This is a genomic window from Azospirillum humicireducens (genome assembly GCF_001639105.2).
GTDB lineage: Bacteria > Pseudomonadota > Alphaproteobacteria > Azospirillales > Azospirillaceae > Azospirillum > Azospirillum humicireducens.
Genome location: NZ_CP028902.1, coordinates 452,479 through 508,955, shown reverse-complemented (window position 1 = coordinate 508,955; position 56,477 = coordinate 452,479). Strand labels below are relative to the sequence as shown.

At 68.0% G+C, this 56,477-nt stretch carries 51 protein-coding genes and 2 pseudogenes (1 of these 53 running past the window's edge); 24 read left to right on the top strand and 29 right to left on the bottom strand.

All coding sequences use genetic code 11. The features are described 5' to 3' along the window. The 3 genes in view from A6A40_RS16835 to A6A40_RS16825 are tightly spaced (at most 12 nt apart) and all read left to right on the top strand, a layout consistent with a single transcriptional unit that may run on beyond the window. Positions 1–336, top strand: the end of a protein-coding gene (locus tag A6A40_RS16835; RefSeq protein ID WP_108547048.1) for an ABC transporter ATP-binding protein. 801 nt of this gene lie to the left of the window's left edge; the window shows 336 of its 1,137 coding nt (coding positions 802–1,137); its start codon lies beyond the left edge, outside the window; it ends in the stop codon at positions 334–336. A gap of 12 nt (positions 337–348) precedes the next feature. After that, positions 349–1,032: a phosphoglycolate phosphatase gene (gene gph / locus A6A40_RS16830; protein WP_108547047.1), complete on the top strand. Its 684-nt coding sequence runs from the start codon at positions 349–351 to the stop codon at positions 1,030–1,032. Beyond that, positions 1,026–1,553 carry a histidine phosphatase family protein gene (locus tag A6A40_RS16825; protein WP_108547046.1) on the top strand — a complete coding sequence of 176 codons (528 nt, stop codon included), beginning with the start codon at positions 1,026–1,028 and terminating at the stop codon, positions 1,551–1,553. The genes gph and A6A40_RS16825 overlap by 7 nt, the downstream gene beginning before the upstream one ends. A gap of 49 nt (positions 1,554–1,602) precedes the next feature. Here the strand turns inward: A6A40_RS16825 and A6A40_RS16820 are convergent, their stop codons facing one another. Continuing rightward, entirely contained in the window at positions 1,603–3,009 is a 1,407-nt protein-coding gene (locus A6A40_RS16820; RefSeq protein WP_108547045.1) for an L-serine ammonia-lyase, read from the bottom strand. A 98-nt stretch (positions 3,010–3,107) separates the two neighbouring features. After that, complete coding sequence (locus A6A40_RS16815; protein WP_108547044.1) at positions 3,108–4,382, bottom strand: serine/threonine transporter; 1,275 nt, start codon at positions 4,380–4,382, stop codon at positions 3,108–3,110. A gap of 391 nt (positions 4,383–4,773) precedes the next feature. On the opposite strand from A6A40_RS16815, the pseudogene A6A40_RS31445 reads away from it, so the two are divergent. The 3 genes and pseudogenes from A6A40_RS31445 to btsR all read left to right on the top strand — a co-directional run. Beyond that, a pseudogene (locus A6A40_RS31445) lies at positions 4,774–5,343 on the top strand (LytS/YhcK type 5TM receptor domain-containing protein); the annotation flags it as partial. Position 5,344: 1 nt separating this feature from the next. Continuing rightward, positions 5,345–5,795: sensor histidine kinase (locus A6A40_RS32310; RefSeq protein WP_472240608.1), on the top strand; the 451-nt coding region annotated here is incomplete at its 5' end. Further along, a complete protein-coding gene (btsR, locus tag A6A40_RS16805) occupies positions 5,792–6,511 on the top strand; it encodes a two-component system response regulator BtsR (protein WP_108547043.1) in 720 nt (239 codons plus the stop codon). The genes A6A40_RS32310 and btsR, both read left to right, overlap by 4 nt. A 10-nt stretch (positions 6,512–6,521) precedes the next feature. Here the strand turns inward: btsR and A6A40_RS16800 are convergent, their stop codons facing one another. The 10 genes from A6A40_RS16800 to A6A40_RS16755 all read right to left on the bottom strand — a co-directional run bounded on the left by A6A40_RS16800 (position 6,522) and on the right by A6A40_RS16755 (position 17,869). Beyond that, positions 6,522–9,092 carry a sensor histidine kinase gene (locus tag A6A40_RS16800; RefSeq protein ID WP_108547042.1) on the bottom strand — a complete coding sequence of 857 codons (2,571 nt, stop codon included), beginning with the start codon at positions 9,090–9,092 and terminating at the stop codon, positions 6,522–6,524. Further along, entirely contained in the window at positions 9,064–9,738 is a 675-nt protein-coding gene (locus A6A40_RS16795) for a response regulator transcription factor (RefSeq protein ID WP_108547041.1), read from the bottom strand. Before A6A40_RS16795 ends, A6A40_RS16800 begins: the two co-directional genes overlap by 29 nt. A gap of 34 nt (positions 9,739–9,772) precedes the next feature. Next, positions 9,773–10,600: a universal stress protein gene (locus A6A40_RS16790; RefSeq protein ID WP_108547040.1), complete on the bottom strand. Its 828-nt coding sequence runs from the start codon at positions 10,598–10,600 to the stop codon at positions 9,773–9,775. Between the two features lie 26 nt (positions 10,601–10,626). Further along, positions 10,627–11,307 (bottom strand): TerC family protein, encoded by a 681-nt coding sequence (locus tag A6A40_RS16785; RefSeq protein ID WP_108547039.1) that lies wholly within the window; start codon positions 11,305–11,307, stop codon positions 10,627–10,629. A gap of 57 nt (positions 11,308–11,364) precedes the next feature. Next, positions 11,365–12,885, bottom strand: coding sequence for a tripartite tricarboxylate transporter permease (locus tag A6A40_RS16780; RefSeq protein ID WP_108547038.1), 1,521 nt, complete (start codon positions 12,883–12,885; stop codon positions 11,365–11,367). A gap of 27 nt (positions 12,886–12,912) precedes the next feature. Further along, on the bottom strand, positions 12,913–13,395 hold the full coding sequence (locus A6A40_RS16775; RefSeq protein WP_108547037.1) for a tripartite tricarboxylate transporter TctB family protein: 483 nt from the start codon (positions 13,393–13,395) through the stop codon (positions 12,913–12,915). Between the two features lie 72 nt (positions 13,396–13,467). After that, positions 13,468–14,445: a Bug family tripartite tricarboxylate transporter substrate binding protein gene (locus A6A40_RS16770; protein ID WP_108547036.1), complete on the bottom strand. Its 978-nt coding sequence runs from the start codon at positions 14,443–14,445 to the stop codon at positions 13,468–13,470. Positions 14,446–14,506: 61 nt separating this feature from the next. Continuing rightward, positions 14,507–15,478 carry a Bug family tripartite tricarboxylate transporter substrate binding protein gene (locus A6A40_RS16765; RefSeq protein ID WP_108547035.1) on the bottom strand — a complete coding sequence of 324 codons (972 nt, stop codon included), beginning with the start codon at positions 15,476–15,478 and terminating at the stop codon, positions 14,507–14,509. Positions 15,479–15,908: 430 nt separating this feature from the next. Further along, complete coding sequence (locus A6A40_RS16760; protein ID WP_108547034.1) at positions 15,909–16,541, bottom strand: response regulator transcription factor; 633 nt, start codon at positions 16,539–16,541, stop codon at positions 15,909–15,911. Beyond that, entirely contained in the window at positions 16,538–17,869 is a 1,332-nt protein-coding gene (locus A6A40_RS16755; protein ID WP_108547273.1) for a histidine kinase, read from the bottom strand. Before A6A40_RS16755 ends, A6A40_RS16760 begins: the two co-directional genes overlap by 4 nt. A 486-nt stretch (positions 17,870–18,355) precedes the next feature. Here A6A40_RS16755 and A6A40_RS16750 point away from each other — a divergent pair, with 486 nt between their 5' ends. After that, complete coding sequence (locus A6A40_RS16750; protein WP_108547033.1) at positions 18,356–20,251, top strand: methanol/ethanol family PQQ-dependent dehydrogenase; 1,896 nt, start codon at positions 18,356–18,358, stop codon at positions 20,249–20,251. Positions 20,252–20,340: 89 nt separating this feature from the next. Then, positions 20,341–21,009, top strand: a complete 669-nt coding sequence (locus tag A6A40_RS16745) for a pentapeptide repeat-containing protein (protein WP_108547032.1) — start codon at positions 20,341–20,343, stop codon at positions 21,007–21,009. Positions 21,010–21,034: 25 nt separating this feature from the next. Here A6A40_RS16745 and A6A40_RS16740 read toward each other — a convergent pair whose 3' ends face one another. Further along, positions 21,035–21,343 carry a putative quinol monooxygenase gene (locus A6A40_RS16740; protein ID WP_108547031.1) on the bottom strand — a complete coding sequence of 103 codons (309 nt, stop codon included), beginning with the start codon at positions 21,341–21,343 and terminating at the stop codon, positions 21,035–21,037. 238 nt (positions 21,344–21,581) lie between these two features. Here A6A40_RS16740 and A6A40_RS16735 point away from each other — a divergent pair, with 238 nt between their 5' ends. Next, positions 21,582–22,001 carry a CopG family transcriptional regulator gene (locus A6A40_RS16735; protein WP_108547030.1) on the top strand — a complete coding sequence of 140 codons (420 nt, stop codon included), beginning with the start codon at positions 21,582–21,584 and terminating at the stop codon, positions 21,999–22,001. A 93-nt stretch (positions 22,002–22,094) separates the two neighbouring features. Then, complete coding sequence (locus tag A6A40_RS16730) at positions 22,095–23,327, top strand: extracellular catalytic domain type 1 short-chain-length polyhydroxyalkanoate depolymerase (protein WP_108547029.1); 1,233 nt, start codon at positions 22,095–22,097, stop codon at positions 23,325–23,327. A 65-nt stretch (positions 23,328–23,392) separates the two neighbouring features. On the opposite strand, the gene A6A40_RS16725 is transcribed toward A6A40_RS16730, so the two are convergent. Both A6A40_RS16725 and A6A40_RS16720 read right to left on the bottom strand, forming a co-directional pair. Next, entirely contained in the window at positions 23,393–23,971 is a 579-nt protein-coding gene (locus A6A40_RS16725) for a hypothetical protein (protein WP_146191574.1), read from the bottom strand. A gap of 104 nt (positions 23,972–24,075) precedes the next feature. Further along, positions 24,076–25,089, bottom strand: a complete 1,014-nt coding sequence (locus A6A40_RS16720) for a helix-turn-helix domain-containing protein (RefSeq protein WP_146191573.1) — start codon at positions 25,087–25,089, stop codon at positions 24,076–24,078. A 204-nt stretch (positions 25,090–25,293) separates the two neighbouring features. On the opposite strand from A6A40_RS16720, the gene kynU reads away from it, so the two are divergent. From kynU to A6A40_RS16705, 3 genes are read left to right on the top strand one after another with little or no spacing between them, the layout of a single operon-like run. Then, on the top strand, positions 25,294–26,487 hold the full coding sequence (gene kynU / locus A6A40_RS16715) for a kynureninase (RefSeq protein WP_108547026.1): 1,194 nt from the start codon (positions 25,294–25,296) through the stop codon (positions 26,485–26,487). Further along, positions 26,484–27,335 (top strand): tryptophan 2,3-dioxygenase, encoded by an 852-nt coding sequence (gene kynA / locus A6A40_RS16710; protein ID WP_108547025.1) that lies wholly within the window; start codon positions 26,484–26,486, stop codon positions 27,333–27,335. Before kynU ends, kynA begins: the two co-directional genes overlap by 4 nt. After that, positions 27,332–28,165 (top strand): alpha/beta hydrolase, encoded by an 834-nt coding sequence (locus A6A40_RS16705; RefSeq protein ID WP_108547024.1) that lies wholly within the window; start codon positions 27,332–27,334, stop codon positions 28,163–28,165. Before kynA ends, A6A40_RS16705 begins: the two co-directional genes overlap by 4 nt. 78 nt (positions 28,166–28,243) lie before the next feature. On the opposite strand, the gene A6A40_RS16700 is transcribed toward A6A40_RS16705, so the two are convergent. Next, on the bottom strand, positions 28,244–28,870 hold the full coding sequence (locus A6A40_RS16700; protein ID WP_108547023.1) for an acetate uptake transporter: 627 nt from the start codon (positions 28,868–28,870) through the stop codon (positions 28,244–28,246). Between the two features lie 162 nt (positions 28,871–29,032). Next, a complete protein-coding gene (locus A6A40_RS16695; protein ID WP_108547022.1) occupies positions 29,033–29,959 on the bottom strand; it encodes a LysR substrate-binding domain-containing protein in 927 nt (308 codons plus the stop codon). A 309-nt stretch (positions 29,960–30,268) separates the two neighbouring features. Here A6A40_RS16695 and A6A40_RS16690 point away from each other — a divergent pair, with 309 nt between their 5' ends. The 4 genes from A6A40_RS16690 to A6A40_RS16675 all read left to right on the top strand — a co-directional run bounded on the left by A6A40_RS16690 (position 30,269) and on the right by A6A40_RS16675 (position 35,489). Then, entirely contained in the window at positions 30,269–31,033 is a 765-nt protein-coding gene (locus A6A40_RS16690; RefSeq protein WP_108547021.1) for an SDR family NAD(P)-dependent oxidoreductase, read from the top strand. Between the two features lie 112 nt (positions 31,034–31,145). Next, positions 31,146–33,131 (top strand): transketolase, encoded by a 1,986-nt coding sequence (gene tkt / locus A6A40_RS16685; RefSeq protein WP_108547020.1) that lies wholly within the window; start codon positions 31,146–31,148, stop codon positions 33,129–33,131. Between the two features lie 38 nt (positions 33,132–33,169). Next, positions 33,170–34,135, top strand: coding sequence for a D-2-hydroxyacid dehydrogenase (locus A6A40_RS16680; RefSeq protein WP_108547019.1), 966 nt, complete (start codon positions 33,170–33,172; stop codon positions 34,133–34,135). Between the two features lie 79 nt (positions 34,136–34,214). After that, positions 34,215–35,489, top strand: a complete 1,275-nt coding sequence (locus A6A40_RS16675; RefSeq protein WP_108547018.1) for a glycerate kinase type-2 family protein — start codon at positions 34,215–34,217, stop codon at positions 35,487–35,489. Here the strand turns inward: A6A40_RS16675 and A6A40_RS16670 are convergent. Beyond that, the gene (locus A6A40_RS16670) at positions 35,473–36,180 is read right to left on the bottom strand and encodes a GntR family transcriptional regulator (protein WP_108547017.1); all 708 of its coding nucleotides are present in this window, start codon (positions 36,178–36,180) and stop codon (positions 35,473–35,475) included. The genes A6A40_RS16675 and A6A40_RS16670 overlap by 17 nt on opposite strands. A 225-nt stretch (positions 36,181–36,405) precedes the next feature. Here A6A40_RS16670 and A6A40_RS16665 point away from each other — a divergent pair. The 5 genes and pseudogenes from A6A40_RS16665 to hydA form a co-directional block, all read left to right on the top strand. Then, a pseudogene (locus tag A6A40_RS16665) lies at positions 36,406–37,416 on the top strand (ABC transporter substrate-binding protein); the annotation flags it as partial. Positions 37,417–37,483: 67 nt separating this feature from the next. Beyond that, positions 37,484–38,290, top strand: a complete 807-nt coding sequence (locus tag A6A40_RS16660) for an ABC transporter permease (protein ID WP_108547016.1) — start codon at positions 37,484–37,486, stop codon at positions 38,288–38,290. A 4-nt stretch (positions 38,291–38,294) separates the two neighbouring features. After that, on the top strand, positions 38,295–39,077 hold the full coding sequence (locus tag A6A40_RS16655) for an ABC transporter ATP-binding protein (RefSeq protein ID WP_108547015.1): 783 nt from the start codon (positions 38,295–38,297) through the stop codon (positions 39,075–39,077). 182 nt (positions 39,078–39,259) lie between these two features. After that, entirely contained in the window at positions 39,260–39,991 is a 732-nt protein-coding gene (locus tag A6A40_RS16650) for a maleate cis-trans isomerase family protein (RefSeq protein WP_108547271.1), read from the top strand. 23 nt (positions 39,992–40,014) lie between these two features. Continuing rightward, entirely contained in the window at positions 40,015–41,463 is a 1,449-nt protein-coding gene (gene hydA, locus A6A40_RS16645) for a dihydropyrimidinase (protein ID WP_108547014.1), read from the top strand. Between the two features lie 228 nt (positions 41,464–41,691). Here the strand turns inward: hydA and A6A40_RS16640 are convergent, their stop codons facing one another. The 4 genes from A6A40_RS16640 to A6A40_RS16625 form a co-directional block, all read right to left on the bottom strand. Then, positions 41,692–42,186, bottom strand: a complete 495-nt coding sequence (locus A6A40_RS16640) for a GTPase family protein (RefSeq protein ID WP_108547270.1) — start codon at positions 42,184–42,186, stop codon at positions 41,692–41,694. A 389-nt stretch (positions 42,187–42,575) separates the two neighbouring features. Then, positions 42,576–43,769 carry a mannonate dehydratase gene (uxuA, locus tag A6A40_RS16635; RefSeq protein WP_108547013.1) on the bottom strand — a complete coding sequence of 398 codons (1,194 nt, stop codon included), beginning with the start codon at positions 43,767–43,769 and terminating at the stop codon, positions 42,576–42,578. Between the two features lie 54 nt (positions 43,770–43,823). Continuing rightward, on the bottom strand, positions 43,824–45,347 hold the full coding sequence (locus A6A40_RS16630) for a mannitol dehydrogenase family protein (protein ID WP_108547269.1): 1,524 nt from the start codon (positions 45,345–45,347) through the stop codon (positions 43,824–43,826). Between the two features lie 151 nt (positions 45,348–45,498). Then, entirely contained in the window at positions 45,499–46,860 is a 1,362-nt protein-coding gene (locus A6A40_RS16625) for an MFS transporter (RefSeq protein ID WP_108547012.1), read from the bottom strand. Between the two features lie 445 nt (positions 46,861–47,305). On the opposite strand from A6A40_RS16625, the gene A6A40_RS16620 reads away from it, so the two are divergent. Next, positions 47,306–48,442: a GGDEF domain-containing protein gene (locus A6A40_RS16620; RefSeq protein WP_236783846.1), complete on the top strand. Its 1,137-nt coding sequence runs from the start codon at positions 47,306–47,308 to the stop codon at positions 48,440–48,442. 77 nt (positions 48,443–48,519) lie between these two features. Here A6A40_RS16620 and A6A40_RS16615 read toward each other — a convergent pair whose 3' ends face one another. The 3 genes from A6A40_RS16615 to A6A40_RS16605 are packed head-to-tail and all read right to left on the bottom strand — an operon-like array spanning position 48,520 to position 51,883. Beyond that, entirely contained in the window at positions 48,520–49,299 is a 780-nt protein-coding gene (locus A6A40_RS16615; RefSeq protein ID WP_108547010.1) for a GntR family transcriptional regulator, read from the bottom strand. After that, a complete protein-coding gene (locus A6A40_RS16610; protein WP_108547009.1) occupies positions 49,296–50,696 on the bottom strand; it encodes an amidase in 1,401 nt (466 codons plus the stop codon). The genes A6A40_RS16615 and A6A40_RS16610 overlap by 4 nt, the downstream gene beginning before the upstream one ends. After that, complete coding sequence (locus tag A6A40_RS16605; RefSeq protein WP_108547008.1) at positions 50,693–51,883, bottom strand: MFS transporter; 1,191 nt, start codon at positions 51,881–51,883, stop codon at positions 50,693–50,695. The genes A6A40_RS16610 and A6A40_RS16605 overlap by 4 nt, the downstream gene beginning before the upstream one ends. Positions 51,884–51,909: 26 nt before the next feature. Here A6A40_RS16605 and A6A40_RS16600 point away from each other — a divergent pair, with 26 nt between their 5' ends. Continuing rightward, a complete protein-coding gene (locus A6A40_RS16600; RefSeq protein ID WP_108547007.1) occupies positions 51,910–52,263 on the top strand; it encodes a hydroxyisourate hydrolase in 354 nt (117 codons plus the stop codon). Between the two features lie 6 nt (positions 52,264–52,269). Here the strand turns inward: A6A40_RS16600 and A6A40_RS16595 are convergent, their stop codons facing one another. The 4 genes from A6A40_RS16595 to A6A40_RS16580 all read right to left on the bottom strand — a co-directional run bounded on the left by A6A40_RS16595 (position 52,270) and on the right by A6A40_RS16580 (position 56,239). Further along, complete coding sequence (locus tag A6A40_RS16595) at positions 52,270–53,082, bottom strand: ABC transporter permease (RefSeq protein ID WP_108547006.1); 813 nt, start codon at positions 53,080–53,082, stop codon at positions 52,270–52,272. 16 nt (positions 53,083–53,098) lie between these two features. Then, positions 53,099–53,956: an ABC transporter permease gene (locus A6A40_RS16590; RefSeq protein WP_108547005.1), complete on the bottom strand. Its 858-nt coding sequence runs from the start codon at positions 53,954–53,956 to the stop codon at positions 53,099–53,101. Between the two features lie 69 nt (positions 53,957–54,025). Further along, entirely contained in the window at positions 54,026–55,072 is a 1,047-nt protein-coding gene (locus A6A40_RS16585; protein WP_108547004.1) for an ABC transporter substrate-binding protein, read from the bottom strand. 48 nt (positions 55,073–55,120) lie between these two features. Next, positions 55,121–56,239: an ABC transporter ATP-binding protein gene (locus tag A6A40_RS16580; protein ID WP_108547003.1), complete on the bottom strand. Its 1,119-nt coding sequence runs from the start codon at positions 56,237–56,239 to the stop codon at positions 55,121–55,123. Positions 56,240–56,477: the final 238 nt, after the last annotated feature.

Below are 56,477 nucleotides of genomic sequence, written 5' to 3'. Positions count from 1 at the left end.
GGGGCCGGGGGCCGCGCCTTCGTCGGCGCCGGCTTCACCCCGGTGGCGCTGCCGGCGGCGGGCGTTGAGACCGGGGCCGGGGGCAAGCTGATGTTCCGGCCGCAGAACCTCGCCATCCGCGCCGACGGTCAGGCGCCGGCGCCCGGACATGCCCGGCTGACCGGCACCGTCCGCCACCGCGAGTTCCTCGGCGCGTCGATCCGCTATGCGGTGGATGTCGGCGGGCAGCTGGTTCAGGTGGACGCGCCGCATCAGGCGGGCGATGCTCTGCTCCCCCCGGATGCCCCGATCATCCTCGACCTCGCGGCCGACAAGGCCCGCTTCCTCCGCCAGTAAGGTGCCGCAATCGTGACCGATACCGTGAACCGCCCCGCCATCCGCGCCGTCGCCTTCGACCTCGACGGCACGCTGGTGGACAGCGTGGCCGACCTGATGCATGCCTCCAACGCCCTGCTGGCCGAGCTGGGGCGCCCGCCGGTCGATCTGGCGGCGGTGCGCTCCTTCGTCGGCGACGGGGCGCCCAAGCTGGTCGAGCGGGTGCTGGCCGCCACCGGCGGGGTTCCGGCTGCGGACGAGACCGCCCGCTGCATCAAGCGCTTCCTGGCGATCTACGAGGCCGACCCCAGCGCCCACAGCACGCTCTACCCCGGCGTCGCCGAAACGCTGGGCCGGCTGGCGGAGGCCGGGCTGCGGCTCGGCGTCTGCACCAACAAGCCGATGGCGGCCACCCTGCGGCTGCTCGACGATCTGGGCATCGCCGGCCGCTTCGCCGCGGTGGTCGGCGGCGACAGCTACCCGACCCGCAAGCCGTCGCCGGAGCCGGTGCTGGGGCTGCTGGAGCGGCTGGAGGTCACGCCGGCGGAGACCGTCTTCGTCGGCGACAACGAGCATGACGTGGCGGCATCCCGCGCGGCCGGGGTGGCGCGGGTGCTGGTGGTGCCCTACGGCTATGCCCGCGTCCCGCTCGACGGCCTGCCGCATGACGGCGTCCTCGACGGGTTCGCCGATCTGGCGAAGCGTCTGTCATGCTGAACGCGGTGATCTTCTGCCGCCATGGCGAGACGGAGAGCAACCTCGGCGGCTGGCTGGCCGGTTCGCGCGACGTGTCGCTGACCGAACGGGGCCGTGAACAGGCGCGCGAGGCCGCCGCGGCTCTGGTCGCCGGGCGGCAGACGGTTCCGGTCGTCTACAGCAGCCCGCAGCGTCGGGCGCTGGAGACGGCGGCCGTCCTGGCCGAGGCCCTGGCGGTTCCGATCGTCCCGGTCGCCGGTCTGGAGGAGCGCCGCTGGGGCGATCTGGAGGGCGGGGCCATCCCCGCCGACCTGTTGCGCGAGGAGGTGCCGAACGGGGAAAGCCTGTCCGCATTCGGCGCCCGCGTCACCGCGGCGCTCGACGGCCTGCCTGTCCCCGCCGACGGCCGCCCGCCCCTGATCGTCGCACATGCCGGCACCTGGCCGGTCCTTTGCCGATGGTTGGGGGTGGAGTCCGCGCTGCTGTGGCCGCCCAACGCGTCGCCTGTGACCCTCATGCGGCAGGGCGCCCGCGTCGGGTGACGCGGGCGCCCTGTGCAGAAGAGGCCATGATCCGAGGAGGCGCGCGGCGTCAGGCCGCCCAGTTGACGCCGTCGGCGTCCTGTGTCTGCGCGGAGGCCTGTGCCACCACCTTGACCGCCAGACCGCCGCAGGAGGTTTCGCGGTATTTCGGATCCATGTCCTTGCCGGTTTCGAACATCGTCTCGATGACCTTGTCGAGCGAGACCAGCGGCTCGCTGGTGCGGTGCAGGGCCATGCGCGTCGCGTTGATCGCCTTCATGGCGCCCATGGCGTTGCGTTCGATGCAGGGGATCTGCACCTGCCCGCCGACCGGGTCGCAGGTCAGGCCGAGATTGTGCTCCATCGCGATCTCGGCGGCGATGCACACCTGTTCGGGGCTGCCGCCCATCAGGTCGGCGAGGCCGCCGGCGGCCATCGAGCAGGCGACGCCGACCTCGCCCTGGCAGCCGACCTCGGCGCCGGAGATGGAGGCGTTCCGCTTGTAGAGCGCGCCGATGGCGGCCGAGGCCAGGAAGAAGCGGACGCAGGCGTCCTCGTCCAGAGGCTTGATGAAATTGTGGTAGTAGGCGAGCACGGCGGGAACGATGCCGCAGGCGCCGTTGGTCGGTGCGGTGACGACGCGGCCGCCGGCCGCATTCTCCTCGTTCACCGCGAAGGCGAACATGTTGACCCAGTCGACGACGTTCATCGGGTCGCGCGACAGCGCTTCCGACGAGGCCAGCTGGCGGCGCAGGATGGCGGCCCGGCGGGGAACCCGCATCGGTCCGGGCAGCACCCCCTCGGTCGTCATGCCGCGGTCCATGCAGGCGCGCATCGTCTGCCAGATGTTGGCGAAATAGTCCTTGATCTCCTGGTGGCTGTGCAGGCGCAGTTCGTTCTGCAGGATCAGGCCGGAGAAGGACAGGCCGGTCTTCCGGCAATGGTCCAGCAGCTCGGCGGCGGAGGCGTAGGCGTAGGGAAGCTCCACCTCCTCGCCGCTCTGCCTGCCGAAATTCTCGTCCTCGACGACGAAGCCGCCGCCGATGGAGTAATAGGTCTTGCCCAGCAGCAGCCGGTCGCCGTCGAAGGCCTGGATCGTCATGCCGTTCTCGTGCCGGGGCAGGTTCGACCGGTGGAAGGTGATGGCGGCCGGCGGGAAGTCGATCGGCTTGCCCTCCTGACCCAGCGGCAGGCTGTGCGAATTGCGCACCTGCTGCAGGAAGGCGGGGATGGTGTCGATGACGACGGTGTCCGGCAGGTTGCCGGCGAGGCCGAGCATGAGGGCGACGTCGGTGTGGTGGCCCTTGCCGGTCAGCGCCAGAGACCCGTAGACGTCGACCGCGACGCGGGTCGTGGCATCGAACCCGCCGCAGGAACGCAGGGCATCCACGAACTGCTTGGCTGCCCTCATCGGTCCCACCGTGTGCGAACTGGAGGGGCCGATACCGACCTTGTAGAGGTCGAACATGCTGATCATGGCGTGCTTCCTTCCTGTGCCGGTTCTTCTCTTCGCCGCTTCGGGCGGCGGCCCGCCGCTTTGGGACGGGGCGCCACCCGAAGGGGAAGCGGTATGTGTCAGAGGCTGAGCAGGGAGTAGAGGATGGCGGACATTGCGACGCTGCCGATGAAGATCACCACCACGTTGCCCGGCTGGCCGGCGTATTTGCGCATGGCCGGCACCTTGCGGATCGCGTACATCGGCATGATGAAGAGCAGGGCGGCGATGATGGGACCGCAGAGGGATTCGATCATGCCCAGGATGCTGGGGTTGAGCGTGGCGGCGATCCAGACGGCGGCGACCATGAACAGGGCGCTGAAGCTGTTGATCGCCTTGAGGTTGACGGCCTTGCCCTGGCTGCGAAGCTGCTGGGAGATCAGGCCGTTCAGGCCTTCACGGGCGCCGAGATAGTGGCCGAAGAAGGACTTGGTGATCGCCACGAACGCCACGGCCGGGGTCAGGAAGGCCATCAGCGGGTTGTCGAACTTGTTGCCGAGATAGGACAGGATCGAGATGTTCTGGGCCTTGGCATCGGCCAGTTCCTGCGGGCTGAGGCTGAAGACGCAGCTGAAGACGAAGAACATGACGACCAGGACCATCATGACGACCGCATATTTCTCGATGCGGGTGCTCTGCGCTTCAGCCTCTTCGCCATACTGGTTCTGCTGGGCGACGACGAAGCGCGAGATGGCCGGGGAGTGGTTGAAGGAGAAGACCAGGGCCGGGATGCTGAGCCACAGGGTCAGGCTGAACTGGCCGGCGGTCGGGACCTGATCGAGGATCGCGCCGTTCCAGTCGGGGGCGAGATAGAGGCCGATGCCCATCAGGACCAGCACGAAGGGATAGACGAGCCAGCTCATGACCCGGACGACCATCTGCTCGCCCAGCTTGATGACGCCCATCAGCCCGAGGATCAGGCCCAGCGACAGCAGGATGCGCGGCGGCGGAACCATGCCCAGCTGATGCACCATGAAGCTCTGGACCGTGTTGGTCAGGCCGACGCCGTAGATCAGCAGGATCGGCAGGATGGTGAAGAAGTACAGCAGGGTGATGAGCTTGCCCGCGGTGGCGCCGAAATGCTCGGTCACCACCTCGGTGATGTCGCTGCCCGGTTTGGAGGAGGACAGGATGAAGCGGCACAGGCCCCGGTGGGCCAGATAGGTCATCGGAAAGGCGATGACCGCCATCACCGCCAGCGGCCAGAAGCCGCCGAGACCGGCATTGATGGGGAGAAAAAGCGTGCCTGCGCCAATAGCTGTTCCGAAAAGCCCAAGCATCCACATGGTGTCATGCTTGGTCCACGGCAGAGGAGGATTGCCAAGCCTTGTGGATTCCGTTGAGATGCTGACCATTTTTATTCCTCCAGCATGCCTTCATTCGTGGATGTTCAGGCCATCACGGAAAGGCTGCGCTCTGTTGACCTGGAGAAAGCCTAGCAACACTCCGCCGGCAATTCCCGACCGAACTCAGGAGCGGTGGAATAGCGAAATGAGCGGCGGAATGGAAAAATGAGCGGAGGCGGCCAGGGGCGAGCGGAGGCGCCTATCGTGGCTGCGACACTCTCCCCGCGGCCTTCCCGCCGCTTCGCACTGGCCTTTCGGCCGGCGATGGTTCACATCTTGCGCCTCAATCCAGCACATCCAGTCGCTCACTTGCCCGGACGGGATGGCCCGGACGCGCGGGTGCGGGGAGCCTTGACCTANCAAGCTGGCCTGCTACGTCATCTTCTCGCTGTTCTGCATCATGGGGACCATCCTCGGCATGCCGGTGGTCCATGCCATTGCCAACACGCCGGCGATCGGCGCCGTGCTGGGCGGTCTGCTGGGCGGTCCCCTGGTCGGGCTTGCGGTCGGCATCACCGGCGGGCTGCACCGCTATTCCCTGGGCGGGGCCTTCGCGCTCGCCGCCGGACTCGACATCGTGGTGCAGGGGATGCTCGGCGGGCTGATGCACCGCCACCTGATCCGCAAGGGCAAGGCCCGCGCGCTGTTCGACCCGATCAAGGCCGGCGCCCTGACCTTCGTCGGGGTGCTGATCGAACTGCTGATCGACCTCGCGGTGGCGAAGCCGTTCGACCAGACGCTGGAGATCGTGAAGCTGATCGCGGTGCCGGAGCTGATCGCCAATTCACTGGGTGCGGCGCTGTTCATGGGCATCCTGATCGACCGCCGCGCCGTGATCGAGCGGCAGTCCAGCCTGTTCTCCGCCAAGGCGCTGGCCATCGCGGCACGGGCCGACGGCGTGCTGCGCCGGGGCTTCAACCGCGAAAACAGCATGACCGTAGCCCGGATCATCTATGAGGAGACCGGAGTGNCCGCATGAATCTCAAACGGCCCAGCCAGATCGCCCCGCTGGCCGAGGAGATCGAGCATGTGAACGCCTATCTGCAGATCGAGCTGGCGCGCTTTTCCGACAGCCTGTCGGTGGACGTCGACATTCCCGACAGCCTCGGCCGGGTCCGGCTGCCGGCCTTCACGCTCCAGCCGGTTGTGGAGAACGCGATCAAGCACGGCACGTCGCAGCTTCTCCGTCCCGGCCACGTCTCCATCGCCGCCCGGCAGGAAGGCGCAAGTCTGGTCATCGACGTCGAGGACAATGCCGGGCTTTACGAGCCGAAGCCGGGCGGGCAGGGGCTGGGGATGAGTCTGGTCGACCGCCGCATCAAGAACTGTTTCGGGCCGTCCTACGGTGTTACCGTCGCGTCCGAGCGGGACGTCTTCACCCGCATCACGATCCGGGTTCCTCTGGAGGCCGCTTCCAAATGATCAACGTGCTCATCGTCGATGACGAACCGCTGGCCCGCAAGGAGCTTCGCCGCGTTCTCTCGAAGGCAACCGACATCACCGTCGTCGGGGAATGCAGCAACGCCATCGACGCCATCGGCGTGATCAACCGGGAAAAGCCGGACGTCGTGCTCCTGGACATCCAGATGCCGCGGGTGAGCGGCATCGAGATGCTGAGCATGCTCGACCACGAAAAGATGCCGCACATCGTCTTCCTGACGGCCTACGACGAGTATGCGGTGCAGGCGTTCGAACAGCATGCCTTCGATTACCTGCTGAAGCCGGTCAATCAGGCCCGTCTCGACAAGACCCTGCAGCGTCTTCGCCGCGACCGCGAGCCGCAGAAGATCGACCAGCTTCCGGGCGCCAACCAGCTCCGGCAGATCCCGTGCTTCGGGCAGCATCATGTGCAGCTCGTGCGCATGGAGGAAGTCGAGCATGTGGCGTCGGGCGTCAGCGGCGTCTATGTGGTTTCCACCGACGGCACCGAACGGCCGACGGAGCTTCCCCTGCACATCCTTCAGGACCGGACGCCACTCCTGCGCTGCCACCGTCAATATCTGGTCAACACCGACTGCATCGAGAAGATCAACTTCCTGGAGAACGGACTGGCGGAGATCAGCACGAAGCGCGGTCATGTCATTCCCGTGAGCCGGCGCTTCTTCCCGCAGATCAAGGAGCGGCTCGGCATCCTGTGACGGCAGGGCTTCAGGGCAGCTGCACCGCCGACCGCCATTGCTGCAGGAAGGCCCCGCGTTTGAGCGGGTCGAGGAAGACCAGCAGCGCCGCGCTGAGCGTGATCGGCTGCAGCTGCGCCACGGTGCTGGAGCGCAGGCCGGCGGCGGAGGCCTCGCGGGTCACCGAGGAGGACAGTGCGTAGAGGGCGGAGCCGTCGGCGACCACCTCCTGTCCGCGGGTGGACAGCAGGTAATCGATGAACAGGCCGGCCAGACCGGGGCGGGGGGCCGATTTCGGAATCACCGCCACGCGCGAGATGACCAGCGTGTAGTCCTCCGGCATCACGATGCCGATGGGGGCGCCCGCCGCCACCCGTGCCCGCGCGTAGGACCCCAGGACATTGTAGGCGATCAGCGCCTCGCCCCGCTCGACCATGTCGAGAAGGTCGGCGCTGCAGCAGGCCGTCCGCACCTGGGCGTTGCCCATCAATCCCACGAGTTGCCAGTATTGGCTGAACAGCAGCGCGTCGTGCGAGGCCAGCAGATAGCCGATGCCGCTGACGGTGACGTCGTAGGTGGCGACCAGCCGGCCGTACAGGGCGCGCTCCTCGCGCAGCAGCCGGATCAGCGCGTCGCGGGTGCGCGGCACCCGGTCGGCGGCCAGGCGGTTGCGGTCGTAGGCGATCACCGCCGGCTCGAAGGTGAAGCCGAAGGCTTCGTTCCGCCAGTTGGCCCAGCCCGGCAGGAACTGGCTGCCGGCCGGAATGTGGGGCTGGGTGTGGCCGTCATTCACCAGCTTGATCTGAAGGTCGGCGGCGGAGCTGATCAGCAGGTCCGGCTTGTCCGTTTCGGCATCCTTGACCGCACGGGCGTACAGTTCGGACGTGCCGACGTCGACATACTCCACCGTGATGTCCGGATGCGCGCGCTGGAAGTCGAGGACCAGCGGCTCCATCGCCTGACGGTCGGTTGCAGCGTGGATGCGCAGCCGGTCCCGCGCCGTGCCGGGGGCCGGATAGGTGATGGTCTGCGGTGCCGTTTGCGCAGCCGCCTGCTGGGGCGACCAGAGGGCGGTCGCTGCGGCGAAGGCCAGGGCAAGCAATGCCGCCCGGCCGCCGGACGGGACGGTGACGGGTTCGGATGCGGTGGCGTCGTTGGCGCGTGCGCCGGGGAAGTCGATCCGCGCCACCAGCCCGCCGCCCGGACGGTCGAGCAGCGACAGGGCGGCGCCATGCGCCTCGGTGACGGAGTGGACGATGGCCAGCCCCAGACCGCTGCCGGCTACGCCTGCCGCCGAACTGCCGCGTCCGAACCGGGTCAGCACGCCGGCCTTCTCCGCGTCCGGAATGCCGGGACCGCGGTCGGCCACCTCGATGCGCAGGCCGCGGTCGTCCGGCCGGCGGGCCAGCGACACCTCGATGGCGCCGGCGGCCCCGTCCTGTCTCGCCGCCCCGGCATATTTCACCGCATTGTCCACGAGGTTGGCCAGTGCCTCGCGCAGGCTGATGGCGTCGCCGGGAACCAGACCCGGTTCGGCCGCGGGGTCGACCTCCAACCGGATCGGCGTCGCTCCGGCGACCGGCCGTGCCCGCTGGATCACCTGTTCCAGCAGGGCGCCGATGTCCACATCCTCGGGGTTCAAGGCTTCGCTGCGATGCATCACCATGGCGTGGTTCAACAGCTGGCTGGTGAGCTGGCTTGCCTCCGCCGCGTTGCGGTGGACGCGCTGGGCGATGCGGCGCAGGGCGGCGGGGTCGTGCTCGTCGGCGGCAAGTTCGGCCTGCAGCCGCAGGCTGGCAAGCGGGGTGCGGATCTGGTGGGCGGCGTCGGCCAGGAAGGTCTGCATGGTGTCCAGGTTCGCCTTCAGCCGCTCCATCAGCTGGTTGATCGCGTGGACGAGCTGCGACACCTCCTGCGGCGGCGGCATGGCGATGGGGGAGAGGTCGCGGGCGTGGCGGTCGCGCAGGGCGCGCTCCAGCGAGCCGAGCGGTGCCAGCGCCTGCCGGATGCCGAACCACACCAGCCCGGCCACCGCGAGCATGGCGAAGACGATGGGCAGGAAGGCGTTGGCGAGGATGTCGCGCGCCAAGGCCTGCCGCTCCTCCCGCGTCTGGGCGACGGCGATGGTGACCCAGCCGGCGAGCCCAGGCTGCGCCACGAAGCGGTCGAGCGTGGCGACGCGGACCCGCGCGCCGCGGTAGGTGGCGTCGGTGAATTGCGGGCGGACGCTGGTGCCGGACTTGGCTGTCACCGGCAGGTCGTCGTACCCGGTGACCGGCGATCCATCCGGCGCGACGATGCGGTAGAACAGCCGGTCGCGCCCGCCACCCTGCTCCTCACCGCCTTGCGCCAGGATGCTGAGCGAGGAATAGGGCAGATCGACCAGGAACCGTCCGTCCTGGACCCGCACCGTGTCGGCGATGGACAGGGCGGAGGCCGCCAGCAGGCGGTCGAAGGCGGCGTCGGCGGCGCGGCGGGCATAGGCGTCGACGAACAGGAAAAGGCCGCCGGTCAGAACCGCCAGCACGCCGAGCAGCCGGATGAACAGGCGCCGGCGCAGCGAATAGGTTCCCTCACTCCCCGTTGCGGATTTCCGCCACATATCCCAGCCCCCGAACCGTGCGGATCTCCATCGACGATCCCTGCATCTTGCGCCGCAGCCGCGAGACGTACAACTCGATGGCGTTCAGCGCGGTGGGCTGGTCCAGGCTGAACAGGCGGTCCATCAGGTCCTCCTTCGACATCACCGCGCCGAGATTGCCGAGAAACAGCTCCAGCAGCCGGAACTCGCGCGCGCCCAGCTCGACCGGCCGGCCCTCGACCTGCACCAGCTTGGCGGCGGCGTCGAACAGGATGTTGCCGAATTCGGTGCGCGACGACGCCATGCCGTGGGAGCGGCGCAGCAGCGCCCGGCAGCGCGCCTCCAGTTCGCGCAGATCGAAGGGCTTGACGATGAAGTCGTCGGCGCCGAGGTCGAGCAGGTCGATCTTCACGTCCACCTGGGACCGGGCGGTCATCATCAGCACCGGGGTCGCGTTGCGGCGCCGGCGCAGCTGGGCCAGCAGCGCCGGCCCGTCGATGCCCGGCAGCATGATGTCAAGCAGGACGAGCTGGTAGGGCTCCCGCCGCAGCAGCTCCTCCGCCTCATGGCCGTCGGCTGCCCAATCCACCGCATAGCCCAGCTTGCGCAGGCCACGAACGATGGCGTCGGCCAGATCCTCGGTGTCTTCGACGACGAGAATGCGCATGGGCTGCCCCTCCGGTCTGGACCTGTCCGATGCCTCAATGGGCCATCAGGATCGGCAGGGTAGGCGGTTCGCGCAGGATGTCGAGTGTCACGCCGCCCCACACCCGTTCACGGACGCGGCTGTGCCCGTAGCCGCCCATCACCAGCAGGTCGCAGCCCAGCGCCTGGGCGTTCTCCAGCAGTGCCCGGCTGACGCCGGAGGAAACGGCGATGCGCTGGACGATGGCGACGATGCCGTGCAGGGCGAGATAGCCGGTCAGGCGGTCGGGATCGGCCGAACGGCTCTCCTGTGGCGTGTCGGTGGACAGTACGACGACCTTCCCGGCCCGGTGAAGGAAGGGAATGGCCGTGGCGACCGCGCGGGCCGCGGCGGCGCCGCCGTCCCAGGCGACGGCGACCGTGGCGCCGAGCGTCGCCGGCTCCGCCTTCGGTGCCAGCAGGAGCGGACGGCCGGAGCCGAACAGTGCCGCTTCGATCACCGGCCCCATGGCGTTGGTGCCGTCGGAAGCCTGGGCGATCACGGTCACGTCGGCCAGACGCGCCTCCTCCGACACGGTCTCCGCCAGCGGGCCGGTCGCCTGCTGCCAGGAGGCGGTGACGCCGCCATGGCGGCCGCGGAACTCGTCGAACAGCTGGTGGGCGGCGTCCACCACCTCCGCCTGTTCGGCCTGCCCGATGCGGATCAGCTGTTCCACCAGCGCCTTGGGGATGGCGGCGCTTTCGATGGAGGTGCGGATTTCCACCTGCGGCATGACGCTGAGCCCCTCGACATGGGCGCCGAAGCGTTCGGCGACCAGGAAGGCGGAGGCGACGGCGCGGCGGTCGAGCGGACGGCCGGTGAGGGGGACGAGAACCTTCTTCATGGCGTGGTCTCCGTACAGGTGCCGGCTCACAGGATCAAGGCGGTGTGGTTAAGCACCTCGCGGCTGCCGCGCCAGATCATGTCGAGGGCGACATAGGTGATGATGAGCAGGCCGACCCAGCCGATCCAGCGGTGCTTGTGCAGCATGTGCGCGATGACGTTCGCCGCCGCGCCCATCAGCACGACCGACAGGATCAGGCCGATGACCAGGATGGTCGGATGGTCCTTGGCGGCGCCGGCCACGGCCAGCACGTTGTCGAGCGACATCGACACGTCGGCGACGACGATCTGCCAGATGGCGGCGCCCACCGTGGTGCCTGCGGCTGCTGCCGCAGCGGCGGTGCCGACCGCGGCGCCACCGGCGTTGCCGGAGATGTCGGGTGCGGCCATCGCCTCGTCGGGAGCCACCTCGTCCTCGCCATGGCTGCGCAGTTCGCGGAACATCTTCCAGCACACCCACAGCAGCAGCACGCCGCCGGCCAGCGTCAGGCCGATGATGGCGAGAAGCTGTGCGGTGATCAGCGCGAAGAAGATCCGCAGCCCGATGGCGGCGGCGATTCCCCAGAAGATGACCTTCCTGCGCTGGGCCATCGGCACCGCGGCGGCGGCCATGCCGACGACGATGGCGTTATCGCCGGCAAGCACGAGATCGATCGCGACGACCTGTCCCAGCGCGACGAGCTGCGGCCAAAGATCGAGGGAGTCCATGAACACAAGTCCTTCCGGATGTCAGGCTGGGAGGGGGAGCCGGCAAAGAGCGGGCGGTCAGACCGTCGAGGTCTTGCCGGCAGGGTCGGATGCGGCGGCGCGGTTGCGGCGGCGCATCACAAGCGGACCGACCACCAGCAGCACGGCGACGGCGAGCAGTGCGGCGGAAATCGGATGGGTGATGAACACCGTGGCGTCACCCTGGCTGATGGCGAGCGCGCGGCGGAACTGCTGTTCGGCCAGCGGCCCCAGGATCAGCCCGACGACACAGGGCGCCACCGGCACGTTCAGCACCCGCATGCCGAAGCCGACCAGCCCGATCACCCACAGGATGACCAGATCGATCACGTTGTTGTTCAGCGTGTAGGCGCCCAGCGTGGAGAAGACCAGGATGCCGGCATAGAGCCAGGGCCGCGGGATGACCAGCAGCTTCACCCACATCCCCACCAGCGGCAGGTTCAGCAGCAGCAGCAGAACATTGCCGACATAGAGGCTGGCGATCATGCCCCAGACCAGTTCCGGGGTGCTGTCGAACAGCGTCGGGCCGGGCTGCAGGCCATATTGCTGGAAGGCGGCCAGCATGATCGCCGCGGTGGCCGAGGTCGGCAGGCCGAGCGACAGCAGCGGCGCCAGCACGCCGGCGGCGGAAGCGTTGTTGGCGGCTTCCGGTCCGGCCACCGCCTCGATGGCGCCGTGGCCGAATTCCTCCGGCTTCTTCGCCAGACGCTTTTCGACGAGATAGGACAGGAAGGTCGGGATTTCGCTGCCGCCCGCCGGCAGGGCGCCGATGGGGAAGCCCAGCAGGGTGCCGCGCAGCCAGGGCTTCCAGGAGCGCGACCAGTCCTCGCGGCTCATCCATTTGGAGCCCTTCAGCGCATAGACCTCCTCCCGCTCGAAGCGGAAGCGCGAGGCGACGTAGAGCGTCTCGCCCACCGCGAACAGGCCGACCGCGACGACGACGGTGTCGATGCCGTCCAGCAACTCCGGCACGCCGAAGGCCAGCCGCGCCTGACCGGTCTGCATGTCGATGCCGACCAGCCCCAGCGCCAACCCGAGGAACAGGCTGCCCAGCCCGCGGGCCAGGGAATCGCCGAGCACCGCGGTGACGGTGGTCAGCGCCAGCACCATCAGGGCGAAATATTCGGCCGGGCCGAACAGGAGCGCCATCTTCACCATCAAGGGCGCCACGAAGGTCAGCGCCGCGGTGGCGATGGTGCCGGCGATGAAGGATCCGATGGCGGCGGTGGCGAGAGCCTGGGCGCCGCGGCCCTGCCGGGCCATGGCATGGCCGTCGATTGCGGTGACGATGCTGCCCGACTCGCCCGGCGCGTTCAGCAGGATCGAGGTGGTGGAGCCGCCATACATGGCGCCGTAATAGATGCCGGCGAACATGATGAAGGCGGAGGTCGGCTCCAGATGGTAGGTGACCGGCAGCAGCAGAGCCACGGTGAGCGCCGGGCCGATGCCGGGCAGGACGCCGACCGCCGTGCCCACGGTGACACCGATGGCCGACCACAGCAGGTTGTAGGGCGTCAGCGCCACGAGAAATCCGTGGCCGAGCGCGGCGAGGGTGTCCATGGATGCGTTTCCTTCCCGAAAGGACGCTTATTCGGCCGGCAGGAACCACTCGCCGACGGTGCCGATCGGCAGGTTCAGGTCGAGGCCGTAATTGAAGACCACGAAGGTCGCGCCGGACAGCACGAGCCCGAATGCGGCGTTCACAAAAAAGCGGCGGTTGCCGAAGGCGCGCGCCACCGCGACGAACAGAAGGGCGGCGGCCGGAATCCAGCCGAGATACTCGATCAGCAGGAACTGCGCGACCAGCCCGGCCGCGACCAGCATCACCGCCCGCAGGTCCAGTTCCAGCCCGCCATCATGGGCGATGTGACCGGCGAAGGCCTCGCGCAGCAGCGACAGGGCGACCAGCATCAGGCCGGCCGAGATCAAGTAGGGGAACAGGGCAGGGCCGACGACGCCGCGGCCGGCGGACGGGGTCAGCATGGTCTCGACGGCGATCAGCGCACCCAGGGCGAACAGGCCGCCACCGAGCAAGGCTTCGCCGATCCGCAAACTGCGGCCAGTGGTCATCGCATCCTCCCGATTTCTATCCGGTGGCGGGCGGGCGCCCCCGATGTACGGGCGCCCGCACCGTCGCCGCGGTTACTTGGCGATGCCGAGTTCCTTCAGCGTGCCTTCGATGCGGGTGCGGTCTTCCTTCAGGAAGCCGGCGAACCGGTCGGACGGCTGGTACTGGTCGATCCAGCCGCGCTGCTTCAGGAGTTCCTGCCATTCGGGGCTGGCGACGACCTTGGCCACCGCCTCCTGAAGCTCCTTCATCTCGGCCGGCTTGGCGTTGGCCTGGGCGAAGATGCCGCGCCAGTTGACGAATTCCAGGTCCACGCCCTGTTCCTTCAGGGTCGGGGTGTCGGTGCCCGGCAGGCGCTGCGGCGCGGAGACGGCGATGGCGCGCAGCTTTCCGGCCTGGATCTGCGGCGTGAACTCGGAGTAGCCGCCCAAGCCCAGAGTGACGTGACCGCCCAACGCCGAGGCCAGCAGCTCGCCGCCGCCGGCGGTGGCGACATAGTTGACCTTGGCCGGGTCGACGCCGACCGACTTGGCGATCAGCCCGGCGAGGATCTGGTCGCTGCCGCCGGCAGATCCGCCGCCCCACGACACCGAACCGGGATCGGCCTTGAACTTCTGCAGCAGGTCGCCGAAGGACTTGATCGGCGAATCGGCCGGCACGACGATGCCGGTGTATTCGCCGGTCAGCCGGGCCAGCGGCGCCACCTGGTCCAGCGTGACCGCGGACTTGTTGGTGACGATTGCCCCAAGCATGATCTGGCCGCCGACCAGGATGGCGGGATTGCGCTTCTTGGCCGTGACGAACTGGGCGAGCCCGATGGTGCCGCCAGCGCCGGGGATATTGGCGACCTGGACGCCGGAGGCCAGCTTCTGGTTCTGCAGAACCTGCTGCAGCGCGCGTGCATGCTGGTCCCAGCCGCCGCCGGGGCTGGCGGGGGCGATGATCTCCAGCCCCTTCAGCTCGGCGAGCGAGGGGGTTGCGGTGACGGTGCCGGCGATCAGGGCGGCGGCGGTGAACAGGCCCTTGAAGAGTGTGGCGTGACGGGCGCCCATGGGGATCCTCCTGGTGTTTCTTGTTGATGGGACTCTATGATCGGCGGGTTTGCCCGATCGGTTACTTGACGAGGCCGAGGTCGGTCAGGACCGTCCCGATCCGGCTGCGTTCCTCCTTGAGGAAGGCGGCGAAGCGGTCGGCCGGCAGGTAGAGGTCGATCCAGCCGCGCTCCTTGGCGATCTGCTTCCATTCGTCGGTCCGGACCATCGCGCCGACGGCCTCGTCCATCGCCTTCAGCTCGTCCGCCTTCAGCGTGGCCGGCGCCATCACGGCGCGCCAGTTCACCAGTTCCACATCCACACCCTGTTCCTTGAAGGTCGGGATGTCGATGCCGGGAACGCGCTGCGGCGCGGAGATGGCGAGCGCCCGCAGTTTTCCGGCCTGGAGCTGCGAGGCCATCTCGTTGTAGCCGCCGGTGGCGACCGTGATGTGGCCGCCGAGGATCGACGCCATCATCTCGCCGCCGGCCCCGGCCGCGATGTAGTTCATCTTGCCGACATCGCCGCCCGCCGCCTTGACGATCAGGGCGTAGAGGATGTGGTCGGGGCTGCCGACGGCGAAGCCGCCCCAGGACACCGAGCCGGGATCGGCCTTGAACTTCCGGATCAGGTCGTCGAGCGTCTTGATCGGCGAATCGGCCGCGACGACGATCGGCTGATATTCGCCGGTCAGGCGGCCCAGCGGCGTCACCTGATCCAGCGTCACCGGCGACTTGTTGATCAGGATGGCGCCGATCATGCCGAGGCCGCTGATCATCATGCCGGGATTGCGCTTCTTCGCCGTGACGAACTGGCTGAGCCCGATGGTGCCGCCGGCCCCGGGAATGTTGACCACCTGGATGCCGGAGGCGAGCTTGTGGTTCTGCATCACCTGCTGCATCGCGCGGGCATGCTGGTCGTAACCGCCGCCGGGATTCGCCGGGGCGATGATCTCCACCGACTTCAGCTCGGCCGACGCCGGCGCGGTGAAGGCGACCGTGGCGAAGGCCAGGGCCGCTGCGACGGACAGCTTGGCGGAGATGCCGAATTTCATGATGAACCCTCCCGACTGATCCTGTCCCTGATCGGACTTATCGTTGACGACCCTGTTGACCTGCCGGCAGAGACGGCTGCGGCGCCCCGCTGCCGGGCTGTCCGGGGTGCTGCTCCGGAAACGGCATGTTCGGGAGCAGGATCGATCCGCCGGCACCTGCGCCGTGCGCGGCGCCATGGAATGCCGGTATGCGGTCTTCTGCCGGTGGCCGCGCGGGCTGGTCCGCCATGACGTTTCTCCCGGAAAGTTATTCGTGTTGGTGATTATTTACCAGACCAACCTGTCATGAACCTGTCAGCCTCAGGGCGGACGGCAAAATATCCGAGGTCACGACAATCGGCTGGGCATGCCGGCTCGGGGTCGGCGCCCCGGCCAGCGCGCCCCGGCCAGGGCGCGCCGGATCGAAGGGCCAGGCCTGCGTCCGGCAGGCTCAGCCGGCCAGCCCATGGGCGATGGCGATGCGGATCAGGGCGCGGGTGCTGTCGGCGCCCAGCTTGTCCTTGATCTGGGTGCAGGCGTTGGCCACCGTCTTCTGGCTGATGCCCAGCGTTTCGCCGATGGCCGCTGTGGTCATCCCGCGGCCGACCAGCGCCAGGATCTCCCGCTCGCGCTGGGTCAGCGGCGCCAGCGGATCGGCCGGCGCCGTCAGGGTCATGAGCGCCAGTTCGCGGGCGAGCGCGTTGTCGAGATGGATGCGCCCGGCCAGCACGGTGCCGATCGCCGATGCCAGACTGTCGGGCGCGTCATTCTTGGTGACATAGCCCTTGGCGCCGGCTTTCAGCGCGCGGGCGGCGATGGCCGGGTCCTCATGCATGCTGAAGATCAGCACGGGCACCGCCGGATTGTCCGTCTGCATGCTGCGCAGCACCGCCATGCCGCCGCCGTCCCCGGGAATGTTCAGGTCGAGGACGACGACGTCCGGCCGCTCCGTCCGCCACAGGGCGAGTGCGCTGTCGACGTCCTCCGCCTCCACCACGCGCCCCAGCGCCGCTTCGGCAAGCAGCCGCTGGCAGCCGGCGCGCACGATGGGATGGTCGTCGACCAGAAGGATGGTGCGGGTCATGCCGTGCGCTCCAGGCGGACCGTTGCCGAAATCTGCGAGGACCGGGGCAGCCGGGCCGACACCCTGGTGCCGCCCCCGTCGGCCTGTCCGATGGCCAGACATCCGCCCAAGGCCTGGACCCTCTCAGCCATGCCGGAAATGCCGAAGCCGGCCCTGTGCGGATCGTCGCCGCCCGGCGGGCCGAAAGCAAGTCCGGGGCCGTCGTCCGTGACGGCGACCTCCACCCTGTCCGCGCCGATCCGCAGGGTGACCGCCACCGCCGATGGCACGGCATGCCGCAGGGCGTTGACCAGCGATTCCTGTACCAGCCGGTAGAGGGTCAGGCGCAGCACCTCCTCGCAGCCGTCGAGTTCCGCCGCGGCGCCCGGCGGTTCGATGGAGAGCGTCCAGGCGACATCGGGTTTGCGCCGCATCCAATCGCCGACCAGTTCGGTCAGCGCCTCGCTCAACGGCAACTGGTCGAGCAGGGCGGGGCGCAGGCGGACCAGGATACGGCGGCTGAGCTGGTGGACCTCCGCCGCCGTGTCGAGGATCTTGCGTGCGCGCTCCGCCGCCTCTTCCCCATCGGCCCGACCTTCGGCCAGCCGGAGGAGCCGCCCGGCATCGACCTTGATCGCGAACAGCGCGGCGCCAAGCTCGTCATGGATGTCGCGGGCGATCTCCCGCCGTTCGGCGTCCTGAGCCGCGACGATGCGCTGGCCGACGCGGCGGTTCTCCCGCTCGGCCGCGGCCAGACCGTCGGCCAGCGCGGCGATGCCGGTTCCCAGCCGGCGGAGCTCGGGAACGCCCTCGCTGTCGAAGGCGAAGCGGTAGTCGCCCTCGCGCAGCCGCCTCACCCCGGCTTCCAGCCGCGACAGCGGCGCCAGTGCCCGCCCCAGCGCCAGGAAGGCCGCTGCCAGCAGCAGCACGCCGACAGCCAGAACCGCGGCGGCGAGATCGCTCATGTCCTCCCAGACCTCGGCGATCTCGTCCCAGGGCTCGGCCACGACGCGCAGGGTGCCGGCCAGCCGCAGTTCCTGCGGCTCCACGGCGATCAACGCGGTGAACCAGTCCGGCGTCCGTCCGCTCTCCACCCTCGCTCCCGCAACATCGTCGCCCTCGACGAAGCGCAGATGACGCAGCCCCAGCCCGTTCAGCATGCCGGGACCGCCTTCCAACGGTCCACGCTCCGTCGCCGCAAGGCCGAGCGCGCGGCCGAGTTCGAGCGCCGACGCCATCTCCGCCCGCACCGCGTCACGGGCGTTCACGACCATCACCGCTCCGCCGGCCACCGTCATCAGCAGCAGGAACAGGCCGATCAGGGCCAGGATGCGCATCTTCAGGGACACCGCCGCCCGCTCCGCCATAAGACCAATGACGGAATGTTAGTCCATCAATCTGTCCGTCTGCCATCCGTCCTTCGGACAATCGGCAGCGAACGGCTCCGCACGGTGTCGGGCGACACGGGAAAAAATCCCGTTCCATCCGGGAAATCATCGCGGGCGGGCTGCAAGAAAATCTTCCCCGGAATGTCGAATGGAAAGGTTGGCCCGCCGGGAAGACTATGGGGACAGGCAGGACATGGCCCTGTGCGCCGGGCGGGATGCACAGAACAGCCTTCGACAGCGTCTTGCCGGCAAAGCGCCGCCTTCGGGCATGACACCGTCACGTACGGCCGCTTCCGCATCCGGGCGGCACAGCCTCCCGCCGTTGCCGGACGGGAATCGGCCGGCGTGAGGGTTTCCCGGTGCCGCTGCCAGCACGCTCCTGCGGGGCGCCTCTCGCACTCCATTGCCGACCATCGCCGTCTCACGGCCAATCAACGGGGGAAACGCATGACACTTTCGTCCAACACCACCACTGCGCCCAACGCCGGCCGGTCCCGGCTGCGTCGCCGCCTCGGCCTTGCAGCGGCGGTCGCCGGACTGCTGCTGACGGCGGCCGTTCCCGCGCTGGCCGGGGAGGTCAGCTGGGATGCCATCGCCAGCGACGCGAAGAACCCCGGCGATGTGCTGATGTACGGCATGGGGGTGGAGGGCAAGCGTTTCAGCCCGCTGAAGCAGATCAACACCGACAGCGTGTCGCGCCTGGTTCCGGCCTGGTCCTTCTCCTTCGGCGACGAGAAGCAGCGCGGGCAGGAGACCCAGGCGCTGGTGCATGAGGGGGTGATCTACGTCACCGCCTCTTATTCCCGCATGTTCGCGCTGGACGCGAAGACCGGCAAGCGGCTGTGGAGCTACTCCCACCGCCTGCCCGACGACATCCGGCCCTGCTGCGACGTCGTCAACCGCGGCGCGGCGATCTATGGCGACAAGGTGTTCTTCGGCACGCTCGACGCCTCAATCGTCGCGCTGAACAAGGACACCGGCAAGGTCGTCTGGAAGAAGAAGTTCGCCGATCACAAGGTCGGCTACACGATGACCGGTGCGCCGACCGTCGTGAAGGACCAGAAGAGCGGCAAGGTGCTGCTGATCCACGGGTCGTCGGGCGACGAGTTCGGGGTGGTCGGGCGGCTGTTCGCCCGCGATCCGGATACCGGCGACGAGGTGTGGATGCGCCCGCTGGTCGAAGGGCACATGGGCCGGCTGAACGGCAAGGACAGCACCCCCACCGGCAGCGACAAGGCGCCGTCCTGGCCGCGCGACAAGGAGGGCAAGCTGGTCGAGGCGTGGAACCATGGCGGCGGCGCGCCCTGGCAGAGCGCCACCTTCGACGTGGAGACCAACACCATCGTCATCGGCACCGGCAACCCGGCGCCGTGGAACGGCTGGGCGCGCTGGCCCGGCGACAGCCTCTATACCTCCGGCCAGGCCTATGTCGATCCGGCCACCGGCGAACTGAAGGGCTTCTACCAGCACACGCCGAACGACACCTGGGACTTCTCCGGCAACAACGAGCTGGTGCTGTTCGACTACACCGACGCCTCCGGCAAGACGGTGAAGGCGACCGCCCATGCCGACCGCAACGGCTTCTTCTACGTCACCGACCGCGTGAAGCTGGCGACGGCCGGCGGCGAGCCCAACAAGCCGAACAGCGTGCTGGCCGCCTATCCCTTCGTCGACGGCATCACCTGGGCCAAGGGCATCGACCTGAAGACCGGCCGCCCCATCGAGGTCGAGGGCCAGCGTCCGGCCCTGCCGGCCGAAGGCGAGAAGCGCGGCAAGCCGGTCGAGGTGTCGCCGCCCTTCCTCGGCGGCAAGAACTGGAACCCGATGTCCTACAGCGAGGACACCAAGCTGTTCTACATCGCCGCCAACCATTGGAAGGAGGATTACTGGACCGAGCATGTCGGCTACAACCCCGGCGCGGCCTATCTCGGCATGGGGTTCCGCATCCACAAGATGTTCGACGATCATGTCGGCATCCTGCGGGCGCTCGATCCGACCACCGGCAAGATCGTGTGGGAACACAAGGAAGAGCTTCCGCTGTGGTCCGGCACGCTGGCGACCGCCGGCAATCTGGTCTTCACCGGCACCGGCGACGGCTATGTCAAGGCGTTCAACGCCAAGACGGGCGAGGAGCTTTGGCGCTTCCAGACCGGCTCCGGCATCATCTCGTCTCCCGTCACCTGGGAGCAGGACGGGGTGCAATATGTCGGCATCACCACCGGCTATGGCGGCGCGGTGCCGCTGTGGGGCGGCGATCTGGCCGACCTGACCACCCGCGTGACCCAGGGCGGGTCCTTCTGGGTGTTCAAGCTCGCCGACGTGAAGGTCTCCAGCACCAAGTGAGCCGGTCCGGCCGGATGATTCCAGGCCGGATGATCCCAGAAGAGCCGGGGCGGTTGCCGCCCCGGCCTTTTCCCAACGGAGGCAACATCATGACGTCGCGCAAGAAGGCCCTGCTCCCCAGGCTGGCAGGATGCGGCCTTGTCCTTTGCATGCTGGCGCCTGCCGCTTCGGCCATCTCCGCGGAGGTGGAAAGCGCGGCGCTTGAGAACGCAGCCGACGATCCGTCCGCCCGCCCGGTCGGCGGCGGCGAGGAGGAGCGGGCCACCAGCGTGAACGGCTGCACGCTCGGCCCGCGCATCGCCTGTCCCAACCTCGACCTGCGGCACCGCAATCTGCGGGGGCTGGCGCTGGCGGGGGCCGATCTGCACGGAGCCAATCTGATGCGGGCCGATCTGCGCAACGCCGACCTGCGCGGGGCCAACTTGTCGGGCGCCATTCTCGACGGTGCCGACCTGCGCACCGCCTTCCTGCAGGGGGCGCGGCTGTCCGGCGCGCGTCTGCGCGGCGCCAATCTGGAGTTCGCCCGAGCCACCGGCGCCGACTTCACCGGCACCGACCTGACCGCGGCGAACCTGGAGGCGATCCGCGCCGACAAGATCAATCTCGCCGGCGCGAGCCTCGAAGGCGCCAATCTGCAGGAGGCGAAGCTGTCCCTGTCCAACCTGTCGGGCGCCAATCTGGAGGGAGCGAAGATCCGTTTCGCGATCTTCCAGGACGCGCTGATGACCGGCTGCAAGTCCTGCCCGTCCGACTGGTGAGGAGCGTCCAGCCTGCCGGCCCCGGTCAGGCGATGCGGCGCAGCAGGTCGATCCGCAGCGGCTCGCCCAGCAGCGTGTCGAACCGTGCTGCGAGGCCGGTGAAGGCGGCGCCCGCCGCATGGGCGTCGAGTGCCGCCTGATCCTTCCACACCTCGTACATCACGATGGTGCCGGGCCGCTCGCGGCTGACATGGGCGGAATAGGCGAGGCAGCCCGGTTCCGTCAGGACGGTCGGGACGATGGCGGCGATGGCATCGGCCAGCGCCTGCTCCTGTCCGGGCTTGGCGACGAGATAGGCGACGAGCTGCACCTGATCGCTGGGCGGAACGGTCATTCTGAAACTCCCCTTCTGGACGGAGCAGGCCGGGGCCGGTGCGGTCGCCGGCCATGTCTGCGTTCCGGTCAGGATTAAACCGCATCCCTCGGCGGAATCGAAAATTCATTGTTCCGATCCCAGCCAAAAAGAAATCCGATCGTTCGTACAGGTTCGTGAAAACACCGGCGAAGGCCTTGAACGGGAAGGGTGCGACATCCAGATACCATCCATTCAGATGGTAAACGGATGGTCGGCCATGAATGAAGCAGCCCGTGACCTGCGGCCCAAGGCAGGCGACAGCGAGAAGATCACCATCAATCTCGGCTATGTCGACCTGGGCCACATCGACCTGCTGGTCGATGAGGGGTTCTATTCGAACCGCACCGACTTCATCCGCACGGCCATCCGCAATCAGGTCGACCGTCACGCCGAGATCGTCCGCCAGACGGTGACGCGCAAGAGCGTCGATCTGGGCCTGCGCCATTTCAGCCGTGCTGACCTGGAGGCCGCGCAGGCCGAAGGGCGGATGCTGGACATCCGCGTTCTCGGACTCGCCACCATCGCTCCGGACGTTTCCGCCGACCTCGCCCGCGCCACCATCGCCTCGCTGACCGTGCTGGGCGCGCTGCATGCGCCGTCCGCCGTCAAGGCGGCGCTCGCCGACCGCATCCGCTGACGCGCCCGGCATCTTTCACGACTTGGCCCGAACCTGGCCCGAACCTGGCCCGAACCTGGCCCGAACCTGGCCCGAACCTGGAAAGAACCCCTTATGCCCAACTCACGCCCCACCGGCTTCCTGCCCGGCATGGACGAGGTCGCCCGCCTGACCCGTGCCGGCCGGCTTGCCGAGGCGACCGGCCTCGTCCAGCGCCTGCTGCGGGGGACGGGCGAACCCGCTCCCCCCTCCACCCCCACGGCTGCGCCCGACCCCTCCGTCATAGAGGGCGAGTTCACGCGGCTCGATTCCGCATCCTCCGCCGGCAAGACGCCGGGAAGCAGGCCCGGCCGCACGGTGCGGACGGGGCTGGGCGAGACCCTGCGCGGCCTTGCCGCCCGCCTGCGGCCGACCGGGCTGGATGGTGCGGGGACGGCTGCGCCCCGCCCGGCGGCCGACCCTCTGCCGGACGGTGCGTCCTTCGAGATTGTGTCCTACAGCGGGGCGTCGGGGACCCGCGCCTACAAGCTCTATGTGCCGGCCAACCGCGGCGAGGGGCCGCGTCCGCTGGTGGTGATGCTGCATGGCTGCACCCAGTCGCCCGACGATTTCGCCGCCGGAACCCGGATGAACGCCTTCGCCGAGCGGCATGGCCTGTTCGTCGCCTATCCGGAACAGCCGGCCTCGGCCAACCCGCAACGCTGCTGGAACTGGTTCAAGCCGGAGGACCGGAGCCGCGACCGCGGGGAACCCGACCTGCTGGCCGGCATCACCCGCCGGATCATGCGCGAGCAATCCATCGATCCAACCCGCGTCTACATCGCCGGGCTGTCCGCTGGCGGCGCCGCGGCGGCGATCATGGCGGCGGCCTATCCCGATCTCTATGCCGCGGCCGGCGTGCATTCCGGCCTGCCGGCCGGTGCCGCCGACGACCTTCCCTCGGCGCTCGCCGCCATGCGCCAGGGCGGCCGGGCGGCTCCGGGCAGCGGAGGGAGCGGCCGCAAGGTTCCCACCATCGTCTTCCACGGCGACCGGGACACGGTGGTGAATCCGCGGAACGGCGATCAGGTCGCGGCCCAGGCGACCGCCGCCGTCACCGGCCTGCGCACCGAAACGCAGCAGGGCGAAGCCCCCGGCGGGCGCGGCTTCAGCCGGACCTTCCACACCGATCCGTCCGGCCGGACGCTGTGCGAACACTGGACCATCCATGGCGCCGGACATGCCTGGGCGGGCGGAAGCCCCGCCGGCTCCTACACCGACCCGCAGGGACCGGACGCCACGGCGGAGATGATGCGCTTCTTCCTGGAGCACCCGCTCGAGCCGCCGATGTCGGCGAAGCAGGATTGAGGATGGATGTTCCTCCCGCTCTGCAATCCTTGAGAGCATAGCGCTCCTCTTCCGCCCCCTCTCCCTTACCGGAACTTGAAGGGCAGCCGGATGCCCATGGCGGCGGTGTTGAAGCCGGCGGACATGAAGGCGTTGTTCATGTACTCCATGCCCTTCAGCCGGTTGATGACATAGCTGTCCTTCCTGTCCAGCTGGGCCAGCGACCAACCGCTGAACCATGGCTGCACTGTTCCGAGCGCGGTGGCCGCCGGGTCCACCAGGGAATCGAACATGTTCGGGGCGGGGGTATTGCCCAGCGCCGTACTGAGCGTGGAACTCCTCTTTCCCCACCAGCTCTTGCGCCCGATGTAGTAGGCGGATGCGGTGGCGATGCCGGCGGCGGTTGCCTTGGTCGAATTGCTGACGCCGTCCGATTCCAGGTTCATCGGCCCCCAGTGGCCGTCGCCTTTCGTCGAGTTCTGGTCGATCAGCCATTCATGGATGACCTTCACCTTCGCCTTGGACGGCGACTGTTTGAATTGTTCCAGGCAGGTCAGGAACACCGCTTCCGCGGCACCGCCGCTGACCGCCGCCCACATCATCACCATGGGGCGTTCGTTCAGGCTGAGCCTGGCGTCCACAAGCCTTTTGAATTCGTATGTCACGGGTCTCACCTCGGATCGGCCGGTCGGTCGGGAAATACGCTAGCGTGGCAATGGCGGGCGGGCCATGACCGGGCGTCCAATTTTCCTTGACCATGCATCCACACTCAGGCGCGAAGCTGGCGCAGCCAGTCTGGAAATTCTCCGCCGATGCTGCCCGCCGCACCGGTCTGAACGGCACCCTTCGCCCGCCCGGCCACTGCCCCGGCCCGCATCTCCGACGGCGAGCAGCCGAAGGCGCGGCGGAAGGCCCGGCTGAAATGCGCCTCGCTGGTGAAGCCGTATGCGAAGGCGATTTCCCCGATGCGCCGCCGCTCGCCGGGATCGCACAGATGCTCGCGCACACGCAGCAGGCGGCGCTCCTGGATGTAGCGGTTGACGCCGTGGTGGGGCTCGAACAGCGTATAAAGCGCCGAGCGCGACAGGCCGAGCGCCACGCACAGCCGGTCGGGCGACAGGTCCGGGTTCGTCAGATTGGCGTCGATGTGGCGCCGTGCCTGCATGATCAGGGTGGCGGCGACCTGCGGCCTTGCCTGCACCAGCGCGTCGTGGCTGGGTGCGAGGCAGGCCGTGACCATGTCGCGGATGGCACGCACGATCTGCGGTGCCTCCTCCACCGTTGCCGCCGGCACCGCCTGGGCCAGCGACCGCATGTGGTCGGCCAGCAGCCGCCCCATGATGCCGCCCAGGCGCGTCCCGTGCAGCGCATCCGCCCGCGGCAGCATGCCGGTCATGACATCGCGGGGAACGATGATGCAGGCGCCGTCCAGCCGCATCGGCGGCAATGCCAGCGGCTGGCCCATGTCCTTGACCAGGATTTCATCCGATGCGTTTCCGGCAGTGCCGGACCGGTCGAGGCGGATGATGAAATGGTCCATGTGGTCCGACCGGATCTTTGTCGGCGACCGGTTGTAGGCCAGCGCATCAACATCCATGGTGCCCACGATCAGCGGCCCCAGATGGGCGCTGGTGGCCGTGCCGCTGAATCGCCGGGATGCATCCTCCTCCAGCGGAGCGATCTCGTAGACCGAGGTCATGGCATCCCGCCATGCGCCGAAACGTTCGCGTTCCGGAAGAAAGCCGGTGGAGAAACGCCGGAACGGGACGGTCTGCGCGGCCACGAAGGAAATCCGCAAATTGTTTTGTGTACGACTTTCTTTCAGACGGGCGCGTCGGGGTCAATAGGGTGGCGCGGCTCCCCGCATCGCCCATTTTCCGCTGGACAGCCTCCGCGTGGCGGAGATATCCAGAGCTATAGGTTGTTGCGGCAACTAACAGATCCCGTCCGGCAGTGCCCGCCGGGCCGGACAGCGGCAGGCAGAGCGATGACGGATTTCCAGGCGACCCGCGCCCGCTTCCGCATTCCCGACGGCGTCATCTATCTGGATGGCAACTCGCTGGGACCGCTGCCGGTCGCCGCGGAGGAGCGGGTGGCCCGCACCCTGGCCGTGGAATGGGGCGGCCAGCTGATCCGGGGCTGGAACAGCGCTGGCTGGATGGTGCAGCCGCGGGTCGTCGGCGACCGCATCGCCCGGCTGATCGGTGCACCGGCCGGCAGCGTGGTGGTGGGCGACACCCTTTCGATCAAGGTCTATCAGGCGCTGGCCGCGGCCCTGGCGATGCGGCCGGACCGCCGGGTCATCCTGTCCGACAGCGGCAATTTCCCGACCGACCTCTACATGGCGGAGGGGTTGATCGAGACGTTGGGCTGCGGCCATGTCCTGAAGGTGGTGGCGCCGGAGGAGGTGGAGGGGGCGATCGGCGAGGATGTCGCCGTGCTGATGCTGACCGAGGTCGATTACCGGACCGGCCGCCTCCATGACATGGCGGCGCTGACCGCCAAAGCCCATGCGGCGGGCGTGGTGACGGTGTGGGACCTCGCCCATTCCGCCGGCGCGCTGCCGGTCGATCTGGCCGGCTCGGGGGCGGACTTCGCGGTCGGCTGCACCTACAAATACCTGAATGGCGGACCGGGGGCGCCGGCCTTCATCTATGTCGCCCCGTGCCACGCGCAGACGGCGCGCCCGGCGCTGTCCGGCTGGATGGGGCATGAGGCGCCCTTCGCCTTCGACCCGTCCTACCGTCCCGGCGAAGGGGTGGAGCGGATGCGCGTCGGTACGCCGCCGGTGATCGCGCTCGCTGCGCTCGACGCCGCGTTGGATGTCTGGGACGGGGTCGACATGGCGGCCGTCCGCCGCACATCCATCGCGCTCTGCGACCTGTTCATCGGCCTGGTGGAGGCGCAATGCCCGGCGCTGCAACTCGCCTCGCCGCGCGACGGCACGCGGCGCGGCAGCCAGGTGTCCTTCCGCCATCCCCACGGCTACCCCATCATGCAGGCGCTGATCGACCGCGGTGTGATCGGCGATTTCCGGGCGCCGGACATTCTGCGCTTTGGCTTCACCCCGCTCTATATCGGCGAGGCGGAGGTGCGCGGTGCCGTCGCCGTGTTGAAACAGGTGATGGACGGCGGGCTTTGGGACCGCCCCGACTACCACAGGAAGGCGGCGGTGACATGAGTGGGCACGACAACAAAAAGCCTTACGATCCGGCGGCCGAGGGCGCGCAGATGGCCTTCGACGGGCGGATGTCCTACGGCGACTATCTGCAGCTCGACCGCATCCTGGGCGCGCAGATGCCGCGTTCCACCGCCCATGACGAAATGCTGTTCATCATCCAGCATCAGACGTCGGAGCTGTGGATGCGGCTGGCGGTCTATGAGATCCGTGCCGCGCGGGAGGCGATCCGCGAGGACCGGCTGTCGCCCGCCTTCAAGATGCTGGCCCGCGTCGCCCGCATCTTCGAACAGCTGAATTCCGCCTGGGATGTGCTGCGCACGATGACCCCCAGCGAATACACCCGTTTCCGCGACGATCTGGGCCAATCCTCCGGCTTCCAGTCCTACCAATATCGGGAGATCGAGTTCCTGCTGGGCAACCGCAACCCGGCGATGCTGCGCCCCCACGCCCACCGGCCGGAAATCCACGCCATGCTCGAGCAGGAGCTGTTCCGCCCCAGCCTGTATGACGAGGCGCTGCGCCTGCTGGCCCGCAACGGCATCCCGGTTCCGGCGGAGGTGCTGGAACGCGACGTGGCGCAGACGCATCAGCCCAACGACGGCGTGACGGAGGCGTGGCGCCTCATCTACCAGTCCCCCGAAGACCATTGGCCCCTCTATGAGCTTGCCGAGAAGCTGGTGGATTTCGAGGATTACTTCCGCCGCTGGCGCTTCAACCATGTGACGACGGTGGAGCGGGTGATCGGCTTCAAGCGCGGCACCGGCGGCACCGGCGGCGTCTCCTATCTGCGCAACATGCTGGCGGTTGAACTCTTTCCGGAACTCTGGCGCGTGAGGACGGTGCTGTGAGCGGTTTGCAGGCAATCGCCGATTGGGACGACGCTTACAGCAACGGTGCCTATATTCCCGGCGGCGATGCCTATCCGGCGCGCTGGGCGGAACTGGCGGCGGCCTTCAGGGCGGAACTTTCCGCCGCCAGCCGGGCGGAGTTGGATCTTCCCTATGGCGAGGGCGCGCGTGAGCGTTACGACCTGTTCCGCCCCGACGGCGGGGCCAAGGGCACTGTCGTGTTCGTCCATGGCGGCTATTGGATGGCCTTCGACAAGGGGCGCTGGTCGCATCTGGCGGCCGGTGCGCTCGCCCGTGGCTGGACGGTGGCGATGCCCAGCTATACGCTCTGCCCCGAAAGCCGCATCGTCGGCATCACCCGGCAGGTCGCGCGTGCGGTGGAGACCATTGCACGGGCCCAGCCGGGACCGCTGCGCCTGACCGGCCATTCCGCCGGCGGCCATCTGGTCAGCCGCCTCGCCTGCGCCGACGCGCCGTTGCCGCCGGAGGTGCAGGGGCGGGTGGAGCATGTCGTCTCCATCAGCGGCCTGCACGATCTGCGGCCGCTGCTGAACACCCGCATGAACGCCACGCTGCATTTGGACGAGGCGGAGGCGGCGGCGGAAAGCCCGGTCCTGCTGCGCCCGCGGCCGGGCACCCGCATCACCTGCTGGGCGGGTGCCGCCGAACGGCCGGAGTTCGTCCGGCAGACAGAATTGCTTGCCAACATCTGGCGCGGTCTGGGCGCGGCGACCGAATTGCGGCTGGCCGACGGGCGCCATCACTTCGACGTCATCGACGATCTGGCCGATCCGGAGTCTGAACTGGTGGAGGCTTTGCTGGGGCCTTGAAACGGTGATCGGCCGATGCTCACAGAAGTCCAGGAGGATCGTGCAAGCATCGGCCGGGATCGGGCGGCGTGCAGCGGCTCAGCGCAGGAACGGCTTGCCCATCGGCAGCACGTCGCGGCCGAAGACGTCGAGGAAGACGGCATGCGCCATGCCGTACAGCGCCAGCCCGGCGCAGACCATCAGTTCGTAGCCGGCGATCACGGTAAAGACGTGATCGGCGAAATGTGCCAGGTCCAGCAGGATGAATCCGGCCAGCAGCGTGATGAAGATCAAGCCCAGAACCCGGCTGATCCGCATGGCGCCGACGGTCATGATCGCGGTGTAGAATGTCCAGGCGACCAGAAACCAGCCGATGTCCGTCTCGCCGACGGTGAACAGGCCCGTCCTGTTGCCGATCAGGATCAGGCACAGTGAGATCCAGAAGCAGCCGTAGGAGGTGAAGGCGCTGTAGCCGAAATTGTTGCCTGCCTTCATCTCCTGCAGGCCGGCGATCATCTGCGCCGCCCCGCCGAAGATCAGGCCGAGCCAGACCACCGGGCCGATGTCGATCCAGCCGACATTGTGGAACTGCAGAAGCAGCGTCGACAGCCCGAAGCCGGCCAGGCCGACGACGGCCGGGTTGCCATGCTTGAGCGGGGCGTGGGAAGCGGTCCGGCCGGCTTCGACGGGCGAGGCCGGTTTCGCGACGAGAACGGATACTGACATTCTGGTTCCAGTCTCGCGGGCGGCAACCTTGAGCCCGCCCGCGGCAAAGAAGGTGTTGAAAAGAAAGGGCGGACTTCGAATGCCCGCCTCCACCTTTAAGACCACGTTCCTGCGCGCCGATGAAGTGGTCATACCAGCGACATACCACCGCATCCGTATGCGTCAACCGGGCGGCGTCCGAAGGGGTGGGGCCGCCTTGTCGAAATCGATTCCTGGAACGCCAAGCTCTTCGACGAGCCACGTCACGAAGCAGCGGAAGGCGTGTTTGCGTTCGGCCCCCTTCGGCCAGACCATCCAGTGCGCGACATGCCGCAGGCTCTGCGACCGCCCCTCCAGGGGCGCGACCAGCTGGCCGGACTGCAGTTCGCGCTCCGCCAGACGTGTGGATTCCAGCACGACGCCGACCCCGTTCACCGCGGCGGCGATTGCCATGAAACTGCGGTCGAAGCGCGGTCCCGCCGGGGTGGCGGCTATGGCGGAGTTGGCGTCGAACCACATCGGCCAGGTGATCCGGTTATGGTCGCTGCGCACCAGCGGGACCGACAACAGGTCGTCGATGGCGGTGACCCGCGATGCGATGCCGGGTGCGCACAGCGGGCAGACCGTCTCGTGCCCCAACGGGATCGCCATCACATCGGTCTGGCGCGGTTCGCCATAGACGATGGAGAGGTCGTATTCCTCGGACGGGAACAGCGGATAGTCCGGGCTGGCCGACAGCTTCAGCTCCACCGCCGGAAAGAGGCCGAGGAAGCGGCCCAGCCGCGGCGACAGCCATTGCGCGGCGAAGGACGGTGCGCAGTGGACCCGGATGCGCGCCGGACCGGCGGTCGTGATCTCCTGCAGGCCGCGCTGCAACTGGTCGAAGCCGCGGGTGACGTGCCGATACAACGTCCGCCCTTCCGGCGTCGGCTCGATCTTCCGCGGCGAGCGCTGGAACAGCATCGCTCCCAGCATGCGCTCCAACTCGCGGATCGCATGGCTGACCGCGGACGGCGTGACCGCCAGCTCCTGAGCCGCCGCGCTGAAGCTGCCCAGGCGGCAGGCCGCCTCGAAGGCGCGAAGCTGGGTCAGCGGGAGACGGGTGGTCATAGATGAATCCAATTCATGACCTGTTGCAAACGATGCGTTTGCCAGATGGTCCGCGGTGGTGCAAGTCTTTCCTCGCGCCGCAGCCGTTTGAAAGAACTGGCCAAGGCAATTTCCACCGATCCGGTGCGGTTTTAAGATAAACCGGCCGGAGACGATAGTAGAGCCGGGCTGCCCGAACGAAGGGCGCCGCTGCGGCATCCGTGCCCCGGCGCTCCTCCGTACGGGAACACCGACGAACCTCATTCACGGGTTTCCACGACTTTCGCCGTTCCGGATATCGGCTCCTCGAACAGAAAAGGCACCACGACAATGCAGCAGAGTTCGCTCCTCGACGGCAAGGTTGCCGTGATTTCCGGCGCCGCCTCCCTCCGCGGCATCGGCATGGCGACCGCGAGAATGTTCGCCGAACAGGGCGCCAAAATCGCCATCCTCGATCTGGACGGCAAGGCCGCGTCCGACGCGGCGGCGCTGATCGGGCCGACGCATCGAGGCTATGCCTGCAATGTCACCGACCGGGCGGCCTGCCAGGGCGCGGTGGAGCGCGTCCTCGCTGATTTCGGGCAGATCGACATCCTGATCAACAACGCCGGCATCACCCAGCCGGCCAAGACCGTCGACATCGACCCGGAAAGCTGGGACCGCATCCTCGACGTCAACCTGCGCGGCGTGCTGTACCTGTCGCAGGCGGTGATCCCGCACATGCAGCAGCGCGGCCAGGGCTCCATCGCCTGCATGTCGTCGGTGTCGGCGCAACGCGGCGGCGGCATCCTCGGCGGCCCGCACTATTCGGCGGCCAAGGCCGGCGTGCTCGGCCTCGCCAAGGCGATGGCGCGCGAACTGGGCAAGGACGGCATCCGCGTCAACTGCGTGACTCCCGGCCTGATCCAGACCGACATCAACGCCGGCAAGATCAGCGACGACAAGAAGGTGGAGATCCTGGCCGGCATCCCGCTGAACCGGCTGGGCAACGTCCAGGACGTGGCGGGCGCTTTCCTGTTCCTGGCCTCCGACCTGTCCGGCTACATCACCGGCGCGGTCATCGACGTCAACGGCGGCATGCTGATCCACGGCTGACCGCGATGCCGGGGTGCGGTTGTACGCCGCCGCACCGCCGGTCCGCTTCTCGAGATTCCCAAGTGCATCGGCCGCGTCCCGCCGGGTGGACGCGATGAGGAGATTTGCGCCCATGATTCCCGCCGCCGTTGATCCCCGTCTGATGGCGAATGCGATCCGCTTCCTGTCCATCGACGCCATCGAGCGCGCCACCGAAGGGCACCAGGGCGTGCCGCTGGGCATGGCGGAGATCGCCACGGCCCTGTTCACGCAGCACTTCAAATGCAACCCGGCCGATCCGCGCTGGCCCGACCGCGACCGCTTCGTCCTCTCGAACGGCCACGGGTCGATGCTGATCTACTCCCTTCTCCATCTGCTGGGCTACGAGCGCATCTCGCTCGACCAGATCAGGAATTTCCGTGAACTCGGGTCTCATTGCGCCGGCCATCCCGAATATGATCCCGATGCCGGCATCGAGGTTACCACCGGCCCGCTCGGCCAGGGCATCGCCAACGCCTTCGGCATGGCGGTCGCCGAAGCCTATTTGAACGCCAAATACGGCCCAGCCCTGGTGGACCATCACACCTACGCCTTCGTCGGCGACGGCTGCCTGCAGGAGGGCGTCGGGCAGGAAGTCATCCAGCTCGCCGGCCATCTGCGGCTGGGCAAGCTGATCTTCTTCTGGGACGACAACAGCATCACCGACGACGGCAGCACCGTGCTGTCGATCAGCGAGGATGTCGCCGCCCGCTTCCGCGTTGCCGGCTGGCATGTGCAGGAGGTCGACGGCCATGATTTCGAAGCGGTGTCGGCGGCCATCGCGCTGGCCAAGAAGGACCCGCGCCCATCGATGATCGCCTGCCGCACGGTGATCGCCCGCGGCATCCCGCGCCTGGAGGGCCAGCGTGGCGGCCACAGCGCCCGCCTGTTCAAGGAGGACCTGGAGGCGACTAGGGCCAATCTCCGCTGGCCGCATCCCTCCTTCACCGTGCCGGACGAGGTTCTGAACGCCTGGCGCGACGCCGGTGCCCGCCATGGCGGCGAATATGACGCGTGGCACCGCCGCGTTGCCGCATTGCCGGACAAGGAGCGGGCGGAGTTCACCCGTGTGATCGAGGGCCGGCTGCCCGACGGCTGGCGCGAGGCGCTTCTCGCCTACAAGAAGCGGATGGCCGACGAGCGGGTGGCCCAGCCCTCCATCCAGGCATCCGGCGACATCACCACCTTGCTCACCGACATTCTGCCCGAGATGATGATCGGCTGCGCCGACCTGGAGGCGCCGACCAACCACAAGCGCACGCGCTTCTCCTTCACCGCCGAAGAACCGGCCGGCACCTATGTCCATTGCGGCGTGCGCGAGCATGCGATGGGGGCGATGGTCAACGGCATGGCCGCGCATGGCGGGATCATTCCGGTCAGCGTCACCTATCTCGCCTTTTCCGACTATCAGCGGCCAACGCTGCGCATGGCGGCGCTGATGGGCCTGCCGGCGCTCTACGTCTTCAGCCACGATTCGCTGGCGGTCGGCAAGAACGGGCCGACCCACCAGCCGGTGGAGATTCTTGCCTCTTTCCGGGCGATGCCGAACATCCTGGTGATGCGCCCGGCCGATGCGGTCGAAGCCGCCGAATGCTGGGAGGTCGCGCTGGAACACCGGACCGGTCCCAGCATGCTGGTCTGCTCCAAACAGACGTTGCCCCCCACCGGCCGGCCTTATGGAGCAGAGAACCTGACGCGCCGCGGCGCCTATGTGCTGGCCGAGGCCGAGGGCGGCAAACGTCTGGTCACGCTGATGGCCACCGGTTCCGAGGTCGCGCTGGCGCTCGAAGCCCGCAAGACCCTGCAGGCCGAGGGCATCCCCACCGCCGTGGTGTCGATGCCCTGCTGGGAGCTGTTCGACCGTCAGGACGACGCCTACCGCGCCGAGGTGATCGGGTATGGCACGGTGCGCGTCGGCGTCGAGGCGGCGGTCCGGCTGGGCTGGGACAAATATGTCGGCGAAACCGGCGGCTTCATCGGCATGAGCGGCTTCGGTGCTTCCGGCCCGGTCGACGCCCTGTTCGAACGCTTCGGCATCACCGCGGCCCACATCGTGGCCGAGGTCAAGCGCCGGCTCTGACCGCGCCGCCACTCCCTTTCCTGACCAAGGACATCGCGATGCGCAAGATCGTCTTCCTCGACCGTGCCACCCTCGCCCCGCAGATCCGCCTGCGCAAGCCGGGCTTCCCGCATGAACTGGTGGAACATGCCCAAACGACGCCGGACCAGGTGCTGGAGCGTCTGGCCAGTGCCGAGATCGCCATCGTCAACAAGGTGCAGCTGACGGCCGACCTGCTGGAGCGGCTGCCCCAACTTAAGCTGATCGCCGTCGCCGCCACCGGCACCGATTGCGTCGACAAGGAATATTGCCGGACCCACGGCATCGCGGTGAGCAACATCCGCGGTTATGCCATCAACACGGTGCCGGAACACACCTTTGCCCTGATGCTGGCGCTCCGCCGCAACATCGTGCCCTTCCGGCAGGATGTGCTGGACGGCGAATGGCAGAAATCCGGCCAGTTCTGCTTCTTCAACCACCCCATCCACGATTTGCAGGGCGCCCGGCTCGGCATCATCGGCGAGGGCGTGCTGGGCCAGCGGGTCGCCGACATCGCCCGTGCCTTCGGCATGGTTCCGCTGTTCGCCGCGCACAAGGGCAAGTCCGGCCTCGGCCCGCTCTACACGCCGTGGGACGTGGTGCTGGAAACCAGCGACATCATCACCCTGCACAGCCCGCTCACGCCGGAGACGCGCGGCATGATCGCCATGCCCGAGTTCCGCCAAATGAAGCGCCGGCCGCTCATCATCAACACCGCGCGCGGCGGTCTGGTGGTCGAGGAGGATCTGGTGTCCGCCCTGGACGAGGGGCTGATCGGCGGCGCCGGCTTCGACGTGACGCTGCCCGAGCCGCCGCCGGCCGACAGCCCGCTGATGCGCATCGCCGGGCGGCCCAACGTCATCGTCACGCCGCATCTCGGCTGGGCGTCGGACGAGGCGCAGCAGGCGCTGGCCGATCAGCTGATCGACAACATCGAGAACTTCGTCGCCGGCTCCCCCAGCAACCTCGTGATGGGCGCCTACTGACGAACGCCGATGCCGGGGGAGTGGTCGGAAACCGACCGGCCCCCTCCCTTTCCCATTACCGACCCGAGCGAGGAACAGCATGCTGGCCGCCGACCCGCGCGACCTCCTGCGGCGGATGTTCGATGCCGCCATCGCCGCCGCGCAGCCCGCGCTGTGCCTGCCGGCCCATCTGCCGGAGCCGCCGAAAGGCCGCCTGATCGTGGTCGGTGCCGGCAAGGCCTCCGCCGCCATGGCGCGGGCGGTGGAGGACAACTGGCCGGGACCGCTGACGGGACTCGTCATCACCCGCTACGGCTATGCGGTGCCCTGCGGGCGTATTCGCATCGTGGAGGCCGCGCACCCGGTTCCCGACGCTGCCGGCCTCGCGGCGACAAGCGAGCTTTTGGACCTCGTGCGCGGCCTCAATGCCGACGATCTGGTGCTGTGCCTGATCTCCGGCGGCGGCTCCGCGCTGCTGACGCAGCCGCTCGACGGGCTGACGCTGGAGGACAAGCAGGCGGTCAACCGGGCGTTGCTCGCTTCCGGCGCGACCATCACTGAGATGAACTGTGTGCGCCGCCATCTGTCGGCGGTGAAGGGCGGGCGGCTGGCCGCCGCCTGCGCCCCGGCGCGGGTTGTCACGCTGCTGATCTCCGACGTGCCGGGCGACAACCCGATGGACATCGCCTCCGGGCCGACGGTGGCCGATCCCACGACTTGCGCCGACGCGCTGGCGATCATCCGGCGCTATGGCATCACGGTTCCGGCGGCGGTGGTGGACCTGCTGGAAAGCGGCCGCGGTGAGAGCATCGAGCCCGGCGACCCGCGGCTGGCCCCTTCTGAGACGCGCATCGTCGCCACGCCGCAGATGGCGCTGGAGGCCGCTGCCGCGGTGGCGCGCGAGGCCGGCTATGCCGTCCACATCCTGGGGGACGCCATCGAGGGCGAGGCGAAGGACGTCGGCAAGGCGATGGCCGGCATGGCGTTGCAGGTGGCGCGCCGGGGGCAGCCCTTCACCGCGCCCTGCGTGCTGCTGTCCGGCGGCGAGACCACGGTGACGGTGCGCGGTGCCGGCCGCGGCGGTCGCAATGTGGAGTTTCTGCTGTCGTTGGGCGTGGCGCTGAACGGCTGTCCCGGTGTGCATGCGCTGGCCGGCGACACCGACGGCGTCGATGGGGTGGAGGAGATTGCTGGCGCCATTCTCGGCCCCGACAGCATGGCGCGGGCCTGGGGCCTCGGGCTTCGGCCGAAGGAGAGCCTTGCCGCCAACGATGGGCACGGCTTCTTCGAAAGGCTGGGCGACGGCATCGTCACCGGCCCGACCCTGACCAACGTCAATGATTTCCGTGCGATCCTGATCACCGGTTCGCGCTGAGACCACCCTCGTTCCCATCCTGCCGCAGGCTGCGCAGGACCGCATCGGCGGTGCGGCGGCTGTGGTCGGCCAGCAGGGCGGCGGTTGTGGCGGCATCGCGGCGGCGCAGGGCCTCCATGACCGCCTCATGCTCTGCCAGCGAGTCCTGCCAGCGGCCGGCATCGTAGTTCGCCAGTGAACGCGCCCGGTTGAGTTGGGCGGCGAAGCCGCGGTAGGTCGCCTCCAGCACTGGATTGCCGGCCATGGTGACGATCCAGCCATGGATGCGGCGGTTGGTGGCGGAATAGGCCGCACGCTCCCCTGCCTGGAACTGGGCGACGAGTTCCCCGTGCAGCCGGCACAGTTCCGCGAATGCCTCGGCCGAGCCGTTGGCGCAGGCGAGCCGGCCGGCGAGGCTCTCCAGCGCTTCCATCACCTCGAAGATCGCCGCGATCTCCGTGGGATCGATGGGCGTCACCACCGCGCCGCGGTGCGGGCGCAATTCCACCAGCCCTTCGGCCGCCAACACGCGCAAGGCCTCACGCAACGGCGTGCGGGAAACGCCCAGCTGCTCGCACAGCTCCATCTCCGGCACGCGGCGGCCGGGCGGCAACTCCCCCTCAAGGATCATCGCCCGCAGCTCCGCCACCGCGGAGTGATGCAGCGTTTCGCGGCGCAGGGGGCCGATGGCGGGTTTTGCGGGGCTGTCCATGGTCGATCCGGCGCGGCCTGTTTTGCTGCATACTTGGGCATTCATGCGCAAACGATGCCATGCGCTCAAAAACAAGGCAAGGAACCTCGCAGATGGCGCTTGTTGTCGTAACTTGTTTAATGCATTGAAATATAACGGAAAATCAAGAATAGAAATTTTGTATACAATCTGGCATGAGGCTTGCGACAGAGGTGGAAACGCAACCGCATCTGGAGCCGAAGCCTCATGTCGATCCGGTCCCTCACCCTGAACGCCGCCGCCGCCATGACGCTGGCCCTGTCCGGGCTGGCCGCCGCCGCTCCGACGGCAGAGGCCGCCGATGCGGACGCCGTGAAGCTCGGCTTCGCCAAATGCGCCCATTGCCTGCCGATGGCGCTGACGCCCGATCTGGCCAAGGGCGTGTCGATCGAGGCGATCAACTTCAATTCCGGCAACGACGTGCTGACCGCGCTGGTGTCCAAGAGCATCGACGTGGCGCAGGTCACTTACCTCCACTACGTCACCGCGCTGGACAAGGGCTTCGACGTCGTCGCCATTTCCGGTCAGGTCAATGGCGGGTCGGAGATCGTCACCGCCAAGGGCATCGACCTGAAGGCCGGCGACTGGGCCGGGCTGAAGGCGCTGGCCGCCTCCCGCAAGGCGAAGGGCGAACCGCTGCGCGTCGCGGCATCGCGCGGGAACGCGCAGGACATCCACATGCGCGGCGCCTTGCAGAAGCACGGCATCGACGTCAACAAGGACGTCCAGTTCATCAACATCCCGAACCCGTCCGACCATGCCGCCGCCCTGCAGCGCGGCGAGGTCGACGTGATCTGCACGGTGGAGCCCTTCGCCTCGCAGATCCGCAGCACCGGCGTCGGCGCGCATTTCGCGCTGCCCTACGACCAGGCGGCCGGCAATCTGACCAACCTGATCGTCACGCGGTCCGACGTGATCAAGGAGCATCCCAAGGCGGTCGAGGCCACGGTCGCCTCGGTGGTGGCGCTGGTCGACAAGCTGAAGACCGACCGCACCGTCTGGGTCGACACCATCAACAAATACACCGGCCTCAACAAGGACATCGCCGCCGCGTCGCTGGAGAACGCCTTCCCCGACTACTCCATCCACAAGGACAGCACCGTCGCCATCGCCATCATGATGCGGGAGCTGAAATACATCAGCCATGACGTGTCCGACGCCGCGGTGAAGAACATCGACTACCGCTTCCTGGAAGCGGTGACGAAGAAGCCGAAGAGCNGGGGGAGGGTCGGGGAGGGGGCATCCGGCGCTTTTCCGCCGCCGCCGATTTTCAAGGAGCCGGTCCATGACCGCATTGTCGAAATCCTGGGAGCGCGCGGTCGTTCCCGTCCTGATCCTCGCGGCCTGGGAGATCGTGTCGCGGTCCGGCCTGCTGCCGGCGGCCCTGCTGCCGGCACCCTCCGTCGTGCTGCACAGCTGGGCCGACTGGGTGTTCGGCTACGACGAGACGGCGCAGGCCAACAGCGGGCGCTGGCTGGCCGACGCACTGTCCAGCGCGGTGCGCGTCGCCGCCGGCTATGGCATCGCGGTGGCGAGCGGCGTGCTGCTGGGCATCGCCATCGGCTGGTGGAGCTGGGTGGAGCGCGCCATCGAACCGACCATCCAGATGCTGCGGCCGGTGCCGCCGGTGTCCTGGATCCCGGTGGCGATCATCTGGTTCGGCATCGCCAACAAGCCGGCGATCTTCCTGGTCTTCCTCGGCGCCTTTTTCCCCATCCTGATGAACACAATCCATGGCGTGAAGACCGCCGACCGCAACCTGATCCGCGCCGCCTCGATGATGGGCGCCACCGAACAGCAGCTGCTGCGCCATGTGGTGTTCCCGGCGGCGCTGCCCAGCATCTTCGCCGGCCTGCGCATCGGCATCGGCGCCGCCTGGATGCTGACCGTCACGGCGGAGATGGTCGCGGTCAAGAGCGGGCTCGGCTACGTGCTGTGGGACAGCTACTACTTCCTGCGCTACGACCTCGTCCTTGCCGCGATGGCCAGCATCGGGCTGCTGGGCTACGCCACCGACGCGCTGATCAAGCTGCTGATGTCCGCGGCGCTGCACTGGCAGCACGCCTCCACGCTCCAGAGCCGGGAGGGCTGACCCCATGGCCTCCATCGAACTGCGGAACATCACCAAGATCTACAGCGACGCCAAGCGCAAGCGCGACCTGCTGGCCATCGACGACGTCAGCCTGACGGTGGAGCGCAACGAGTTCCTCTGCCTGCTCGGTTCCTCCGGCTGCGGCAAGTCCACCCTGCTGAACATGATCGCCGGTTTCGAGAAGCCGACCAAGGGCACCGTCACCGTCGGCGGCAAGCCGGTGGACGGCCCCGGCGCCGACCGCGGCATGGTGTTCCAGCAGGCCACCCTGATGCCCTGGCTTCCGGTGTGGGAGAACATCGCCTTCCATCTGCGCCTGAAGGGCTGGCGCAAGGCCGACCGCCGCGCCGCCGCCCAGGAATACATCGATCTCGTCGGGCTGAAGGGCTTCGAGAACCATTATCCGGCCGAGCTGTCGGGCGGCATGAGCCAGCGCGTCGGCATCGCCCGCGCCCTGCTGATGAACCCGCAGGTCATCCTGATGGACGAGCCCTTCGCTGCACTCGACGCCCAGACCAAGATGGACATGCAGGAGGAGCTGGTCGCCATCTGGCAAAAGCAGCGCTGCACCATCGTCTTCGTCACCCACAGCGTCGACGAGGCCTTGGTGCTGGGCACCCAGGTCGCGGTTCTGACCAGCCGGCCGGGCCGCCTGCGCGAACGCATCGAGCTGGATCTGCCGCGCCCGCGCGACATCACCAGCCCGCGCTTCAACGATCACAAGCGTCACATCCTGAACCTGATCCGGGAAGAGGGCCTGCAACAGCGGCAGGTCGCCGCGGCATGACGGGCGCCTCCCAACCGCAGGACCTTTTGCCGACCGGTGCCGCCGTCATCGCCGGCGAAGCCTTCATCGGCGACGGAGCCGGGGTGATCGAGGATTTGGCGCTCGGCATCCGCGGCGGCGGCCCGCGCCCTGTGGGCATGTATCTGCCATCCAATCATTCGAAGAAAGACGAGTCCCCCGAGATGACCAAGCGCGTTCTTCTGGGCATGCTGACCCCGTCCTCCAACACGGTGCTCGAACCGGTGACCGCCGCCATGCTGAGCGGCCTGCCGGAGGTGAGCGCCCATTTCGGCCGCTTCACCGTCAAGGAGATCTCGCTGCGCGCCGCGGCGCTCGACCAGTTCACCGACGCGCCCTTCCTCGATGCCGCCCGTCTGCTGGCCGATGCGCAGCTGAACGTGATCGGCTGGAACGGCACTTCGGCCGGCTGGCTCGGCTTCGACGCCGACGTGAAGCTGTGCAAGGCGATCGAGGACGAGACCGGGATCCCTGCCTGCACCTCCATGCTGGCGCTGAACGAGATCCTGGAGACGACGGGGCGCAAGCGCATCGCCATCGTCAGCCCCTATCTCGACGAGATCCAGGACAAGATGGTCGCTAATTACAACGACGCCGGCTTCGAGGTGGTGGCCGAACGGCACCTGAACGACCGCGGCAACTTCTCCTTCTCCGAGATCTCCGAGGAGCGGATCGAGCGCATGTGCCTGGAGGTGGCGGAGGCCAAGCCGGAGGCCATCGCCATCATCTGCACCAACATGCGCGGCGCCCCGGTGGCGGAGAGGGTGGAAAAGGCCCTGGGCATCCCCGTCTACGACACGGTGTCCACCGTGCTGTGGAAGGCGCTGCGTATGACCGGTGTCGATACCCGCCGGGTCCAGGGCTGGGGCAGCCTGTTCCGGGACCTGCACGGCTGACGCGACAGGAAGGGGAGGGGAGCATGGACTTCGATCTGGTCATCCGCAACGGCACGGTCGCCACCGCGTCGGACGTGTTCAAGGCCGATGTCGGGGTAAAGGGCGGCACGGTGGCCGCCCTCGGCAGCGGGCTCGCCGCCGGGCGGGAGGAAATCGACGCCGAAGGGCTGCTGGTCCTGCCGGGCGGGGTGGACGGCCATGTCCATTTCGACCAGCCGACCGGCGACGAGTCCGTCATGGCCGACGATTTCCTGTCGGGCACCCGCTCGGCGGCCTTCGGCGGCACCACCACGGTGCTGCCCTTCGCCTGCCAGCAGAAGGGCCAGTCGCTGCGCGCCGCGGTGGAGGATTATCACCGCCGCGCCGCCGGCAAGCCGCTGATCGACTATGCCTTCCACCTGATCGTCACCGACCCGACGGAGCAGGTCCTGGGGCAGGAGCTGCCGGCGCTGATCCGCGACGGCTACACCTCCTTCAAGATCTACATGACCTACGACGCGCTGAAGCTGAACGACCGCCAGATCCTGGAGGTGCTGGACATCGCGCGGTCCGAGGGCGCCATGGTGATGATGCATGCGGAGAATGCCGACTGCATCGCCTGGCTGACCGAGAGGCTGGAGCGCGCCGGCCAGACCGCGCCCTTCTTCCACGGCGTCTCCCGTCCCCGCGTGGCGGAGCGCGAGGCGACCCACCGCGCCATCTCGTTGGCGGAGTTGGTGGATGTGCCGATCCTGATCGTCCATGTCTCCGGCGCCGACGCGGTGGAGCAGATCCGCTGGGCCCAGGGCCGTGGCCTGCGCATCTATGCCGAGACCTGCCCGCAATACCTGTTCCTGACCGCCGACGATCTGGGTGGGGCAGGGGGCGACGCGGGGTTCGAGGGAGCGAAATGCATCTGCTCGCCGCCGCCGCGCGACGCCGCCAACCAGCGGGTGATCTGGGACGGGCTGACCGGCGGCACCTTCCAGCTCTTCTCCTCCGACCATGCGCCCTTCCGTTTCGACGGGCCGGGCGGCAAGAAGGTGAACGGAGAGAAGGCCCCCTTCCGCTGCGTGCCCAACGGCATTCCGGGGGTGGAGACGCGGTTGCCGCTGCTGTTCTCCGAAGGCGTGATGAAAGGCCGCATGGAGCTGACGAAGTTCGTCGAGCTGACCTCCACGAATCCGGCCTGCATGTACGGACTGCACCCGCGCAAGGGGACCATCGCCGTCGGGTCGGACGCCGACATCGCGATCTGGGATCCCGCGCGCAAGGTAACGATCACCAACGCCATCCTGCATCACGAGGTCGATTACACCCCCTATGAGGGAATAGAGGTCACCGGCTGGCCGGTGGTCACGCTGTCGCGCGGGGAGGTGGTGTGCCGCGACGGCGCGCTGCTGGCGTCGCCCGGCCGCGGAGCCTTCCTGCCCTGCGGCCTGCCGGCCCCCGCCCGCCCGAAGGGAGCGCCGGCTCCGGCATTGCCCTTCTGACATTCTCTGACGGAAAGTGGGGACGCGCTAATGTGGTCGCGGCACGTCCCTCTATCGCGATAGACCAATTGGAAGCCGTTAACTTCCACTTCGGTCGGTGCTTGACCGGTAATGTTCGCCCGGTACAGTTTCTTTCCCTCTGGGGGTGCTTATGCGGAGCGCCACAACGCACTTGTTATGGCAGAGACTGTCAAGGAGACGCGTTCGTCTTCTTTCAGGTGAAGTTCGTTAGCGGCAGGTGAAGGTGAGGCCGCGTGCTTTTGCCCAGCCATAGATAAACTGCCGGATTTCCTCAGTTCTTGATTCTGCGGAATCCTGCCCGTCACGCTTTGAAACCGTTGCGCCATGGCCAATAAGCCAGGGCATCAGCCCAAGGTGGTCGTAGCTTTCACCATCATCATTATAACCTGGATTCAACCATTGAACAAAAATATCGTACCCTTCTTCGGATACGAAATCTAGGGTTCGGCGAACCGCTTCAGTGTATTGGATGGAGCAGATTACAATTTGACAATCTACATCCTGAAGTATGTCTCCGATGTATATTTGCCTCTCTTCTGGAGATCCGTTTATCAAAAAAACTTCAGCGCACTCGTCGTCGTAAAGATCTAACGTGCGGGCATTCTGTCCTGTCCGCACCATTGCGCCAAATAAAGTGTTCCAAGTTGATGACTTCCCAGAATTTCTGTTTCCTAATACACCAACAAACAACCGTTCTGGCATGATCTCCTCCAATATTATCTCATTGCATTGGCGTAAAGTTTAAATCTTTTCCATGAATCGCGGGTTTCTGGAGAGAAATGCGCCCTAGAAAAGATACGAGAACCCACACGCCATAAAGGATATGTGTCCACGATAGACAACCCAATTTGCCTCAAAGCCAGAACGGTCGCAAGCATATTACAATTATATGGAGATCGGCATTCGAATGTTCGCTCTTGGAGAGACGCCGGTTTCCTTGCTCGTGGCATCGCTGTTGCGGTTTGTGCCCATAGAGATGCCACGGAGCATGGATTGGCTTTTCGAGCGGATGGCGCGGATCGTCGGGTTGCGCTGTAGTCGCCCATAGGGGACACGGCCGCCCCGGCATTCCTGTCCCGCCGCGGCGGCGCTTACACAGCCACCCGCTTCTCGCGGACGGCCTCGATGGTCCGCATCACGCCGCGCAGTTCGGCGAGACCCTTCAGCCGGCCGACGAAGGAATAGCCGGGATTCATCGTCTGGCCGATGTCGTCGCCCAGCAGATGGCCATGGTCGGGACGCATCGGGATCTGGGCGTCGGCACGGCCGGACTGCTTGCGGCGGGCCTCCTCCTCGATCAGCGCCGCGGCCACGCCGATCAGGTCGGTGTCACCGCCGAGATGGTCGGCCTCGTAGAAGGACCCGTCCGGCTCGTGCGTGGTGTTGCGCAGATGGACGAAATGGATGCGCGGCGCGAATTCCTTCGCCATCGCCACCAGATCGTTCTTCGGGTTGGACCCGAAGGACCCCGTGCACAGCGTCAGCCCGCAGGCCTCCTGCGGCACGGCCTTGAACATCGCCCGCACGTCGTCGGCGGTGGACATCACACGCGGCAGGCCGAAGATGGGGAAAGACGGATCGTCGGGGTGGATGCACAGCCGCACCCCTTCCTCTTCCGCGACCGGGGTGATCTCGCGCAGGAACTCGACCAGATTGGCGCGCAGATCCTCGACGCCGATCTCCTGATACAGCTCCAGCATGCCGCGGAAGCTGTTGCGGTCATAGGCGAAGTCGCGCGCCGGCAACCAGTCGATCAGGTTGCGTTCCAGCTCGGCCACCTGCTCCGCGCTCATCGCCTCGAAGCGCGCCTTGGCGGCGGCGATGTGGGCGGGATCGTAGCTGGCCTCGGCGTTGCGGCGCTTCAGCACGAACAGGTCGTAGGCAGCGAAATCGACGCTGTCGTAGCGCAGGGCATAGCCGCCGTTCGGCAGCCGGTGCATCAGGTTGGTCCGGCTCCAGTCGGTGATGACCATGAAGTTGTAGCAGATCACCGGGATGCCGGCGCGGGCGACGTTGCGGATCGACTGCTTGTAATTGTCGATCTTGGTGCGGAAGTCGCCGGTGCGGGTTTTGATCTCCTCGCCGACGCCGATGCTCTCCACCACGGCCCAGGTCAGGCCGGCGGCCTCGACCATGGCGCGGCGCTTCTGGATTTCCTCAGGCGTCCAGACGCTGCCCTGGTTCATGTGGTGCAGCGCCGTGACGATGCCGGTGGCACCGGCCTGACGGGCCTTCTCCAGGGAGACGGGATCGTCCGGGCCGAACCAGCGCCAGGTTTCCTGCATGATATGGTCCTTTCAAAAACGGGTCTGCTTGCGGCGGTCGTGACCGCCGCGATGTCACGGGTTGGCGAGGATAGCGGTCAGTGTCCTCGCGACGCCGACGGTCATCAGGCTGTCGAGATGGCGGACCACCGCATCGCGGAAGCCGGCCTCGGCGACCAGGTCCGGCGCGAAGATGTCCTCGATGGCGAACAGGGCCGCCGCCAGCGCGCCGGCATCGCCGGCATGGACGCGGGCGATGCGGGTCAGCGTCGCCGCCATCGGATCGGCCACCGTGTACGCGTTGCCGGCCTCGTCCTTTTCCAGCAGGAAGCGCATCCAGGCCGCGACGGCCAGCGGAATCACCGCCGGGACCTTGCCGGTGGCGATCAGCTCGCTGGCCGGCTCCAGCAGGCGCGGCGGCAGTTTCTGCGATCCGTCCGACGAGATCTGGATCGTGCGGTGGCGGATGCCGGGGTTGCGGAAGCGCGCCTCCAGCGCCGCTGTGTAGGCGGGAATGTCGGTTCCCGGCACCGGCGGCAGGGTGGGGATCAGGTCGGACGCCCACAGCCGGCGCATGACGGCGGGCAGCTGCGGGTCGGCCATGGCGTCGGCGATGGTCTCGATCCCGGCGATCACCGACAGATAGGCCAGCAGCGAATGGGCGCCGTTCAGGCAACGCAGCTTCATCAGCTCGAACGGATGGACATCGTCCACCAGGATGGCGCCGGCCTTTTCCCAGGCCGGGCGGCCGAGCGGGAAGCGGTCCTCGATCACCCATTGCTTGAACGGCTCGGTCACCACCGGCCAGGCGTCGGCGCAGCCCAGCGCCGCGTCCACCGTGGCGCGGTCGGCATCCTGGGTGGCCGGCGTGATGCGGTCGACCATGGTGCAGGGGAAGCTGACCTGCTTCGCGATGTAGGCGGCAAGCTCCGGATCGCGCAGCTCGGCATAGCGGACGACGATCCCCTTAACCTTGATGCCGTTCTGGGCGAGGTTGTCGCAGACCAGCACGGTGAAGGGCGGCTGTCCGGCGGCGCGGCGGCGGCGGATGGCCTCGCACAGCAGGCCGGGAACGCTGCGCGGCGCCGTGGGATCGGCAAGGTCGGCGCGGATCAGCGGATGCGCCTCGTCCAGCGAGCCGGTTGCGGCGTCCTGGCAATAGCCCTTCTCCGTGACCGTCAGGGTGACGATGCGGATCTCCGGCTTCGCCGTCAGGGCCAGCACCTCTCCCAACTGGTCGGCGGTTGCCATGGCGTCGAGGAAGGAGCCGACCACGCGCAGGCGGTCGCGGGTTCCCTCGCGCACCAGCAGCGTATAGAGGCAGTCCTGCGGCTTCAGCGCGTCGCGGATGGCGGGCGACAGCGGATCGACGCCGACGATGCCCCAATCCGTCTCTCCGGTCGCCAGCACGTCGTCGGTGTAGGTGGCGAGATGGGCGCGGCAGAAGGCGCCGAGGCCGATATGGACGATGCCCGGCGTCACCGCGGTGCGGTCGTAGGCGGGACGTTCGACCGCTTGCGGCAGGCGGCGGAGGGTATCGGGGGACAGGCGGGTTTGTGAAGGACGGACCGCCAGCAGGGCGGTGTTCGCGTCGGGCATGATGGGCTCCGGTTCGCGGCGGTCGCTGCGGTCACCCTGTTTTCCGCTGTCGCGGAGTGTCGCGGGGGGCCGGTGCACCGTCATTCGGTCAGGCTTGGATGGTTCGGGATAACTCCGGGGCGGGATGCCCCGGAGCCATGGGGTGGGCTTGTCAGACCTCGATGCCGGCCGGGGTGCGGCCCGACCCGGTTTTCGGCAGCACGAAATGCATGATCGCCAGACCGACGAGGTAGAGGACGGAGGCGATGCCGAACAGCACCTGATAGTTGCCGTTGGTGGCGTCCAGCAGGCGGCCGACGCCCATCGACACGAACATGCCGACGAAGTAGGCGCAGAAGCCGCCGATGCCCACCACCGAACCCACCGCGTTGCGCGGCATGGTGTCGGACACGATGGTGTAGACGTTGGCCGAATAGCCCTGATGGGCGGAGGCGGCGATGCCGATCAGCAGCACGGCCAGCCACATGTTGGACACGGTGGAGGCGAAGAACACCGGCAGCACGCACAGGCCGCAGACCAGGAAGGTCAGCTTGCGGGCGCGCAGGGGCTTCATGCCGCGCTTGATCAGGTGGGAGGAGAACCAGCCGCCGCCGACACTGCCGAAATCGGCCATGGTGTAGATGATGATCAGCGGCAGCATCGCCCCGAACAGGTTGACGCCATACTGCTTGTTCAGGAAGCCGGGAACCCAGTTCAGGTAGAACCACCAGACCGGAGCCGAGAAGCAGGTGCCGACGATGTTCGCCCAGGTGCCGCGGTAGCTCAGCAGCTTGATCCAGGGGATGTTCTCCTGCGGCAGCACGGGGTCGCTGCGGATGTAGGCCAGCTCCTCGGCCGTCAGCTTCGGATGCTCTTCCGGCTTGCGGTAGATCAGCAGCCAGGCGATGACCCAGAAGAAGCCGATGCCGCCGGTGACCAGGAACGCCGCCTGCCAGCCGAAGGCGACCAGCAGGATCGGCACCAGGATCGGCGCCACGACCGCACCGACGTTGGATCCCGCGTTGAAGATGCCGGTGGCGAGCGCCCGTTCCTTGGCCGGGAACCACTCCGACACCGCCTTGATCGAGGCCGGGAAATTGCCGCCTTCGGTCAGGCCGAGGCCGGCGCGCGCCACCTTGAAGCCGAAGACGCTGCCCATGAAGGCGTGGATGCAGGCGAAGAAGCTCCAGCCGGCGACGGCGGCCGGCAGGCCGATGCGGATGCCGACCTTGTCCATCAGACGGCCGCAGCCGATGTAGCCGAAGGCGTAGGCCAGCGAGAAGGCGGCGACGATGTCGCCATAATCTGACTCGGTCCAGCCCATGTCGCCCATCAGCGTGGACTTCAGCAGGCCAAGGACCTGACGGTCCATGTAATTGATGGTGGTCGAGAAGAAGAGCAGGGCGCAGATGGTCCAGCGGTAGCGGCCGATGGCCTTGCTCACCGTGACCGCCGCCTTGCCGATGCCGCCGGCCCTGCCGGACGGCTCCGCCGACTGCGCGGGAGCGGCGTCGGCAATGATCTGTTCGCTCATGATTTGGCGTCTCCAGCCAGGACGCGTGTCACCGCCGCCGGTCTTCGATCCCGCACCCATGGCCGACCCTTCATCGGTCGCAGGCGCGCCGAAGGGCATGCGCGGAAGCCGCTGGTCCTGGCTTCCACGCTGCGTCGGGCGGCAGCGTCTCGCGTTTCAGCACTGTCTCCTGGAGCAGTCCGGCCATCGTCTGGAGCGGTGCCGTTTCGGTACCGTTCGTGGCGTTGCATACTACCATTCCAGTTGCTGGTATATTAGTTGCGCGGCTGGTCGGTGGTCAATCGGGCCAGCTGCGGCATTTCGTCAAGTCCGCCGCCGGCCGAAAACCTGAATGACCAGATATCCGATGGCGTCCTCGTCTGATGGGAGTAACCCCAATGTACAATATCAGGATATCCGCATGAGGATGGTGAGCTGAGCCATTCAGGATATGGGAGGTGGCAGGGTGGTGGAACCGGACGCCACGGCGGCGATCATGACGGCACTGGCCGGCGGCGTTGGCCTGCTGGCCCTGATGACCCTCGGGTACGGCACCGTCCTTTGCCGGTTGGATGACCGGCCGTTGCTGCGGCGGATATGCCTGGGCCTGCTGTTCGGCGCCGGCGGCGTCGCGGCGATGCTGCAGTCGGTGCCGGTGGCGCCCGGCGTCTATCTGGACGTGAAGGCGGTTCCGGTCGCGCTGGCGGCTCCCTTCGGCGGAACGCTGGCCGCCATGCTGGCCGCCGTCATCGTTGCATCGGGTCGTATCGCCATCGGCGGCACCGGCATGCTTCCCGGCGTGGCCGGGATTCTGCTCGCCGGCGGAATCGGACTCCTGTTGGTCTGGCTGACGCCCGCGGTGGAATGGCGGGGGGCGAGGCCGCTGTTCCTGCTGGCGCCCGTTGCGTCGCTGCACACGCTCAGCATCTTCGTGCTGCCTTGGAGCATGGCGCTGCCGGCCTTCATCCATGGCGGACTTCCGGTCGCCCTTTTCACGGCGGCCGGCGTCCTGATGCTGGGAACGATGCTGGCCCGCGAACGCCGCCGCGTGGATACCGAGAGGGTACTCCGCGATGCCGCACTCAGCGATCCGTTGACCGGCCTCGCCAACCGCCGGGCCTTCTTCGGGGCCATCGACCGCGAAGTCGCCGGTGCGCTGCGCCAGCATACGCCGATGTCGCTCCTGATGCTGGACATCGATCATTTCAAGGAGGTCAATGACGCGCGCGGTCACGATGCCGGCGATGCGGTGCTGGTGGCCTTGAGCCGCGTTCTGCTGCGCGGCGTTCGCCAGAGTGACCTGGTCGCCCGCTTCGGCGGCGAGGAGTTCGCCATCCTGCTGCCCTGCACGCCGGTCGAGGGCGCCTTCCTGCTCGCCGAGCGCCTGCGCTGCGCCGTTCGCGACAGCGGCATCGAGCATGATGGAACCGTCCTGCATGTGACCGTCAGCATCGGCGTCTCCAGCCTCACCAGGAATGCGGACCGCCCCGACAGCTTGATCAAGGCGGCCGACATTGCGCTCTACCGTGCCAAGTCGGACGGCCGGGACCGGGTCTGCCGCGACCACGCGCTCTGTCCGCCGGAACCGGTGCCGGCCGTGTAGGCCTGATCGGTTCAAGCGGAACCGCTTGAAGCGTGGCTCACACGGAACACCCTGAGCCTAGAGTCCGTTCGCGGCCCTCATCCCGCCTGCCGGGCGCGGGGGGAGGCGCAGGCGGCGGCGACGACCTCTCCGGTGCGGCCGACATGGTGGACGAACAGATGCTCGGCGGTCTTGCCGTCACGAGCCTCCAGCGCGGCCAGGATCTCGCGGTGCTCCAGCACCGACTCCTTCCATCGTCCCTGAGCGCCCAGCGCGAAGTAGCGCGCCCGAGCCAGCCGGCCGAGCAGCCGGTCATGCGCCTCCACCAGCGCCGGATTCTTGGCGCTCGACACGATCAGCCGGTGGATCTTCTGGTTGATCGCGAAGTACTCCTCCAGTGCGCCGGCCCCCTGCAGCGCCTCGATCTTCTCCTGGAAGCCGCGCAGGCGGCGCAGGTCGGCGGCCGTCATCCGCTCGGCGGCGAGCCGGGCTGCGAAGCTCTCGATGCACCCCTCCGCCTCGAACAGGTGGGTCAGTTCGGCGGCGTCGAGCGGGGCGACGATGGCGTTGCGGTTGGGGCGCAGCATCACCAGCCCGTCGGCCGCCAGCAGCTTCAGCGCCTCGCGCAGCGGCGTGCGGGAAATGCCGAGCTTCTCGCTCAGTTCCGGTTCGATCAGGCGGGCGGACGGCGCCAGTTCGCCATAGATGATCATGTCGCGCAGCCTGTCCACCGCCATGTCGGCCAGCGGCGGAGGCGGCACCGCGCGCCGGCGGCGGACAGGGGAGGTGGCAGGGGAGGTGGCAGGGGCGATGTCTGGGGCAGTGTCCGGCATGTCGTCCGGCCGGTCGTCGTTCTCGAAGGTCATGGTCGGGCTCATGGCTGGGATTCCGGCCCGCGCCCGGCGAGCGTTTCCTCTGCGAAAGCGGCGAAGCGCAGCACCCGGCGGTCCATCCCGCGCGGAGCCACGATCTGCAGGCCCACCGGCAGCCCGCCGCGCCCCGTCCCGCAGGGCAGGCTGAGCGCCGGGACCTTGGCGTGGTTGAACAGCGGGGTGAAGACGGCATGGGCGCGCGGCGCCACCGGCTGGCCGCCGATGGTCTCCGGTCCCAGCCTGTCGAGCGGCCAGGCCACGCAGGGTGTGGTCGGGCCGACGAGCAGGTCCACCTGTGCGAACTGTGCGGCAAGCGTCCGGCCGACCTCGACGCCGAGCAGTTGCGCCGCTGCGACCTCCGCCCCGCTCAAGGACAGGCCGCGTTCGATCTGGACGGCGATGTCGGGATCGAACAGGCCGGGATCGCGGCGGAACGTGTCACCGTAAAGCGCGGCGAGCCCGGCATGCTGCAGCGGCATCAGCGCCGTCTCGGTGACCCCGGCAGGCCAGTGCGGGAAACCGCCTTCGGGACGGACGATGCGGGCACCGGCGCGGGCCAGCGCCTCCACCGCCCGCTCCACCGCTGCGCGCACATCGTCGTCCACCGGGGCGTCCAGACCGAATGTGGGGCTGTAGGCGACGGTCAGGGAGGAGGCCGGCCGCTCCTCCGCCGGTGCGATGGCGGCGGAGTCGGGGTCGCGCGTGTCGGGGCCGGCGAGCGCCTCGAACAACAGGGCGGCGTCGGCGACATCGGCGGCGATGGGCGCCATCACCGCGATGCCGGTGAAGGGCTCGGCGAAGCCGGGTCCGTAGGGGATGGCGCCGAAGCTGGGCTTGAAGCCGACCGCGCCGACATGGGCCGGCGGGCGGCGGCTCGATCCTCCGGCATCGGTGCCGAGCGCCAGCGGCACCAGCCCGCCCGCCACCGCCGCAGCCGGCCCGCCGCTGGAGCCGCCGGGAGTCAGGCTGGGGTCCATCGGGTGGCGGGTCGGGCCGAACAGCGGGTTGGTGGTGACGCCCTTGCAGGCGAATTCCGAGCTGTTGGTCATGCCGACGACGACGGCGCCGGCGCGGCGCAGCCGCTCCACCGCGATGGCGTCGGCGGGGGCGTGGAAATCGGCGAACAGGCGCGATCCCTGGGTGACCCGGCGGCCGGCGACCCAGATGGTATCCTTGACCGCCACCGGCACGCCGGCCAGTGGCAAATCCTCTCCGGCGGCGATCCGGCGGTCCACCCGGTCGGCCTCGGCCAGCGCCTGTTCGGCATGGATGTCGACCAGGGCATTCAGCGCCGGATTGCCGGCCGCGATGCGGGCGAGCGCCGCATCGGTCGCGGCTCGGGCGCTGCCGTGCCCGGTGCGCACTGTGTCGGCAATGGTCGCGGCACGAAGGGGCTGGGTCATCGCTTGCCTCCGAGCAGGCTCAGTCCCGCCAGCGCCGCCAGCAGCCCCACCACGAGATAGCCGGCGGCGAGGCTGCTGACCGCGGCAGCGGCCACCAGCAGGACGGGACCGACGATCAGCCCGGCAAAGCCGCCGACCATCACCGCACCCGTCGCCTCGCCGATGCGGCCCGCCGGCGCCAGCCGCGCCACCTCGGCCAGGAACACCCCGTTCCAGCCGCTGGCGGTCAGTCCGAACAGGAAGGTCAGTGTCACCAGCACCGGGAAGGGCAGCGCGGCGCCTGTCAGCGCGACCAGCGCCGACGCGGCGGCCATGCCCAACCCGAGCAGACCGACCAGCAGGCGCGGCGCCACCCAGCGCGAGGCGACCACGCCCCAGCCGAGCCGGCCGGCCAACCCGCCGGCCTGCCCGGCAGCAAGAGCAACGCCGGCGGCGACATGTTCCAGCCCAAGTTCCGACACGGCGAAGACCACGAAGAATCCATTGAGCGTCAGCTGGCTCGCCGCATAGGGGGCGGAGACGAGAGACAGCCGCCGCAACGCCGGATCGCTGCGCAGCAGCCGGACCGCTGCCATCAGCCCGAAGCCGGTGGTGGCGGACCGCGTCAGCGGATCATAGGCCGGCCGCAGTCGCTCGAACGGCAGGACACAGAGCAGGGCAAGTGCGGCGATGGCCGCATAGCCGGCGCGCGGGTCGGCGACGGCGGCCAGCAGCGGCAGGGCCAGCGATCCGGCCATCGCGCCGATCTGGTTGCCGGTCTGGCGGACGGAGAACACCATCGGCCGGTCGGCCTCGCGCACCAGCCGGCCGAGGATGGCGGCGCTGGCCGGGGTCTCCGGCCCGCAGGCCAGCCCGATGGCGATCCCTGCCGCCAGCAGCGCCAGGGTGCTGCCCCCCGTCATTGCGCACAGCATGGCAGCGGCCACCGCCACCGCGCAGAAGCTCGCCATCCGGAAGGAGCCCAGCCGCCCGGCCAGCACGCCGCCGCCCAGCGAGGCCGCCATCCCCACGGCGAAACCAGTGGTGCTGAACAGGCCCAGCCCCGCCGGATCGATGCCCATTCGCGGCGCCAGCACGCCCGGTGCGAACAGGGCGAGAGCCACCAGCGCCTGCAGGCCGGTCATTCCGATCAGCGCCGGCAAAAGCGGCGGCTGTGCTGGTGTGTCCACCGCGGATTCGGCTACCATTGCGGAAATCCAGACCTGGAGGCGGCATGGCCGGCGGTATTTCGATTCACGGCGTCGACGTGGCGCGCGGCATTGCCGCCGAAGGGCTGCGGGTGGAGCTTTACGCCCTGACGCCCGACCGCCGCCTGCTGGCCGACGGTCGGCTCGGCGCCAACGGTCAGCTCGACCATCCCACCGTTCGCGGCGAGGGCGTCGAAACCGGCCCGCACGAGGTGCTGTTCTATGTCGGCGACTGGCTGTGCGCGGCGGGATATCCGGAGGAGCAGACCCGCTTCCTCGACATCATGCCCTTCCGCTTCAAAGTGACCGACCTGGACCGCCATCTGCATCTGCCCTTCAAATTCACCCCCTTCGGGGTTTCTCTCTTTCTGGGTGTATAGGCCGGCTCAGGTCAACCGCTTCGACAGGCCGGCGACGCGCTCCATCGCCAGCATCAGCGCGATGGTGGCGACGATCAGCACGCCCGACAGCGCCGCGACCGTCACGTCGAGCTTGCCTTCCAGATCCTGCCACATGCGGATCGGCAGCATGTCGGTCGCGGCGTCGCGCAGGAACAGCGACACCGGCACATTGTCGAAGGAGGCCATGAAGGCGATGAATCCGCCGGCCATGATGCCCGGCCGGATCAGCGGCAGGGTGATGCGGCGGAAGGTGAACCAGCGGGTGGCGCCCAGGCTGGCCGAGGCCTCCAGCAGCGTGGGATTCATCTGCGCCAGCGACGCCACGGTGTTGCGCACCACGAAGGGCACCGACACCACGGTATGGCCGATGATGAGGGTCAGCGGCGACACCGGGACGCCGACCAGCGAGAAGAACATCAACGACGACAGCCCGAAAGCCAGCGCCGGCAGAACCAGCGGCGACAGGAACAGGCTGTCCAGCACCCGCGCCGTCAGGCTGGCCGAGCGCGCGATGCCCAGCGAGGCGGCCACCCCCAGCAGGATCGACAGGCCGGTCGCCCAGGCCGCCACCTTCAGGCTGTTCATCAGCGCGAACTGCAGCTGCCAGGCGTTCCACAGCTCGACATACCAGCGCAGCGAATAGCCCGGCGGCGGGAATTTCAGCGAATAGCCGCTGGTGAAGGACACCCAGATCACCACGACCGTCGGTGCCGCCAGCAGCAGCAGGGCCAGCAGCGCGACCCCGGTCATGACGATGCGGAAGCTGAGCGCGTCGAAATCGATGCGGCGGTTGCCCATGGCGGCCTCCCCGAGGTCAGGCGTTGGTGTAGCCGCGCGACAGGCGGCCCAGCACGTTGAAGACCGACACCACCACCAGCACCGCGACCAGGAAGATGACGGAGATCGCGGCGGCGAAGGGCCAGTTCTGCAGGGTGGAGGCCTGCTGGTAGATGTACATCGGCATGAACAGCATCTGCCCGCCGCCGATCAGGCTCTGGGTAATGAAGGCGGTGATGGCGGCGGCATAGGTCAGCAGGCAGCCGGCAATGATCCCCGGCAGCGACAGCGGCAGGATCACCTTGCGGAAGGTCCGCCAATGCCCGGCGCCCAGCACCGACGAGGCGTCGGCGAGGTTCGGGTCGATCCGGCTCAGCGCCGTGATCAGCGGCAGCACCATCAGCGGCATCTGCACCTGCGCCAGAGCCATCACCACGCCGCTTTCGGTGTAGAGCAGCTTCAGCGGCGTGTCGATCAGCCCCAGCCCGAGCAGCGAGGCGTTGACGATTCCCTGCCGTCCCAGGATGACCACCCAGGCGAAGGTGCGCACCACCACGCTGGTCAGCAGCGGCAGCAGCACCAACAGCATGATGAGACCCTTGGCCCATCCGGGGGAGCGCTGGTGCAGCCACGCCACCGGATATCCCAGCAGCAGCGTCAGCGCCGTGACCTTCACCCCCAGCCACAGCGTCGATCCCAGCACGCCGAGGCTGAAGCTGTCGCCGAGGAAGTTGACGTACTGGGTCAATCCGAACCGCCCGCCCTGCGGATCGGTCTGGAAGCTCAGCGCCAGCAGGATGACCAGCGGCGTGACGAAGAAGACGACGAACCCCGCCGCCAGCGGCGCCGCCAGTTTCAGGTCGTATGTGGTGACGTTGCGCAGCGTCGCGGCCATTGCGGGCTCCTTTCCGATATCCCTCTCCCGGGGCGGGAGAGGGAGAGCTTCAGCGGGGCGTTCGCGTCATCACACCCTGATCTCGCGGTTGAAGCGTTCGATCCAGGCGCTGCGCTGTTCGTTGATCTTGGCCCAGTCCTGGAAGACGAACTTCTTCGCGATCTCGGCATGGTCCTTGGCAAGCGTCTTGGCGAGTTCGCCCTTGATCGCGACCTTGGTGTTGGTCGGCACGATCAGGAACGGCTCCTCCATCAGCTGGGCCTGGACCTCCGGCGACAGGGCGGCTTCGATCAGTTTGAAGGCCAGCTCCTTGTTGGGAGAGTTCTTGACGATGTGGATGGTCGTCTTGAAGGCGATGGCGCCTTCCTTGGGGATGACGAACTCCACCGGGACGCCGCGCGCCTTCAGGATCTGGATGGCGTTGAAATTGCCGGGCGAGATGTCGATCTGCCCCTGCTGGAACAGGGTGGCGAGCTGTCCGGGGTTGGCGGCGACGGCGGCGAGGCTGGGGCGCAGCGCCTCCAGCGCCTTGAAGGCGGGGTCGATGTTGGACTCCGACCCGCCATGCATCTTGGCCAGTTCCACCATGAAGCCGGTGCCGAGCGTCGAGTTCAGGTTGGTGATGCCGACGCGGCCCTTGAATTCCGGCTTCCACAGATCGGCCCAGGAGGTCGGCGGCGTCTTCACCGTTTCCGGGTTGTAGGTGATGCCGACCACCTGGAAGAAGGGCGACGGCCCCATCGGCACCTGGGCCTCCGGGATCAGGTCCTTGTAGTAGGCGCTTTTCTCCACCGGATAGGGCTCGACCAGATCCTGGGCGATGGCCTGCAGCGCGGGACCCGGATCGTGCAGCATGACGTCGATCGGCGGATTGGTCTTCGCCGCGTTCACCTTGGCGATCTGGTCGACCGACAGCATGGGGTCGAGCACCATGTCGGCGTTGCCGGTCGCCTTGCGGAAGGCGGGGACGAGCACGGCCTTGTGCGCCTCCTCCCAGCTGCCGGTGAAGGTCGCGAAGACCAACGGGCGCGCCTGCGCCCAGGTCAGGCCGGGGAAGGCGTGCATGGCACCCAGCGTCAGGGCCGTCTGCATCAGGGTGCGGCGGGTCAGCAGCATGGATCACTCCTGTCGGGTGGGGAGGCGAAGGGGGAAAGGAAAGACGGATCAGGCCGCGGCGAAGACCGAGGCGAGGCGGGGGGCGACCGGGGCGAGGCGCACCGGCGTGCCGGGGGGGAACAGCGCGGCGCGGTCGATGCGCGGTTCCGACACCTTCACGGCCGATCCGTCGGCGACGCGCACTTCGTGGACGATTGTGGCGCCCAGCGGCAGCCCCATCTCGACCACGCCGTTCAGCGTGTCGGCGCCGGAGGCCGCCGGATCGACGCGCAGATGCTCCGGCCGCAGGCAGACGGTGACGCGGCCTCCGGGGCGGACGTCGCCCTTGGGGGCGCGCGTCTCGATGGTGCCGCCGGCATCCAGCCGCACCGTGCCGCCGCTGCGGTCGGCATCGAGCAGAACGCCGCCCAGCAGGTTGGCGGAGCCGACGAAGGTGTTGACGAAGAGGCTGTCCGGCGCGTCGTAGATGTCGCTCGGCGGGGAGAACTGCTCCAGCCGGCCCTGGCTCAGCACCGCGACGCGGTCAGCCATCGACAGCGCCTCCTCCTGGTCATGGGTGACGAGGATGGTGGTGATGCCGGACAGGCGCTGGATGCGCTTCACCTCGATCTGCATGTCGAGGCGCAGGTTCTTGTCCAGCGCCGCGAAAGGTTCGTCGAGCAGCAGGATCGACGGGTTCACCGCCAGCGCGCGGGCCAGGGCGACGCGCTGCTGCTGCCCGCCGGACAGCTGGCGCGGCATGCGGTCGCCGAGATGGCCCAGCTTCACCAGATCCAGCATGCGCTGGGCCTCGCTGCGCTGGGTGGCACGGTCGACGCCGCGGGCGTCCAGCCCATAGGCGACATTCTCCGCCACCGTCATGTGTGGGAACAGCGCGTAGTTCTGGAAGACGATGCCGACGGAGCGGCGGTTGGGCGGCAGCCCGTCGATGGCCTCGCCGCCGACGATGACGTGGCCCTTTGTCTGGGCCATGAAGCCGGCGATGATCCGCAGCAGGGTCGTCTTGCCGCAACCCGACGGGCCGAGCAGGGCGACCAGCTCGCCGCCCTTGATGTCGAGCGTCACGTCGTTGACGGCCAGCGTGTTGCCGTAGCGCTGGGTGATCCCGTCGAGAAGAAGCGTCTGCCCACGTTGGGCCGACTGGCTGCTTTGCGAGGCTCCGACCATGACTGCACCGTCCGTTTCGCGTTGCGCTTTGCAGATCGTTAGATAGCAAAGCGCATGCCGTTTTCGGACTTGTGGAGTTATATCAGAGACTTATATGTATTATTGGTCTTTGGGCAGACGGGTGGTGGCGCCCAGATGATGCTGAAATAAGCGGCAGGCGCAGGCAATTGCCGCATTTGGCGCCAGCAGTGCTGTGTACGTATTCCGCTTCGGGGAAGTTCTCTGCCCCCTCCCTAAC

Bases quoted from the DNA above. Each gene is read 5' to 3' on its own strand.
- A6A40_RS16825 (WP_108547046.1), top strand. From the start codon at position 1,026: ATGCTGAACGCGGTGATCTTCTGCCGCCATGGCGAGACGGAGAGCAAC.
- A6A40_RS16820 (WP_108547045.1), bottom strand. From the start codon at position 3,009: ATGATCAGCATGTTCGACCTCTACAAGGTCGGTATCGGCCCCTCCAGT.
- A6A40_RS16815 (WP_108547044.1), bottom strand. From the start codon at position 4,382: ATGGTCAGCATCTCAACGGAATCCACAAGGCTTGGCAATCCTCCTCTG.
- btsR (WP_108547043.1), top strand. From the start codon at position 5,792: ATGATCAACGTGCTCATCGTCGATGACGAACCGCTGGCCCGCAAGGAG.
- A6A40_RS16800 (WP_108547042.1), bottom strand. From the start codon at position 9,092: ATGTGGCGGAAATCCGCAACGGGGAGTGAGGGAACCTATTCGCTGCGC.
- A6A40_RS16795 (WP_108547041.1), bottom strand. From the start codon at position 9,738: ATGCGCATTCTCGTCGTCGAAGACACCGAGGATCTGGCCGACGCCATC.
- A6A40_RS16790 (WP_108547040.1), bottom strand. From the start codon at position 10,600: ATGAAGAAGGTTCTCGTCCCCCTCACCGGCCGTCCGCTCGACCGCCGC.
- A6A40_RS16785 (WP_108547039.1), bottom strand. From the start codon at position 11,307: ATGGACTCCCTCGATCTTTGGCCGCAGCTCGTCGCGCTGGGACAGGTC.
- A6A40_RS16780 (WP_108547038.1), bottom strand. From the start codon at position 12,885: ATGGACACCCTCGCCGCGCTCGGCCACGGATTTCTCGTGGCGCTGACG.
- A6A40_RS16775 (WP_108547037.1), bottom strand. From the start codon at position 13,395: ATGACCACTGGCCGCAGTTTGCGGATCGGCGAAGCCTTGCTCGGTGGC.
- A6A40_RS16770 (WP_108547036.1), bottom strand. From the start codon at position 14,445: ATGGGCGCCCGTCACGCCACACTCTTCAAGGGCCTGTTCACCGCCGCC.
- A6A40_RS16765 (WP_108547035.1), bottom strand. From the start codon at position 15,478: ATGAAATTCGGCATCTCCGCCAAGCTGTCCGTCGCAGCGGCCCTGGCC.
- A6A40_RS16760 (WP_108547034.1), bottom strand. From the start codon at position 16,541: ATGACCCGCACCATCCTTCTGGTCGACGACCATCCCATCGTGCGCGCC.
- A6A40_RS16750 (WP_108547033.1), top strand. From the start codon at position 18,356: ATGACACTTTCGTCCAACACCACCACTGCGCCCAACGCCGGCCGGTCC.
- A6A40_RS16745 (WP_108547032.1), top strand. From the start codon at position 20,341: ATGACGTCGCGCAAGAAGGCCCTGCTCCCCAGGCTGGCAGGATGCGGC.
- A6A40_RS16740 (WP_108547031.1), bottom strand. From the start codon at position 21,343: ATGACCGTTCCGCCCAGCGATCAGGTGCAGCTCGTCGCCTATCTCGTC.
- A6A40_RS16735 (WP_108547030.1), top strand. From the start codon at position 21,582: ATGAATGAAGCAGCCCGTGACCTGCGGCCCAAGGCAGGCGACAGCGAG.
- A6A40_RS16730 (WP_108547029.1), top strand. From the start codon at position 22,095: ATGCCCAACTCACGCCCCACCGGCTTCCTGCCCGGCATGGACGAGGTC.
- kynU (WP_108547026.1), top strand. From the start codon at position 25,294: ATGACGGATTTCCAGGCGACCCGCGCCCGCTTCCGCATTCCCGACGGC.
- kynA (WP_108547025.1), top strand. From the start codon at position 26,484: ATGAGTGGGCACGACAACAAAAAGCCTTACGATCCGGCGGCCGAGGGC.
- A6A40_RS16700 (WP_108547023.1), bottom strand. From the start codon at position 28,870: ATGTCAGTATCCGTTCTCGTCGCGAAACCGGCCTCGCCCGTCGAAGCC.
- A6A40_RS16695 (WP_108547022.1), bottom strand. From the start codon at position 29,959: ATGACCACCCGTCTCCCGCTGACCCAGCTTCGCGCCTTCGAGGCGGCC.
- A6A40_RS16690 (WP_108547021.1), top strand. From the start codon at position 30,269: ATGCAGCAGAGTTCGCTCCTCGACGGCAAGGTTGCCGTGATTTCCGGC.
- tkt (WP_108547020.1), top strand. From the start codon at position 31,146: ATGATTCCCGCCGCCGTTGATCCCCGTCTGATGGCGAATGCGATCCGC.
- A6A40_RS16680 (WP_108547019.1), top strand. From the start codon at position 33,170: ATGCGCAAGATCGTCTTCCTCGACCGTGCCACCCTCGCCCCGCAGATC.
- A6A40_RS16675 (WP_108547018.1), top strand. From the start codon at position 34,215: ATGCTGGCCGCCGACCCGCGCGACCTCCTGCGGCGGATGTTCGATGCC.
- A6A40_RS16670 (WP_108547017.1), bottom strand. From the start codon at position 36,180: ATGGACAGCCCCGCAAAACCCGCCATCGGCCCCCTGCGCCGCGAAACG.
- A6A40_RS16660 (WP_108547016.1), top strand. From the start codon at position 37,484: ATGACCGCATTGTCGAAATCCTGGGAGCGCGCGGTCGTTCCCGTCCTG.
- A6A40_RS16655 (WP_108547015.1), top strand. From the start codon at position 38,295: ATGGCCTCCATCGAACTGCGGAACATCACCAAGATCTACAGCGACGCC.
- A6A40_RS16650 (WP_108547271.1), top strand. From the start codon at position 39,260: ATGACCAAGCGCGTTCTTCTGGGCATGCTGACCCCGTCCTCCAACACG.
- hydA (WP_108547014.1), top strand. From the start codon at position 40,015: ATGGACTTCGATCTGGTCATCCGCAACGGCACGGTCGCCACCGCGTCG.
- A6A40_RS16640 (WP_108547270.1), bottom strand. From the start codon at position 42,186: ATGCCAGAACGGTTGTTTGTTGGTGTATTAGGAAACAGAAATTCTGGG.
- uxuA (WP_108547013.1), bottom strand. From the start codon at position 43,769: ATGCAGGAAACCTGGCGCTGGTTCGGCCCGGACGATCCCGTCTCCCTG.
- A6A40_RS16630 (WP_108547269.1), bottom strand. From the start codon at position 45,347: ATGCCCGACGCGAACACCGCCCTGCTGGCGGTCCGTCCTTCACAAACC.
- A6A40_RS16625 (WP_108547012.1), bottom strand. From the start codon at position 46,860: ATGAGCGAACAGATCATTGCCGACGCCGCTCCCGCGCAGTCGGCGGAG.
- A6A40_RS16615 (WP_108547010.1), bottom strand. From the start codon at position 49,299: ATGAGCCCGACCATGACCTTCGAGAACGACGACCGGCCGGACGACATG.
- A6A40_RS16610 (WP_108547009.1), bottom strand. From the start codon at position 50,696: ATGACCCAGCCCCTTCGTGCCGCGACCATTGCCGACACAGTGCGCACC.
- A6A40_RS16605 (WP_108547008.1), bottom strand. From the start codon at position 51,883: ATGGTAGCCGAATCCGCGGTGGACACACCAGCACAGCCGCCGCTTTTG.
- A6A40_RS16600 (WP_108547007.1), top strand. From the start codon at position 51,910: ATGGCCGGCGGTATTTCGATTCACGGCGTCGACGTGGCGCGCGGCATT.
- A6A40_RS16595 (WP_108547006.1), bottom strand. From the start codon at position 53,082: ATGGGCAACCGCCGCATCGATTTCGACGCGCTCAGCTTCCGCATCGTC.
- A6A40_RS16590 (WP_108547005.1), bottom strand. From the start codon at position 53,956: ATGGCCGCGACGCTGCGCAACGTCACCACATACGACCTGAAACTGGCG.
- A6A40_RS16585 (WP_108547004.1), bottom strand. From the start codon at position 55,072: ATGCTGCTGACCCGCCGCACCCTGATGCAGACGGCCCTGACGCTGGGT.
- A6A40_RS16580 (WP_108547003.1), bottom strand. From the start codon at position 56,239: ATGGTCGGAGCCTCGCAAAGCAGCCAGTCGGCCCAACGTGGGCAGACG.